Genomic DNA, 56,471 nt, shown 5'->3' with positions numbered 1-56,471 from the left:
CCATCCGCTCATCAAAGACAAAGTTTTTACCAATGAAACGCACCGGCAGCCCCTGCTCGCGGGCGCGACGGGCGTACTCGATGATGCCACCCTCGATGTGCCAGACCTTATTGAAGCCGTTATGCTTCATCCAGGCGCTGGCTTTTTCACAGCGAATGCCGCCGGTGCAATACATGACAATTTTCTTGTCTTTATGGTCCTGCATCATTTCCACTGCTTTCGGCAGCTGGTCGCGGAAGGTATCCGCCGGGATCTCCAGCGCGTTTTCGAAATGGCCCACCTCATATTCATAGTGGTTGCGCATATCGATAAACACGGCATCCGGATCGTCAAGCATCGCGTTGACTTCCGCCGCCTTGAGATACTCCCCCACATTGGAGGCGTCAAACGAGGGATCGTCGATGCCGTCGGCGACGATACGATCGCGAACTTTCAGGCGCAGCACCCAGAAAGACTTACCATCGTCCTCCACGGCGATATTGAAACGCAGCCCCGCCAGCGCCGGATCGAAGCCATAGAGAAACTCACGCAGAGCCTCAACGTTGCTTTGCGGCACGCTGATTTGCGCGTTGATCCCTTCCCGGGCCAGATAGATGCGGCCAAAGACCTTCAGCTGGGTTAAGGCAACCCACAGCGCATCACGGGTCGCCTGCGGGTCGACAATGGTGAAATATTTATAGAATGAGATCGTCGTGCGCGGCTCGGTCTCAGCCAGCATTTGCGCCTTTAACGTCTCATTTGAAATGCGGTTGTGTAACACTGGCATGGTGTACCTGCTCGACATAGAAATGAGGAAATAAACGGCGGGCATGATATAGCAAAGCTAATTAATTTACATCCCTACATTTTACGCTACATTTCTCTCACCCGGTCGCGCCCCGCTTAACAAAACGAGCTGACTGTCGCCGCCTTTGGCTGGCCGGTAAAAAAATGCGATAATATAAGACGTTGCTCACTGATACGGGTATGAAATGACTCATTTGCCTAAATTTTCTCCGGCGCTGTTGCATCCGCGCTATTGGCTGCTGTGGCTGGGTATCGGCCTGCTGTGGCTGGTTGTCCAACTGCCCTACCCGCTGATCTACCGCCTCGGGAACGCCATCGGCCGTCTGGCCATGCGCTTTATGAAGCGCCGGGCGAAAATCGCCTATCGCAACCTTGAGCTCTGCTTCCCCGAGAAAAGCGAGCAGGAACGCCACCGAATGGTGGTGATGAACTTTGAATCGGTGGGCATGGGGCTGATGGAGACCGGTATGGCCTGGTTCTGGCCGGTTCGCCGTATCGCCCGCTGGACCGACACCATCGGCTTTGAGCATATTCGCGATGTGCAGGCGCAGCAGCGCGGCATTCTGCTGATCGGTATTCATTTCCTCACTCTCGAGATGGGAGCGCGGATGTTCGGTATGAACGAGCCGGGGATTGGCGTCTATCGCCCCAACGACAACCCGGTGATCGACTGGCTGCAGACCTGGGGCCGCTTGCGCTCCAACAAGGATATGATTGACCGTAAGGATCTGAAAGGCATGATCCGGGCACTGAAAAAAGGCGAAGTGGTGTGGTACGCACCGGATCACGATTACGGCCCGACCGCCAGCGTCTTTGCCCCACTGTTTGCGGTCGACCAGGCGGCGACCACCTCCGGCACCTGGATGCTGGCGAAAATGTCCAAAGCCTGCATCGTGCCCTTCGTCCCGCGCCGCAAACCGGACGGTAAAGGTTATGAACTGATTATCCTGCCGCCAGAGTGTTCCCCGCCGCTGGACGACGCGGAAACCACCGCCGCGTGGATGAACAAGATCGTTGAGCAGTGCATCATGATGGCCCCGGAACAGTATATGTGGCTCCATCGTCGCTTCAAAACCCGCCCCGAAGGCATGCCCTCCCGCTACTGATCCCTTTTCCCGGCCGCGCTCATCCCGGCCGGGAAGCTTCGCCGCTCAGGCTTTAGGCTCTCCTTTAGCTTTAAAAGCTCTCCTCCATTGCGGCATCTATTTCTCAGGCGCATAATTAGCAGGCTCATATTTTCTCTTAATTTGACCTGCCGCGCAGGCCAGTGGAACCCTATGTCGTCTGCTGAAACCCCCATTAACTGGAAACGAAACCTGACCGTGACCTGGCTTGGCTGCTTTTTAACCGGCGCCGCCTTCAGCCTGGTCATGCCCTTTCTGCCACTCTACGTCGAACAGCTCGGCGTCACCGGGCATAGCGCCCTGAACATGTGGTCCGGGCTGGTCTTTAGTATTACCTTTCTTTTCTCCGCCATCGCCTCGCCGTTCTGGGGGGGGCTTGCTGATCGCAAGGGGAGAAAAATCATGCTGCTGCGTTCCGCCCTCGGGATGGCCATCGTGATGATGCTGATGGGAATGGCGCAGAATATCTGGCAGTTTCTGCTGCTGCGCGCATTGCTCGGCCTGCTGGGCGGTTTTATTCCTAACGCCAACGCCCTGATCGCCACCCAGATCCCGCGCCATAAAAGCGGCTGGGCGCTGGGGACACTGTCTACCGGCGCGGTAAGCGGCGCCCTGCTCGGCCCGCTGGCAGGTGGCTTCCTGGCCGACCACTGGGGATTGCGCACCGTCTTCTTTATGACCGCGGCGGTACTATTTATCTGTTTCTTGTTTACCCTGTTTTTAATCCGCGAAAATTTTGTGCCGATCGCCAGGAAAGAGATGCTCAGTGCCAGAGAGGTGTTCTCCTCGCTGCAGAATCCCAAACTGGTGCTCAGCCTGTTTGTGACCTCGCTGATAATCCAGGTGGCCACCGGTTCCATTGCGCCGATCCTGACGCTTTATGTACGCGATCTCGCGGGCAACGTCAGTAACATCGCCTTTATCAGCGGAATGATCGCCTCGGTGCCGGGCATTGCCGCGCTGATGAGCGCCCCGCGGCTGGGCAAACTGGGAGATCGCATCGGGCCGGAAAAAATCCTCATCGTGGCGCTGATTATCTCGGTGCTACTCCTGATCCCGATGTCGTTCGTTCAGACCCCGCTGCAGTTAGGTATCCTGCGATTCCTGCTCGGCGCCGCGGACGGCGCGCTGCTGCCGGCGGTGCAAACCCTGCTGGTGTACAACTCCACCAGCCAGATCTCCGGGCGAATCTTCAGCTATAACCAGTCGTTCCGCGATATTGGCAACGTTACCGGCCCCCTGATTGGCGCGTCGGTTTCCGCTAACTATGGCTTCCGCGCCGTATTTCTGGTCACCGCAGGGGTGGTATTGTTTAATGCGATCTACTCCACCCTCAGCCTGCGTCGGCCAGCCGCGGATACTTCGCATTCAGTAAATTAACGTCGAGAGGGGCTCTGTCCCTTGACGCCGTGCGTACCGCCTTCTATAGATTGAATCGTGTTCAATTCATATTCTTCTCAGGAGATTCGCTATGCCAAAGGATTCGATGTTCTACGCCACGCTTGAAGAAGCTATTGATGCAGCACGTGAAGAATTTCTCGCCAACAACCCTGACAGCGATGAAGAGAGCGCCAACGTTGAGCAGCTCAACATTCAAAAGTATGTGCTGCAGGATGGCGATATCGCCTGGCAGGCCGAATTTTTTGCTGACGAAGAGGAACAAGGCGAATGCCTCCCGATGCTCAGCGGCGAAGCCGCGCAGAGCGTCTTCGACGGGGATTATGATGAGATAGAGCTGCGTCAGGAGTGGCTGGAGGAAAATACGCTCCACGAATGGGATGAAGGCGAATTTCAGCTCGAGCCCTCGCTGGACACCGAAGAGGGGCAGACGGCAGCCGACGAGTGGGACGAGCGTTAATCAGTTATAGGGGCCGTGGCTGGCGTCCAGAGGCAGCAGAAGCGTATCAAATACCAGCGAGAACGGTAGGTCAAGAATGGTGAGATAGCGCCATGCCGAATCGCGAACATCCCACTGTACGCCCGGGTAATATTGATTGCCATGCCCCTGCCCGGGCACCGTACGGCTGATAATGCTGCCGCAGCCGCTGAGCAGCAGCGCCATGGCAATGATCGGTAGTATTCGCATCCACATCCTCGTATTTCAGATAAAAAAATACCGGCATCGCTGCCGGTATTTTCCTTAACGTACGGCTTATTTCGTTTTCAGCGCCAGCGGGTTAAGCGCCAACTGCTGATAGGCGTTCACCCATGAAGAGTATTTCTCCGGCGCGGCCCATACGCGATAGTGCAGACGCGACATGGTTACCGGGTCGCTCAACAGCACCAGTCGACGATCGCGGTTCAGCTTATCCGGCGTTTCATTCAGCGCCTGCTCGACATGGCGCTCGCGGGCGATCTCCAGGATATGCCCCTGACGGTGGCGCGCAGTGGCCATTGCGGTGGCGAGGGCGTTAAACGACGGGTTAAACACCGCGTGCATAAAGCCATCGTCCAGCGAACGCTGACGGTTCATCGTCAGGTACGCATCGGTATCCTTGAGCACCTGCGGCGGCGAATACTCTTCCGGGATCAGGAACAGCTTCCAGCGCTTGGTGCGCAGGCCCACTGTCGCCCGGCTGGAAATCGCCGACACGAACGGCGAGAGGATCAGCGAGACAACGATCGGCGCCAGCCAGAACAGGAAGCGCAGATCCAGCCATGCCATCCCGACCGCCCACACCAGCCCCAGCAGCAGCTGCGAGCCGTGGCGCATAAAGGCTTCCCCCCACGGCGTGGAGTCATCATCACGCTGCGGCGAATTCCATACCACCTCCCAGCCGAGGAAGGCGCTGACCACGAAGACGGTGTGGAACAGCATACGGACCGGCGCCAGCAGGACCGAGAACAGGACCTCCAGCAGCAGTGAAAGCGTGACGCGGATAAATCCGCCGTACTCTTTCGGCCCTTTACACCACACCAGAATAATACTCAGCAGCTTCGGCAGGAACAGCAGCACCATGGTCGAGGCGAACAGCGCGATGGCCAGCTCAGGCCGCCACTGCGGCCACACCGGGAACAGCTGACGCGGCTGCAGGAAGTACTGCGGTTCGGTAAGGGCATGCACCACCTGCAACGCCGTCGACAGGGCAAGGAACATAAACCACAGCGGCGCCGACAGGTAGGACATCACGCCGGTAAGGAACACCGCCCGGTGAACCGGGTGCATCCCTCTGACAAGGAACAGGCGGAAGTTCATCAGGTTGCCCTGACACCAGCGACGGTCGCGTTTCAGCTCGTCCAGCAGGTTCGGCGGCAGCTCCTCATAGGAGCCCGGCAGATCGTAGGCAATCCACACCCCCCAGCCGGCACGGCGCATCAGCGCGGCTTCGACGAAGTCGTGCGACAGGATCGACCCGGCAAAGTTGCCCTCGCCCGGCAGCGGCGCCAGCGCGCAGTGCTCAATGAACGGCTTCACGCGGATAATGGCGTTGTGGCCCCAGTAGTGGGACTCCCCCAACTGCCAGAAGTGCAGACCCGCCGTAAACAGCGGACCGTACACCCGGGTGGCAAACTGCTGGCAACGCGCATACAGCGTGTCCATGCCCGAGGCGCGCGGGGAAGACTGAATGATCCCGGCGTTCGGGTTCGCTTCCATCAGGCGCACCAGGCTGCTCAGACACTCACCGGTCATCACCGAGTCAGCGTCCAGCACCACCATATAGCTATACTGGCTGCCCCAGCGGCGGCAGAAGTCATCGATGTTGCCGCTCTTACGCTTCACTCGACGACGACGGCGGCGGTAAAAGATCTGCCCTTCGCCCTGCACTTCGGCAATCAGCTCCATCCACGCCTTTTGCTCAGCCACACAGATATCGGGGTTATAGCTATCGCTGAGGATATAGACGTCGAAATGAGCGGCGTTACCGGTCGCTTTCACCGACTCCCAGGTCGCCCGCAGGCCGGCGAAAACGCGGTCAACGTCTTCGTTACAGATCGGCATTATCAGCGCCGTACGGTGCGCCGGGTTCAACGGTTCGTCACCGACCGTCGAGGCGGAAATACTGTACTTATCGCGGCCGATCAATAGCTGCAGGAAGCCCATTAACGCGGTCCAGAAGCCGGCGGAAACCCAGCAGAACAGCACCGCGAAGAGGATCAGAATGCCGCTCTGCAACACGTACGGCAGCAGCTGCATGAACGAGATCCACAGGTTCTGCCCCACCATGTCGGCCGGGTTGATCAGCGCCCAGCCCTGATAAGGCAGAATGGTTTTCATATACCAGGTGGCCACTACGGTCTGCGACAGCGTCAGCAGCAGCAGGATATAGCGACGAATGGTGCCGACGGTACGCCATTTTTGCTCACTCTCGCGCTCTTCTTGCGTCAGACGGGAGAGATAGCGCGGCGTGACATCGCGTCCGCGCAGACGGTCCCAGAAGCGGCCGACCGGGTTGGTACGCCACGGGTCCGGGATCATTGAGGAGCGCTTGGCTTTAGGCATCGCATGCAGCTGAGTACGGCCTTCATCGTCCTTCACCAGCTGATCGCCAGACAGCGAATCCGGCCAGCTATGCGCCAGCCGTGCCTTGACCGACCCCAGCGGGGAGTCGTCTTCGCGGGCGAAGGTCTGATGGTCGTCATCCAGGGCCTGATGAACGGCCTGCAGGCTGGTGTCCGGCAGCGCCGATTTCTCGGCGTCCGACAGCGGCAATGCGTCAATGTACTTTGTTATCTTATTCATTGGCAGGCAGCTGATAGCTCCAGGTTTCGCTCAACGTGTCATCACCGTTAACCAGCGCGGCGCGCATTTCCGTCGTTTTCTTCGGATCTTTCACCTTCAAACGCAGGATCATTCGCCAGCCTTTGGTCACCGGATTGTAACGCACGGTATTTTCAACGATTTCAGCGTTATCGCCGGTACTCGCCTGGGCGGCGACCGGGGTATCCGCCGGCAGTTTTTTCATATCGGCGCCGGTGAAGTCGACAATGAAAGCAATGGTGCCGTCCGGCTGGCGGATCAGGTTCGACTGCTTCACGTCGCCGGTAGAGCGGCGGGTCTGCATAACGTAAGCGTTATCCGGCGCATGCAGCTTGTCTTCATCGCGGCTGAAGGTGATGGTGTACTTGAAGTTCATCTCCTTGCCCGGCTCCGGCAGCTGATCCGGCGTCCAGTAAGTCACGATGTTATCGTTGGTTTCATCGTTGGTCGGGATTTCAACCAGTTCGATTTTCCCTTTGCCCCACTCCCCTTTCGGGGTGATCCAGGCGCTCGGACGCAGGTCATAACGATCGTCGAGATCCTCGAAGCGCGAGAACTGACGGCCGCGCTGCAGCAGGCCGAACCCTTGCGGGTTTTCCATCGCATAGCTGCTAACGGCAAGGTGTTTCGGGTTGTTCAGCGGACGCCAGATCCACTCGCCGTTACCGGCCAGGATCGACAGACCATTGGAGTCGTGTAGCGCCGGACGATAGTTAAGCGCCGGAGAAGGCTGGTTGGAACCGAACAGGAACATGCTGGTCAGCGGCGCCACGCCCAGTTTGCCCACTTTGTCACGCAGGTAAACTTTGGACTGGACATCTACCACGGTGTCGCGTCCCGGCATGATGACAAAGCGATAAGCGCCGGTTGCCCGCGGGGAGTCCAGCAGCGCATAGATAGTCAGACGTTTGTCGGTGGCTTTAGGACGCTCGATCCAGAACTCGCGAAAACGCGGGAACTCTTCGCCGGACGGCAGCGCGGTATCGATAGCCAGGCCGCGCGCGGACAGGCCGTAAACCTGACCCTGACCCAGCACGCGGAAGTAGCTGGCACCGAGCATGCTGACGATCTCATCGTTCTTATCTTTGCTATTGATCGGATACAGTACTTTGAAGCCGGCGAAACCGAGGTCTTTCACCGTGTCTTTATCGTGCTGAACGTTACCAAAGTTAAAATAGTCCGGGCTATATTTAATTTTGCGCACGCTGGTGGCCGTCACTTCATTGATGGTGACCGGCGTGTCGAAGTACATACCCTGATGGTAAAATTCAAGCTTGAATGGGGTTTTCTGGTTATTCCAGTAAGCTTTATCGTGATTAAACTGAATTTGCTGGTAATCCGCGTATTTCATGTCGCGGAAAGCGGAGGGCAGGTTACTCTTCGGCGCTTCATAGCCTTTCCCGGCTAACGTTTTGGCCTCTTTTGCAACGTCATCAATGCTAAATGCCCATGCAGATGAAGTACACAGGGACAACATTACGGCTGCGCTTAACCAACGCATTTTCATCATCTGTGGTTTATGTTTCATATAAGTAAGCACTTCCCCCTTTGTGTGCTTAAATCGATCCGATCTATTTTAATGGAAACTCAGGCAATCCGACAACATAATCCCTGCTTTGTTCAGCGTAGCGGCGCAGGGAATAAACAGTTCGCTATCCCGTTTGCACTTTGCGTGCTTATCCTGGAGACAGGTACCCCGAGTTCATGTAGGGTTGCTGATAATGTAAGCGTTATCATCTTGAGTGATAAGACGAATTATCTGAGATTGTCGTGAATCGTATGAATAATACTCCGGTACAGCGTGAATATTTCTTCGACAGCATCCGCGCCTGGCTGATGCTGCTGGGGATCCCTTTCCACATTTCGCTGATTTATTCCAGCCACAGCTGGCATGTCAACAGCGCTGAGCCCTCGTGGTGGTTGACGCTGTTTAATGACTTCATCCATGCCTTCCGGATGCAGGTCTTTTTCGTCATCTCCGGCTATTTCTCCTACATGCTGTTCCTGCGCTACCCGTTGAAAAAGTGGTGGAAAGTGCGCGTCGAACGGGTCGGTATTCCGATGCTGACCGCTATCCCACTGCTGACGCTGCCGCAGTTTATTATGCTGCAGTACGTCAACGGCAAGGCGGAAAACTGGCACACCCTTTCCGGGTACGACAAATTTAACACCCTGGCGTGGGAGCTTATTTCCCACCTGTGGTTTTTACTGGTGCTGGTGGTGCTGACCTCGCTGGGCGTGGTGCTGTTTAAATGGCTGACGCGCCGCCCGGCAGGGGGTGCCTCAGCCTTTGGTGACACTGTCACTATGGGCCAGCTAACGATGATTTTCCTTGCGCTGGGGGTGCTTTACGCGCTGATCCGCCGATCGCTGTTCCTGATTTACCCGCCGCTGCTTAGCAATGGTCTGTTTAACTTTGTGGTGATGCAGACGCTGTTCTATCTTCCCTTCTTTGTGCTGGGGGCGCAGACCTTTATTAATCCGCGTCTGAAGGCGATGTTTACCACCCCGTCACCATGGTGCTGCGCAGCGGCGCTGCTGGGATTTATCGCCTACCGGCTGAACCAGCAGTACGGCTCCGGCGACGGCTGGATGTATGAAACGGAATCGGTGATCACCATGGTGCTTGGGCTGTGGATGGTCAATGTGGTCTTTTCGCTCGGCCATCGCCTGCTGAACTTCCAGTCGGCGCGCGTAACCTATTTCGTCAATGCTTCGCTGTTTATTTACCTGGTGCACCATCCGCTGACGCTGCTGTACGGGGCGTGGATCACCCCGGTCATTAAGTCCAATACCTTAGGCTTTATTGGCGGGTTGGTTTTTGTGGTGGGTATTGCCCTGATCCTGTATGAAATTCACCTGCGCATTCCGCTGCTGCGTTTCCTGTTCTCCGGTAAACCGATGAACAAACCGGCCAAAACCCCAGCCTCGGCCAGCTAACCATTAGCCTGTGCGGCACGCCAGGCGTGCCGTATTATGCCTGCTCGTCAAAAAGCCGGTCGAAAATCATATTGTACAGGGCTTCTAAATCTGCCTTATCGACCGGGGTGGAGGCGCTCAGCTCACAGCGGTAGGCTGCCCCCTCTGTCAGAACGGCGATGAGCTCTGATGCGGCATTGCGTCGCGCATCGCTGAGCCCGGGATGGTAGCGCTGCGACAGGCGACCGCCCTCCTCTTTCAACCGCCGATCGGCCTGCATCAGGATCTCACGCAAGCGTGGGTTACGCGAGGCCTCGGCATTGATCTCCATCAGCAGATAATTATCGCTTTTGGTGGCTGCCGACGTCGGGATCCTGCCGGCCAAAACCGCCGCTTTACGCGCCAGATTGTGGTTCTCATCGATCATCTCCCCGACTCTGGCGTTGACGATTTCGCTAACAATCGCTTCGATGATCGCTTCCTTGCTGGCAAAAATGCGATATAGCTGACCGACGCTCAGGCCCGCTTCCCGGGCGATATCGGCGACGGAAGCGCCGTGCAGCCCCTTTTCAGCGAAACATTTTTGCGCAGCGACAACGATCTCCGCGCGGCGCGCCTGCTGTTTCTGCTGGACTTTTCCTTCTGACACCCTGCTCCCTCCTGCTACCCATCATTCCCGTCAAGACTGGCGGTTATCATAGCCTATTCTGTTGAATCAGGGGTATGACGCCAGCAGGCGGCGATAGATAGCCGCCGTTTCCTCGTCAAAACAGACGAACAGGACGCGCTCAAGAGGGTTATAGCGAGTGAGAAACGCGGTGACGGTGCGCACGGCGATCGCCGCCGCTTCCTCTTTCGGATAGCCATACACGCCGGTGCTTATCGCCGGAAACGCAATGGAGCGATAGTTGTTTGCCGAGGCCAACTGCAGACTGTTTTTGTAAGCATCGGCCAGGGTTTGCGCCTCCATGCGGTCACCGCCGTGCCAGACCGGGCCCACGGTGTGGATCACCGCGCTGGCCGGCAGATTGCCGGCAATAGTAATTACCGCATGCCCGGGAGGGCATTCGCCCTGCTGCTGCAGCACCTGCTTGCAAGCCGCCAGCAGCGCGGGACCGGCCGCCCGGTGGATGGCCCCGTCTACTCCGCCACCACCCAGCAGCGAGGGATTTGCCGCATTAACAATCACATCGACATCAAGTGTCGTAATATCGCCGAGAATTACCTCAGGTTTAACAGCCATTTCTCCTCCTGTCGGCATAGCGTGTGGATACGGCTTTCTGCCGATACTAGGGCATTCTCGCCTGCGGGAGCAAGATTATCGCTTTGTCCGGTGACGAGAAGATAAAAAAACAGGACCCGTAAGGTCCTGTTTTTTAGTCGTCTCGCCGATCAGGCGTTGTCGTTGGCGAACGATTTATGCTTATCCGCACGGGCCGCCAGCCACAGGCCACTATTTTTCATGGCATAGCCAAAGACCAGACCCAGCGCCAGGGAAGGGATCACCAGACGCCAGTCGCCGTCTGCCGCGAAGGTCGCGCAGGCGCCGATAAAGGTGCCCGGGACAAACGACAGCAGCGTCCGTCGCGCCTGAATGCACATCAGGAAGGCGACCACACCGGTCATCATATAGCTGAGGATCTGCACCTGTGGCGCCAGCGCGCTACCGTGGATAATCACTAACGCCCAGGCCACGCCGCTCATCACCGTGCAGGACGAGATGGCCAGCCCTTTCAAGCCGCCCTGCGGGCAGGCGAAATAGGCCGTACAGCCGAGGAATCCGGCCCAGCTCAGCAGGCCGAGAGCGACCGCCACCCACCCCCAAATCCCGGAGAGGATGCCTGTCGTTAATGCGATTGCGAAGAGTATGTTCATGGCGCGTATCCTAGCAGATACGCGCCGGAAGAATGCGATCTAAAACACAGTATATGAATGAACTTTCTTTCAGTTTCATTCAAACAGTGATTTACATCACATATTATTGCTCATCTTCTTCCTGAAGCTCGTCCCACATCGCGGCGATGGCGTCGCGGGTCAACGGCGCCATGGTGCGCCAGAACGGCGTGTGCGCATGGGCTTCGACTTTCCCCAGCATCGTCCCGCACCACGGCAGGATATAGTCGGCGAACAGGAGCTCCAGCGTCTCGCTCTGGTCTTCTGCGGCATGATCCTCCAGCCAGGAGGCGGCCAGCAGCAGCGAGCCGAGATGATCCGCCGGACCTTCCCCTGTCGGGATGCCGTGTTCGCTCAGAAAAGCCCGAACTTCCGCTTCCGAGGAACCCTCCACCCACGCGCTACGGTACGGCGGGACGCTGCAGGCTTCACCGACGAACAGCGCATTATAGTCCGTCGCCAGGGACTGCATTTCACAGCTTTTCTGCAGACGCGCCAGCAGCTCGTCCTGCTCAAGCGGCCAGCTGGCGGCCAGTTTGCCCTCGCGGATCAGGGTAAACAGCGGCACCAGCAGCGGGTCCTGCGGTTGACGGTAATACAGCGAACCCAGCACGCGACAGAGGATTGAAAACTCGTTCATTCAGTTATTCCAGTTATACAAATTAAAGGTCAGCAAATTCCGGGATCGCCGGCATGCCCCGCGACTCGAGGAAGTTAAGCAGGCGACGCGGAGAAACGTTGAGGATCCTCTCCTCCGGGAAATCGACCGCATCAAGGATCTTGCGGCACTCGGTAAACTCCCCGAGGGTAAAGGCGGTGTGAGAGTCCGAGCCCAGCGCCACCCATCCCCCGGCATCACGCACTGCGGCGGCGATGGCCCGGCAGTTGTCTTCACTGCCCACGCGCGATGATACGAACGAGGAGTTATTAATCTCCAGCGCCACCTGGTAGCGAGCCGCCGCTTCGGCAATCGCCGGGATATCCACCGGGAATTTCGGATTACCCGGATGGCTAATCATATGCACTTTACCGCTGGCCATCGCGGCTATCATCGCCTGTGTATGGGTGTCACGATCCTGCGGCGGAAACACCGGCTCATGAAATCCGGCGATGATCAGATCGAGGGAAGTCAACATCGGTCCGGAACAGTCGATCTCGCCTTCAATATTTTTAATATTCGACTCAATACCGCGCAGGATCCCCACCCCGTCTACCAGGCGGGGCCAGATGCGCATATTAACGAAGTGCCAGTAGTGCGGAGCATCCGCCATGTCCGGGCCGTGGTCGGTGATGGCGAAGAGTTTGATCCCTTTACGCTTTGCTTCCGCAATATAATCGTGCAGGGTGCTGTAGGCATGGGTGCTGGCGACGGTATGCATGTGCAGGTCAACGGGATACATCACATTCTCCTCTTCTGTTTGCCGCAAGAATAGCAGGAAACCGGGCTATTGATTAGCAAAAACCCCGCCGTGGCGGGGTTCTCTCGTCTTAATAACCGCGCTGGCGGTCGACCTGACCGCTTACCGGCTCCCCTCGCTCAAGCCGGCTAATGGTCTCCGCAATGTAGGTGATAGCTTCCATTGGACGGGTCACTGCCGCCACATGGGGGGTCATGGCCACCCGCGGATGCGCCCATAGCGGGCTCTCCTGCGGCAGCGGTTCGCTACTGAAGACATCGAGCATCGCCCCTTTGAGCTTACCGCTGTTCAGCGCCGCCAGCAGATCCTCTTCAACGACATGCACGCCGCGAGCAAGGTTGAGGACATAGCTCTCATCAGGCAACTGCGCCAGCAGCGTCTGGTTAATAATGCCGGCGGTTTCGGCGGTATTCGGCAGCAGGTTGATCAGCACGCGAGTGCCCTGCAGGAATTCGCCCAGCTCGGCCTGGCCGGCGAAGCTCTGCACCTGCGGCCAGGATTTGCGGCTACGGCTCCAGACGCGAAGCGGGAACCCCCAGGGTTGCAGACTTTCCGCAACCTTCGCCCCCAGCACGCCGGCGCCCATAATCCCGACGGTGAATTCGTCGGCGCGGTACTCTGGCAGCGGCTGCCAGCGGGAAGCCAGCTTCAGCGCCTGATAGTCATCAAAGCGGCGGAACCAGTGCAGCACCTGGCTCACGGCATACTCCTGCATCTGCCGTCCCATACCGGTATCTTCGAGACGAAACAGCGGAATCGACAGCGGCAGCATATCCGGATGGTCGCGCAGCTTGCTGAGAATAGAGTCCACCCCTGCCCCGAGGGCGAACACGGCCTTCAGCGCCCGGCCCTGCAGCATCTCTACCGGCGGATGCCAGACCAGGGCATAGTCCGCCGGCCGGTTATCGCCCGCTTTCCACTCGCGCACCCGCGCGCCGGGTAACTGCTTTTCCAGCTCACAGATCCAGTATTGGGTATCAAAGGTCGGATGGTAAAAAATAATCTCCATAGGGGCTCCTGATAGCAGACGCCTTTGGCCGATTAACGCTGGCGTCTTATTTTACTCATTGTTTTCTATTGGTTTGCCAGCATAACAAATTTCCCCCGAGCGAAAAGGGAAAAGCTACTGGCGACAAAAAAAACGGATTTCGCACGTTTAAGGAGCAAGTTGCTCGAAGTTTGTCTAAACGCGCTTTTTTTGCAAAAAGTTGATTGACGGGCGATACGTATTTCCCTACATTAGCGCCCGTTCCCGACAACAACGGGAAAGACAATATGGTGAGGTGTCCGAGTGGCTGAAGGAGCACGCCTGGAAAGTGTGTATACGGCAACGTATCGGGGGTTCGAATCCCCCCCTCACCGCCATATTTTAAGAAGAGCTCGTACGCAAGTACGGGCTTTTTTTTCGCATGTGGCACCCACCGGGGGGATGAGAACCCCCGACCGGGGTTCGACAACTGGCGCAGCCAGTTGGACAGACCGCGAGCCTGCGAGCGGGCTGCCCCGCAGGGGCGAGCGAAGCGAGTCAATCCCCCCCTCACCGCCATATTCAAGATGAGAGCCTGTACGCAAGCACGGGCTCTTTTCTTTTATATTCTCTGCCGGGGGGGGGAGCCCCTCGAGAAAAGCCAATCCCGAAGCTAATCCTCCTCCATCCGCTGATACTCTTCGCTGAGGTAGTCCACCAGCGCCCTGACGGAGGGCAGCAGCCCGCGCCGTGAGGCAAATACCGCATGGATCACTTCCCGCCGCGGCTGCCACTCGTCCAGAACCACCTCTAATTCACCTGACGCCAGCTGATCGCGCACCATTAATAAAGGAAGCTGCACCACGCCTACGCCGGCCATCGCCGCCTCGCGCAGCGCCAGCATATCGGTGGTCACCATTCGCGGCGTGAAATACACTTCCGCTCTCGCTCCCCCGGGCCCGGTGAGCTGCCATTTATGCTGATGCTTGTTCGCACCCAGGCTGAGGCCCGGCCAGGCGCTCAGCTCGGACGGCGCCTGCGGACGTCCGAGCCGGGAAATGAGATCCGGGCTGGCCACCAGCCGGTGCCCGCGGTCCGCCAGCACGCGCATCACCAGGTCGCTATCCTCGATGGGCCGGGGACGGACGCGGATCGCCACATCAATGCCCTCCCCGACCACATCCACCCGGCGGTTGGTCGCCTCAAGATGCAGCGTTACCCCAGGATAGCGCGCCATAAATCGCGCCAGCATCGGTCCGATATGGACATGCAGCAAGGTGACCGGACAGGTGATCCTGACGCTACCGCGCGGCTCGGCGCGCAGCGTCTCGACCGCCTGCTGCGCCGCCTCGGCCTCAATCAGCATCGCTTTGCAATGCTGATAAAAGGTCTGCCCGACCTCGGTGACCGCGAACTGACGGGTGGTTCGCTGAATCAAACGCACGCCCAACCGCTCCTCGAGTTGCGCAATGCGGCGGCTGAGTTTGGATTTCGGCTGGTCAAGCGCTCGCCCCGCCGCGGCGAAACCGCCATGGTCTACCACCTGGACAAACCAGGCGAAGTCATTGAGATCCTGCATCCTTCCTCCATTGTTCCATTTTTGGAACAGTATAGGTCATTTTTGCTCACTACCGCATACGTCGTCCCGGATATAAGCTTATTTACATCAGATACCGATACACAGGAGAAAGCCATGAAACAGATCACAGGAGTCTACACCGCGCCTGCGCAGCATTGGGTAGGCGACGGCTTCCCGGTTCGCTCGATGTTTTCCTATCAGACGCACGGCCAGCAGCTGAGCCCCTTCTTACTGCTCGACTATGCCGGGCCGTACACCTTCCCGGCGGGCAGCGAAAAACGCGGCGTCGGTGAGCATCCGCATCGCGGATTTGAAACCGTCACCATCGTCTACGCCGGTGAAGTAGAGCATCGCGACTCCACCGGACGCGGCGGGGTGATTGGTCCAGGCGACGTGCAGTGGATGACGGCGGGCGCCGGGATCCTGCACGAAGAGTTCCACTCGGAGGCCTTCACCCGCAGCGGCGGCGAGCTGAAGATGATCCAGCTGTGGGTCAACCTGCCCGCGAAAGACAAAATGGCGCCCCCCGGCTACCAGAGCATTACCGCTGGGACGATCCCCACCGTGGCGCTGGCGAACGGCGCCGGACAGGTTCGGGTTATTGCCGGCCAGTATGACGACGTCAGCGGCCCGGCCCATACCTTCTCACCGCTTAACGTGTGGGATCTGCAGCTGAATCAGGGGCACGACCTCACGCTGCGCCAACCGGAGGGCTGGAGTACCGCGCTGGTGGTGCTGGAAGGGGAAGTGATCATTAACGGTTCCGAATCTGCTCGCGAAGGCCAGCTGGCCGTCCTGAGCCAGGCAGGTGACGCAGTGCATCTGGAGGCGACCGCCCCGGCAAAAGTTCTGCTGATGGCCGGAGAACCGCTACAGGAGCCGATTGTGGGCTATGGCCCGTTTGTCATGAATAACAAAACGCAGATCGCAGAAGCTGTACGCGATTTTAACAGCGGCCGCTTTGGCCAAATCTAACTGATTGAGGTGAATACTATGTCTACTCCCGCTAACTTTAACGGTGCTCGTCCGGTGATTGATGTTAACGATACCGCAATGCTGTTGATTGACCATCAGAGCGGTCTGTTCCAGACCGTCGGCGATATGCCGATGCCAGAGCTGCGCGCTCGCGCCGCCGCGCTGGCCAAGATGGCGTCGCTTGCCGGGATCCCGGTGATCACGACCGCCTCCGTGCCGCAGGGGCCAAACGGCCCGCTGATCCCGGAGATTCATGAAAACGCGCCGCATGCGAAATACATCGCCCGTAAAGGTGAGATTAACGCCTGGGATAACCCGGAATTCGTCGCCGCGGTGAAAGCGACCGGTCGTAAAACGCTGATTATCGCCGGGACCATCACCAGCGTCTGCATGGCCTTCCCGGCTATCGCCGCTGTCGCCGACGGTTATAAAGTGTTTGCCGTGATTGACGCTTCCGGCACCTACAGCAAAATGGCGCAGGAGATCACCCTGGCTCGCGTGGTACAGGCCGGCGTAGTGCCAATGGATACCGCCGCCGTCGCCTCTGAGCTGCAGCGCACCTGGAATCGCCCGGACGCCGCAGAATGGGCGGAGGTGTACACCAAAGTCTTCCCGGCCTACCAGCTGCTGATCGAAAGCTACAGCAAAGCGCAGGACGTCGTGAAGAATAACGAACAGCTGGATTCCCAGCGCTAAAACGCCCGCCCCGCTGAGCCGCAGCGGGGCATTGTTCATTGCGTGAGCGAACGGCAAAGAAAGAAGAAAATATGCTTGACCGTTTTAACGCAACTCCCTATAGTAGCGCCCCGTTGCCCACCCAAGGTGAGCAGCAAGACAATATGGTGAGGTGTCCGAGTGGCTGAAGGAGCACGCCTGGAAAGTGTGTATACGGCAACGTATCGGGGGTTCGAATCCCCCCCTCACCGCCATATTCGAGATGAGAGCCTGTACGCAAGTACGGGCTCTTTTCTTTTATATTCTCCGCAGGGGGGGATGAGACCCCCCGACCGGGGTTCGACAACTGGCGCAGCCAGTTGGACAGACCGCGCACGCAGTAAGCGGGCTGCCCCGCAGGGGCGAGCGAAGCGAGTCAATCCCCCCTCACCGCCATATTTTAAGAAGAGCTCGTACGCAAGTACGGGCTTTTTTTTCGCATGTGGCACCGCAGACATCCCCGGGGTCGGCAGCAATGCCTCTCCCGGGCTACCAGACCGTACCCGCCAGGTAGCCCGGCTAAGCGCAGCGCCGCCGGGAGGATGCCCAAAAACAACAAAGCCCGGGCTAGCCCGGGCCTTGCTCACAGTATGACGATTAATAATAGGCTTTCAGCGTCCGCTGGCAGAGGGCCGAGCGCACGCAGTCATCGGTGGTGAAACGCACGATGCCGATCATCTCGTCTTCCTCAAAACGCGCCAGCGCATCGCTCAGGCCAGATCTCACGCCAGAGGGCAAGTCGCACTGGGTGATATCGCCATTGACGATGACCGTCACGTTCTCCCCGAGGCGGGTTAAAAACATCTTCATTTGCGCTGCGGTCACGTTCTGGGCCTCGTCCAGAATCACCACCGCATTTTCAAAGGTACGTCCGCGCATATAGGCGAACGGCGCGATTTCCACCTTGCCGATTTCCGGACGCAGGCAGTACTGCATAAAGGAAGCCCCCAGCCTTTTCACCAGCACATCGTAAACCGGTCGGAAATAGGGAGCGAACTTCTCGGCGATATCTCCCGGTAAGAAGCCGAGATCTTCGTCGGCCTGCAGAACGGGACGGGTAACAATAATTCTGTCCACATCCTTATGGATCAGGGCTTCAGCTGCCTTCGCCGCACTGATCCAGGTCTTGCCGCATCCAGCTTCGCCGGTAGCGAAAATCAGCTGCTTATTGTCGATGGCATTCAAATAATGCGCCTGAGCCTCATTGCGCGCCTCAATTGGGGAAGTATCACGGCTGTCCCGCGCCATGCCAATTGCTTCTACGCCACTCATTTGCACAAGCGATGTGACCGATTCTTCTTCACGCTGCTTATGGCTGCGTGAATCCCGTCTCAGCACACGTTTTGCTTCACGACGAGCTTTGATCACTGCTTTTTGTCTTCCCATGGATAGCACCTTGCGTTGTTGGTTTACATCACACGCGTCAACATCGACGCGACTATGCGCACGAACGATTGAGGTTTGGCTTCCTTGTAAGCCATTGCTTGCCGGTAGAACTGACAACGAGTCGCGGCTACGCGCACCGCGTACCCTGCCAAGGTTGTAATAATGCGAAGCGGAGAGAGAAAGAGTAAGAAAATCGCTGCCGGAAGCGGGGCTTCCGTGCTGAAGAGTACGGTCTGAGATTTTACGTTGTCCGGTACGGGACCTTACCATTCGCGATCTCCATAGTGAAACGTCACACTGCCGGGAACTACCGCGTATGTAATAAGTACATCAAAAAAGATTCTTAATGCAACTTATTTTTCACAATGACGCAACAAATAGTTCTTAAGCAAGTGTAGGAGACTATCGGTCATTTGTATTACAGAAATATAACACATGGCAGGAAATATAAGAAAAATGAGAAAAACAGCAGAAAACGCCCTGCCCTTACGGGCAGGGTCGGTATCAGGCCTGCAGCAGCGACTCTCCCAGATAGTGTTTTTCATCAACTACGCCGGGTAAAACAAAGAAGTAGCCCCCGCCGATCGGTTTGACATACTCCTCCAGCGCCTCGCCGTTAAGCCGTTTCTGCACCGTCAGAAAACCCTTTTCCAGATCGTGCTGATAGCAAACGAATAACAGCCCCATATCCAGTTGTCCGGCGTTAGTAACCCCCAGCGAATAGCTGTAGCCGCGGCGCATCATCAGGCTGGACTGGGTTTCCGGCGTGCGGGGATTGGCCAGACGAATATGGCTATCCAGCGCAATGACTTCGCCGTTAGGATCTTTGCTGTAATCCGGGGTATCGTGTTCGTTTTTCATCCCCAGCGGCGCACCGGTGTGCTTGTCGCGACCAAAGATCGTCTGCTGCTCCTTGAGCGGCGTCCGATCCCAGAACTCCACGTGAAACTGGATGATGCGCGCCGCCTGATAGCTGCCGCCCACGGTCCAGGCCGGCTCGTCCTGATCGGCTGTCACCCACACTACCTTATCCATCAGCGCGCTGTCGTGGCTCGCCGGGTTAGCGGTGCCGTCCTTAAACCCCAACAGGTTGATGGGGGTCTCTTTGCCTTTGCTACGCGCCGCGCTGTCGGAGATAAACCCTTCCCGCTTCCAGCGCACGCTCAGCAGATCCGGCGTATGTTTGATGACATCACGCAGGGCGTGGATCACCGTATCCTGAGTATTGGCGCAGATCTGCAGCAGCAGGTCGCCATGGCACAGCGCGGCATCCAGCGAATCGTTGGGGAAGCGGGTCATCGGCTGCAGCTTTTTCGGTGCTTTATCCGCCAGGCCAAAGCGCTCATCAAATAGCGAATGGCCGACCGAGACGGTGATGGTCAGGTTATCTGGCGCAATCCACGGCCCCAGGATGCCGGAATCCATCGGCGGCAGCCGCGGATTCGGCGTGTCCGGCGCCGGGCCGCCCTGGGTTAAAAAGGCGATACGCTGGGTCAGCAGTCGAAACAGCCGCTCGAGGTCGGCTTTATCAGCCGCCAGCACATCGAAGGCCACCAGCATCATCGAAGCCTGCTGCGGCGTCAGAATGCCCGCCTGATGCCGGCCATAGAATGGCTGCTTTTCCTGGCGCGCGTCGGGTGTGAGCGTCCCCGGGGAACTTTCCGCTTTTGCCGCATGCGCTACCGGGCAGCCGCCGGTGATGGCCAGCGCGCCGCCAAGCGCGCCGATCCCTTTCAGTAAGCGACGACGTGACGGCTCGTTCACGTCGTGGGGTTTCTGCTGTGCCATCGACTTAGTCCAGCCCCAGGATCCCGCGCAGCTGAGCCAGATCTTCCGCCAGGGTGGTGATCGGCCCTTTCAGCGCATTACGGTCGGCGGTGGTCAGCTTATCGTAGGTCTCGAAGCCGTCTTTGGTGCGATATTTGCTGAGGATGCTGTCCACTTTCTTAAAGTTGGCGTCCACTTTCGCCAGCAGCGCGCTGTTCTCTTTTTGCAGCTGCGGGCGCAGCAGGTCGACAATTTTCTGCGCGCCGTCAATGTTGGCCTGGAAGTCCCACAGATCGGTATGGCTGTAGCGATCTTCTTCACCGCTGATCTTGCTGGCCGCGACTTCCTCAATTAATCCTGCCGCGCCGCCCACGACTTTTGACGGCGGGAACGCCAGCTCGCTGATACGCTTTTGCAGCTCCAGCACATCGCTGTTCAGCTGATCGGCATATTTTTCCATCCCTTTGACGCTGTTATCGCCAAACAGCGCTTTTTCCAGACGGTGGAAACCGGTAAATTTCGGATCTTCCGCTTTTTTCTCGAAGTCGTCTTCGCGGGCGTCGATGCTGCCGTCAAGGTCAGAGAACAGCTCGGCAATGGGCTCGATGCGCTCGTAATGCTGACGCGTCGGGGCGTACAGCGCTTTCGCTTTTTCGATATCGCCGGCTTTCACCGCGTCGGTAAAGGCTTTGGTGCCGCTAACCAGCTGCGCGGTTTCCGCCGTCACATAGGCTTTATAGGCGGTGATCGCGTCGCCGAGGCTCAGCACCGCATCCGCTTTCGCCGCGTCTTTGGTGGCGGCGCCGGTGACGATCAGTTTGCCTTTCGGGTTGGTGAGCAGGCCACAGGTCATGTCATATTCGCCCGGCTGCAGGTTCGCGGTGAGCTTCTGAGTAAAGCCCGGCGCGATGTTTTCGCGCTCTTCCACCACCATCACCCCTTTCAGAATCTCCCACTCCAGCGCTTTCTGGCTGTGGTTCTGAATAATAAACTGGGTTTTACCCGCGTTAACGGTCACCTGCATCGGCTCGCACTGCTTGTCGTTGACGGTGACTTTGACCTGCGGGATATCCGCAGCCTGAGCACCGAATGCAGAGCTGAGCAGCGCGGCCACGGTCACCCGCAGCGCATTACGGCGAAAATGAATCATCATGATCATCCCTTTCGGTAAGTAGAGTGTCGCTTATAAGCTCGCAGCGCCCGGTCAGGCAGCCCGCGAGGCAGTGGTATTATTCCGCGGCGGCAGGGCAAACAGCACCAGCGCCGGGATCAGATAAAGCAGATAGACAGCCACTTCGCTGACGCTCGGCGTCTCCTGATAGCCGAAGATCCCTTCCAGCAGCGTGCCGAACAGCGTATGCGTCGACAGCACGTTGCTCAGATCGAAGGCGGTATCCTGGAACAGGTTCCACAGGCCCGCCTCGTGGAAGGCGCGGATCGCCCCCGCGGCCAGGCCAGCGGCCACCAGCAGAATAAACAGGCTGGTCCATTTGAAGAACACGCCAAGGTTAAGGCGGATACCGCCCCAGTAGATCAGGAAGCCCAGCACGATAGCGGTGGCCAGACCCAGCAGCGCCCCCAGCGGCGGCCAGATGCCGACATCCTGCTGGAAGGCCGCCAGCAGAAAGAAGACCGACTCCAGCCCCTCACGGGCGACCGCGAAAAAGACCATCATCACCAGCGCCCAGCCGTGGTGATTACCGCGCTGCAGCGCCTTGTCCACGGCCTGCTCCAGCTGCTGCTTGACGTTGCGTGAGACATTGCGCATCCAGAAGACCATCCACGTCAGGATCACCACCGCAATGACCGCGACGATCCCTTCGAACAGCTCCTGTTCACGCTGAGGAAATTCACCGGTGGTTTCGTTGATAAAAATGCCTAAGCCAAGACACAGCGCCGCCGCGAGGATCACGCCAATCCACATCACGCCAATCCAGTTGCCGCGCTGGGTGCGTTTCAGATAGCTGGCGATCAGGCTGACAATCAGCGCCGCCTCCAGGCCTTCGCGTAACATAATGAGAAATGGGACAAACATGCCAATACCCTTAAATGTAAAGCACCGTCAACGAATGCAAAAACAGGTAATATTTATGATAGTGATTATCATTACAATGCTCAGAAACACAAGCGAAATGTGCAGAGAATGATGATCAGTTGTAAATAAATCGCTGACAAATAATGACTTATGAAAATATTCGCCTGTTATGAAGGGAAAGAATAAGCAAAGGATTTTTTACGCCAGATATTTACCCGCCGTAGCGGCTATGGCTAAATGGCGGCCTTATTGACTTGCGAAAAGAACAACATGACTGCATTTTTTCATTTCCTGCTGGCGCTGGCGGTGATCCTCGCCCTGGCCTGGCTTGTCAGCTACGACAGACAAAAAATTCGTATTCGTTATATTCTCCAGTTGATTATTATCGAAATAGCGCTCGCTTTCTTTTTCCTGCACGCCGAAAGCGGCCTGTGGCTGGTAAAAAATATTTCCGGCTTTTTTGCTTCGCTGTTAGGCTTTGCCGCCGAAGGGACCAATTTCGTCTTTGGCGGCATGAGCGAAAAAGGCTTAGCCTTTATTTTCCTGGGCGTCCTGTGTCCGATTGTGTTTATTTCCGCGCTGATTGGTATTCTCCAGCACTGGCGGATCCTGCCGATTTTTATTCGCGTGATTGGCACCCTGCTGTCGAAAGTAAACGGCATGGGTAAGCTGGAATCTTTCAACGCCGTCAGCTCGCTGATCCTCGGCCAGTCGGAGAACTTCATTGCCTACAAGGGCGTACTGGGCGACCTCTCCTCACGGCGACTGTTCACTATGGCGGCGACGGCCATGTCGACCGTATCGCTGTCGATTGTCGGCGCCTATATGACCATGCTGGACGCCAAATATGTCGTCGCAGCGCTGATCCTCAATATGTTCAGCACCTTTATCGTGCTGTCGGTAATTAACCCGACGCGGCCGGGCAGCGAGCAGGAAATAAAACTCGAGAAGCTGCATGAATCGCAGAGTTTCTTTGAAATGCTCGGGGAATATATTCTGGCCGGCTTTAAAGTGGCGATGATTATTCTGGCGATGCTGATCGGTTTTATCGCCCTGATCAGCGCCATTAACGAGCTGTTCGCCACCCTGTTTGGTCTCAGCTTCCAGCAGATCCTCGGCTACGTCTTTTATCCGCTGGCGTGGCTTATCGGCATCCCGCTGAGCGATGCGCTAAACGCCGGCAGCATCATGGCCACCAAACTGGTCGCTAACGAATTTGTGGCGATGATTGAGCTGCAAAAGATTGCCGCCAGCATGACTCCTCGCGGGCTCGGCATTCTCTCGGTATTCCTGGTGTCGTTTGCCAACTTTGCCTCGATCGGCATTATCGCCGGGGCGATCAAAGGCCTGAATGAACCGCAGGGCAATATCGTCTCCCGCTTCGGCCTGCGGCTGGTGTATAGCGCCACGCTGGTAAGCCTGCTTTCCGCCAGCTTCGCCGGGCTGGTGCTGTAAAACAAACGGCGGGGCTGCCCCCGCCGTTTACTCAGAACTGCACGCAGACCGGCTGGTCGACACGCATCACCGACTCCTGCGCGAAGCGTGATTTATAGCCCTGGCGCAGAGCCTCAATACCGGCCTCGCTCTGTACGTCATGCCCATGGATCACCATCAGCGCCTTGCTCTGCTCCCGCACCACCTGACCATTCTGGCCAAGCCACTGGCCGTGGGCATCAAACACCGTCAGCCCGTCGCGAAAGCGCGGCGTGACGTCACGGTCGACAAACTGTTGCCACTCTTCAGCGGTGATGTCTTTCCCCGCCGGGCGGCTCAGACCGAAGTAAAGCGTGGTTTGCACCATGGACTTATCCGCCGGGCAGACGCCGGGCTTCGGCGCGCTGGTCGATGAACTTCCACCCGCCACGCAGCCGCTGAGTAACCCTGCCAGCACCAGCGCCATTGCACCCTGTCTGAACGTCATCTTTGCTATCCTCATTGTTATTAGTCAGGAAATATCAGCGGATTTTCAGATAATTAGCAAGGGTTATAATATTCCGGCACGGCACCAGGCAATAAAAAGCCCGCCAGCGGCGGGCTCGTGAGCATCAGATGATCTTACTCAGCCGTGGCGCGTACCGGCGGCGGCGTATGGTAGTGGGCATCCGCTTCGGCAAAGCGCTGCTGCATGCTGGCCGACGGCGCTTTATCCAGCAGGCTAAAGACCACAATCCCGATGCTGCCGAAGACAAAGCCCGGAATGATTTCATACAGGCCCAGCCAGCCAAACTGCTTCCAGACGATCACGGTCAGGGCGCCAATCACCATCCCGGCCAGCGCGCCGTTACGGGTCATGCGCGACCACATTACCGAGAACAGGACCACCGGGCCAAAGGCGGCGCCGAAGCCAGCCCAGGCGTAGCTCACCAGACCCAGCACGCGGTTTTCCGGATTGGCCGCCAGGGCAATGGCCACCAGGGCAACCACCAGCACCATCATACGGCCCACCCACACCAGCTCTTTCTGACCGGCGTTTTTACGCAGGAAGGCTTTATACAGGTCTTCGGTAATTGCGCTCGAGCAGACCAGCAGCTGACAGCTCAGGGTGGACATCACCGCCGCCAGAATCGCCGACAGCAGGATCCCGGCAATCCACGGGTTAAACAGGATTTGCGCCAGTTCGATAAACACGCGCTCGGCGTTCTGGTTAACCGCGCCCGCCAGGCTCGGGTTGTTATTGAAGTAGGCGATGCCAAAGAAGCCGACGGCCACCGCCCCGCCGAGGCAGAGGATCATCCAGGTCATACTAATGCGACGTGCGTGAACGATGCTGTGGTGCGAATCCGCCGCCATAAAGCGCGCCAGAATATGCGGCTGACCGAAATAACCCAGCCCCCAGCCCATCAGCGAGATAATCGCCACGAAGTTCAGCCCTTTCAGCATGTCGATATTTTCGATGCTCTTCTGCTTAATCACTTCCAGCGAATCGCCAAAGCCGCCGACGGAAATAATCACGATCACCGGGGTGAGGATCAGCGCGAAAATCATCAGGCTGGCCTGCACGGTATCGGTCCAGCTAACGGCGAGGAAGCCGCCGACGAAGGTATAGATAATCGTCGCCGCCGCCCCGGCCCACAGTGCGGTTTCATAACTCATGCCGAAGGTGCTTTCAAACAGACGCGCCCCCGCGACAATTCCTGAAGCGCAATAGATGGTAAAGAACAGCAGAATAACCAGCGCCGAAATAATTCTCAGCACCCGGCTTTTATCTTCAAAACGGCCGGTAAAATAATCGGGCAGCGTCAGGGCGTTATTATTCACCTCGGTATGCACGCGCAGGCGACCGGCCACCAGCTTCCAGTTAATCCACGCCCCCAGCGTTAAGCCAATGGCGATCCAGCTTTCGGAAATCCCGGAGAGAAAAATCGCCCCTGGCAGGCCCATCAGCAGCCAGCCGCTCATATCCGACGCCCCTGCGGAAAGCGCGGTCACAAATGGCCCCAGACTCCTTCCCCCGAGAATATAATCATCGAAGTTTTTGGTCGAACGCCAGGCAATAAACCCTATCAATACCATACCAAAAATATAAACAATAAATGTCACCAGCATCGGTGTGCTAATAGCCATGCAAAGTCTCCAGAATTTTTATCGACAGCGTCCAACTTCGTCGTTTTTTTCCACTACCGGAACGGGGTAATGGCGCATTGTTTAATTGGGCGACCGTATCCTGACGGAAGCTTCGGTTTTTCACAAACGATTTAACACAGCATTTACACGAAAAACCGACGGCGCAAAACGTCAATTTGTTAGAGGTTGCACTCTCTCACGTTTTTAAAGGTTGCACCAAACAAAAGTGTTAACTCACGCATACAAATACCCTATGAGCCCGGGGTTAAATTTCTGCTATTTTAGGGGTTATTTTTAACAAATTAGCCATTTCACGGCTTCCGTCACAAGCCACAATTAACAAGGTTGCACAAAGTTGCAACATAGTGGATATTTCCATGCAACCGCATAAGCCTAACGATAAATGACAGGAGTTTTGAGCATGGGCACCACCACCATGGGTGTTAAGCTTGACGACGCAACCCGCGAGCGCATTAAATCCGCCGCGAGCCGTATTGACCGCACGCCGCACTGGCTGATTAAGCAGGCCATCTTTAATTATCTGGAAAAACTGGAGAACGACGAGACGCTGCCTGAGCTGCCGGCCCTGCTCTCCGGGGCCGCCAACGAAAGCGATGACGCCAGCGAACCAACGGAAGAGCCCTATCAGCCGTTTCTCGAATTCGCCGAGCAGATCCTGCCGCAGTCGGTGAGCCGCGCGGCGATCACCGCCGCCTGGCGACGTCCGGAAACCGACGCGGTACCGATGCTGCTGGAGCAGGCCCGTCTGCCGCAGCCGCTGGGCGAACAGGCGCACAAGCTGGCGTATCAGCTGGCGGAAAAACTGCGCAACCAGAAAACCGCCAGCGGCCGCGCCGGTATGGTGCAGAGCCTGCTGCAGGAGTTCTCCCTCTCTTCACAGGAAGGGGTGGCGCTGATGTGCCTGGCGGAAGCCCTGCTGCGTATTCCGGATAAAGCCACCCGCGATGCGCTGATCCGCGACAAAATCAGCAACGGCAACTGGCAGTCGCACATCGGCCGCAGCCCGTCGCTGTTCGTCAACGCCGCCACCTGGGGGCTGCTGTTCACCGGAAAACTGGTGTCGACCCATAACGAGACCAGCCTCTCCCGCTCCCTGAACCGCATCATCGGCAAGAGCGGCGAACCGCTGATCCGCAAAGGCGTGGATATGGCGATGCGCCTGATGGGCGAGCAGTTCGTCACCGGGGAAACCATCGCCGAAGCGCTGGCCAACGCCCGCAAGCTGGAAGAAAAAGGGTTCCGCTACTCCTACGATATGCTCGGCGAAGCCGCCCTGACCGCCGCTGACGCCCAGGCCTATATGGTTTCTTATCAGCAGGCGATCCATGCCATCGGTAAAGCCTCCAACGGCCGCGGCATTTATGAAGGTCCGGGTATCTCCATTAAGCTCTCCGCGCTGCACCCGCGCTACAGCCGCGCGCAGTATGACCGGGTGATGGAAGAGCTTTACCCGCGGCTGAAATCGCTGACCCTGCTGGCGCGCCAGTATGACATCGGCATAAATATTGACGCCGAAGAGGCCGACCGTTTGGAGATCTCCCTCGACCTGCTGGAAAAACTGTGCTTCGAGCCGGAACTGGCCGGCTGGAACGGGATTGGCTTCGTGATTCAGGCCTACCAGAAGCGCTGTCCGTTTGTCATTGATTACCTGATTGACCTCGCCACCCGCAGCCGCCGTCGCCTGATGATCCGTCTGGTGAAAGGCGCCTACTGGGATAGCGAAATTAAACGCGCGCAGATGGAAGGTCTCGAAGGCTATCCGGTATACACCCGCAAGGTTTACACCGACGTCTCCTACCTCGCCTGCGCTAAGAAGCTGCTGGCGGTGCCGAACCTGATTTACCCGCAGTTCGCCACCCATAACGCTCATACTCTGGCGGCTATCTACCAGCTGGCGGGCCAGAACTACTACCCGGGCCAGTATGAGTTCCAGTGCCTGCACGGCATGGGCGAACCGCTGTACGAGCAGGTGGTGGGCAAGGTCGCCGACGGCAAACTGAACCGTCCGTGCCGCATCTACGCCCCGGTGGGCACCCACGAGACGCTGCTGGCGTATCTGGTGCGTCGTCTGCTGGAGAACGGCGCCAATACCTCTTTCGTCAACCGTATCGCGGACAATACCCTGCCGCTGGACGAGCTGGTGGCCGACCCGGTCAGCGCGGTAGAAAAACTGGCGCAGCAGGAAGGCCAGGCCGGCCTGCCGCATCCGAAAATCCCGCTGCCGCGCGATCTCTACGGCAGCGGCCGGAGCAACTCCGCCGGTCTCGATCTGGCGAACGAGCACCGTCTGGCCTCCCTCTCCTCTTCCCTGCTCAACAGCGCGCTGCATAAATGGCAGGCATTGCCGATGCTGGAGCAGCCGGTGGCCGAAGGCGAAATGCAGCCGGTGGTTAACCCGGCAGAGCCGAAAGATATCGTCGGCTACGTCCGCGAAGCCAGCGACGCTGAAGTGCAGCAGGCGCTGACCAGCGCTATCAAGAATGCGCCGATCTGGTTCGCCACTCCGCCGCAGGAGCGCGCCGCCATTCTTGAGCGCGCCGCGGTGCTGATGGAAAGCCAAATGCCGACCCTGATGGGGATCCTGGTGCGCGAGGCGGGTAAAACCTTCAGCAACGCCATCGCTGAAGTGCGCGAAGCCGTTGACTTCCTGCACTATTACGCCGGCCAGGTGCGCGACGATTTCGATAATGAAACTCACCGCCCGCTGGGTCCGGTGGTCTGTATCAGCCCGTGGAACTTCCCGCTGGCGATCTTCACCGGCCAGATTGCCGCCGCGCTGGCGGCCGGCAACAGCGTGCTGGCGAAACCTGCCGAGCAGACGCCGCTTATCGCCGCCCAGGGCGTGGCGATTCTGCTGGAAGCCGGCGTGCCGCCGGGCGTTATTCAACTGCTGCCGGGTCGCGGGGAGACCGTGGGCGCCGCGCTAACCACCGATGAGCGCGTACGCGGCGTGATGTTCACCGGCTCCACCGAAGTGGCCACCCTGCTGCAGCGCAATATCGCCAGCCGCCTCGATCCCCAGGGCCGCCCGACGCCGCTGATCGCCGAAACCGGCGGGATGAACGCGATGATCGTCGATTCGTCGGCGCTCACCGAGCAGGTAGTGATCGACGTGCTGGCTTCCGCGTTCGACAGCGCTGGCCAGCGCTGCTCCGCCCTGCGCGTGCTTTGCCTGCAGGAAGAGGTCGCCGATCACACCTTAACCATGCTGCGCGGCGCCATGAGCGAGTGCCGGATGGGCAATCCGGGGCGCCTGACCACCGATATCGGTCCGGTTATCGATGCGGAAGCGAAAGAGAATATCGAACGCCATATTCAGGCGATGCGCGCCAAAGGCCGCACCGTCTACCAGGCGGTGCGTGAGAATAGCGAAGACGCCCGCGAATGGCGTCACGGGACCTTCGTGCCACCGACGCTTATCGAGCTCGACAGCTTCGACGAGCTGAAAAAAGAGGTCTTCGGCCCGGTACTGCACGTGGTGCGCTATAACCGTAACGAGCTGGACAAACTGGTCGAGCATATTAACGCCTCTGGCTACGGCCTGACCCTCGGCGTGCATACCCGTATCGACGAAACCATCGCCCAGGTCACCGGCAGCGCCAAGGTGGGCAACCTGTACGTCAACCGCAATATGGTTGGCGCGGTGGTCGGCGTTCAGCCGTTCGGCGGCGAAGGGTTGTCCGGTACCGGTCCGAAAGCCGGCGGTCCGCTGTATCTGTACCGTCTGCTCTCCAGCCGTCCGCAGGACGCGGTTGGCGTGACCTTCGCCCGCCAGGATGCAGAGCGTCCGCTGGACGCCCAGCTGAAAACGCTGCTGGAAAAACCGCTGCAGGCGCTGCAGCAGTGGGCCGCGGGCCGTCCTGAGCTGCAGGCGCTGTGCCAGCAGTACAGCGAGCAGGCGCAAAGCGGCACTCAACGCCTGCTGCCGGGGCCAACCGGCGAGCGCAACACCCTGACGCTGATGCCGCGCGAGCGCGTGCTGTGCGTAGCGGATAACGAACAGGATACGCTGATCCAGCTGGCGGCTGTGCTGGCGGTGGGTTGTGAAGTACTGTGGCCGGACAGCGCCCTGCAGCGCGATCTGGCGAAGAAACTGCCGCGGGAGGTCAGCGAGCGCATTCGCTTTGCCAAAGCGGAGCAGTTGCCGGGCCAGGCCTTCGACGCGGTTATCTACCACGGCGATTCCGACCAGCTGCGCGAGCTGTGCGAGCAGGTGGCGGCGCGCGATGGGGCGATTGTCTCCGTGCAGGGCTTCGCCCGCGGCGAAACCAATCTGCTGCTGGAGCGGCTGTATATCGAGCGTTCGCTGAGCGTTAACACCGCGGCGGCAGGCGGTAACGCCAGCCTGATGACCATCGGCTAAAACGGGCTCCCCGGTGGCGCTACGCTTACCGGGGCTACCTACCACCGCCAAAGGGTAGCCCGGATAAGGTGCGGTGCGCCGCCATCCGGGCAATCAGTCTGCGCTGCGATCAGCTAATGACAGCCGACGTCAGCTGTGTTTAATTAAGGCTCCCGGACGGGAGCCTTTTTTATGGGAGCAGAACAATGAAACGCACGTTATTTGCCGTGATGGCCCTGCTGGCCAGCGGCGCGGCGCTGGCGGACGAGTGCAGCAGCGCCAACACCCAAACCGAAATGAATCAGTGCGCGGCTGCGCAGTATCAGGCGGCCGATAAAAAACTGAACGACACCTGGCAGCAGGCCCTGCAGCGGGCGGTGGGTAAACAACAAACATTACTGAAGCAGGCGCAGCAGGCATGGATCGCCATGCGCGACGCCGACTGCGCCTTTCTCGCGTCCGGCGCCGAAGGCGGCAGCATGCAGCCAATGCTGGTCAGCCAGTGCATGACCGATAAGAGCGTGGAGCGGGAGTCTTTCCTCGCCTCGCTGCTACAGTGCGAGGATGGCGATCAAAGCTGCCCGCTGCCGCCCGCCAATTAACGGACGCGAATGCCTTCGATAATCATCCGCTGGACATTATCGACCGTTTGTTCAAAAAAGGCCGCATCCTGCAGCGTGGCGCCGGTGACCGCCTCCACCTGGGTGGCGAAGTCGGCGTAATGCTGGGTGGTAGCCCAGATCATAAAGATTAAATGCTGTGGATCGACCGGCGCCAGCTTGCCGCGGTCGATCCAGCCGGAGACTATCGCCGATTTCTCATCGACCAGCGCTTTCAGATCCCCGGTCAGTTCGCCCATCAGCAGCGGCGCCCCCTGCAGCATCTCGAGGCAGAAGAGCTTCGAGGCCTGGGGGTGATCGCGGGACACTTCCAGCTTCAGGCGAATATATTCGCGGATCGCCACCAGCGGGCTGATATCCTCACGAAAGGCCTTCAGCGGCGCCAGCCAGATGGCGAGGATCTGCTGCAGGACAGCCACATACAGCGCCTCTTTCGAAGGGTAGTAATAGAGCAGATTGGTTTTCGATACCCCGGCGCGTTCAGCCACCTGCTCCAGCCGCGTACCGTGAATACCAAATTGCGAAAATGCCTCCAGCGCGGCGGCCAGGATGGCCTCCTTTTTGGCGCTGACCGCTTGTGAACGTTTGCCGCTTTTCTTCACCGCGCCCTGTGCCATACATCCTCTCCTTCAGTTGACGCCACCAGCATAGCAAAAGCCCTGCGCCGACACGACCCCATGCACCCTGATTGCGCATGACTGCCGTTTTTTCGTGCACTGATTTTGACCATCCAGTCCACTTTTTTACCGTCCTTTTCAGCAACTCAAAAGTAACACATTAATAACATTAGCATTTATAAAACTGGCATCGCCTTTGCTTTACCTTTTCTGCGAGGTGGTCCAGGGAGAGGCAGGATGCCGCACCATCGCAACCCATCTTCCATGACTGCAGAGAGGTAGGTATGAAAATTGGTGTTTTCGTTCCCATTGGCAACAACGGCTGGCTGATCTCCACCCATGCCCCGCAGTATATGCCGACCTTTGAACTGAATAAGGCCATCGTGCAGAAGGCCGAGCACTACCATTTCGACTTCGCGCTCTCCATGATCAAACTGCGCGGCTTCGGCGGGAAAACTGAATTCTGGGATCACAACCTGGAGTCCTTCACCCTGATGGCCGGCCTGGCCGCGGTGACCTCGAAGATCCAGATCTACGCCACCGCCGCCACCCTGACGCTGCCGCCGGCGATTGTCGCCCGGATGGCCTCCACTATCGACTCCATCTCCGGCGGCCGGTTTGGCGTCAATCTGGTGACCGGCTGGCAAAAACCGGAATATGACCAGATGGGCATGTGGCCGGGAGATGACTATTTCGCCAGCCGCTATGACTATCTCACCGAATACGTCCAGGTGCTCCGTGACCTGTGGGGCACCGGGCGCAGCGATTTCAAAGGTGACTACTTCACCATGAACGACTGCCGGGTCAGCCCGCGCCCGTCGCAGCCGATGAAGGTGATCTGCGCCGGGCAGAGCGATGCCGGGATGGCCTTCTCCGCCCAGCATGCGGACTACAACTTTTGCTTTGGCAAAGGGGTCAACACGCCAACGGCCTTTGCCCCGACCGCCGCACGCATGATGCAGGCGGCGGAAAAAACCGGCCGCGACGTGGGGTCCTATGTGCTGTTCATGGTGATCGCCGACGAAACCGACGAGGCGGCGCGCGCCAAATGGGAACATTACAAAGCGGGCGCCGATGAAGAAGCGCTGGCGTGGCTCACCGAGCAGAGTCAGAAAGATACCCGCTCCGGCAGCGATACCAACGTGCGCCAGATGGCCGACCCCACCTCGGCGGTCAACATTAACATGGGCACCCTGGTCGGATCGTATGCCAGCGTCGCCCGTATGCTTGATGAAGTAGCGAGCGTGCCCGGCACCGACGGCGTGCTGCTGACCTTTGATGATTTTCTTGCCGGCATTGACGCCTTTGGCGAACGCATTCAGCCGCTGATGCGCTGCCGGGACCACATTGCTTCTGTTACCCGTGAGGTGGCCTGATGATTACCCTTCCCGCTCGCCCGGAATCCCTGACCTTCGCGCCGCAGCAGAGCGCGCTGATTGTGGTCGATATGCAGAACGCCTACGCCAGCCTGGGCGGTTATCTGGATCTCGCCGGCTTTGACGTCTCCGCTACCCGGCCGGTTATCGACAATATTAATACCGCCGTCGCCGCCGCTCGCGCCGCGGGTATGTTGATTATCTGGTTCCAGAATGGCTGGGATGATCAGTATGTTGAAGCCGGCGGCCCGGGCTCGCCGAACTATCACAAATCCAACGCGCTGAAAACGATGCGTCAGCGTCCGGAGCTGCAGGGCAAGCTGCTGGCGAAAGGCGGCTGGGATTATCAGCTGGTGGACGAGCTGACGCCGCAGGAAGGCGATATCGTGTTGCCGAAACCGCGCTACAGCGGCTTCTTTAACACCCCGCTCGACAGCATTTTGCGCAGCCGCGGCATACGCCACCTGGTGTTCACCGGGATCGCCACCAACGTCTGCGTCGAATCGACGCTGCGCGATGGCTTCTTTCTCGAATACTTCGGCATCGTGCTGGAGGATGCCACCCATCAGGCCGGCCCGGCCTTCGCCCAGCAGGCGGCGCTGTTCAATATTGAAACCTTTTTCGGCTGGGTCAGCGACGTCGAGAGCTTCTGCCACGCGCTGTCCCCCGCCACCCCGCTGGCTTTAGCCAAGGAGAAACGTTATGCCTAAACAGGTGATTATTCCGCCAGGCACCACCGCGCCGATTGCCCCCTTTGTTCCGGGGACGCTCGCCGACGGGGTGGTCTACGTCTCGGGCACCCTGCCGTTTGATAAGCAAAACAATGTGGTGCACATCGGCGACCCAAAGGCGCAAACCCGCCACGTGCTGGAGACCATCAGGAGCGTTATCGAAACGGCGGGCGGGAGTATGGCGGATGTGACTTTCAACAGCATCTTTATCACCGACTGGACAAATTACGCCGCGATTAACGAGGTCTACGCCGAGTTCTTCCCCGGCGATAAACCGGCGCGCTTCTGCATTCAGTGCGGACTGGTGAAGCCCGATGCGCTGGTGGAAATCGCCAGCGTCGCCCATATCGGTACCCCGACATGATGAGGCTCAATATTGCTCCGGCTCCGTGGCCCGGCGCGCCGGTGGTGGTCCTCAGCGCCGGTCTGGGCGGGGGCGGCGGCTACTGGCTGGCGCAGCGCGCGGCGCTGGAGGAACAGTATCAGCTGGTGAGTTATGACCATAACGGGACCGGGGAGAACGCCGGTCCGCTGCCCGCCGACTACAGCCTGGCGACGATGGCCGGGGAGCTGTTCAGCGCTCTGCAAGCGGCGGGGATCGCCCGCTTCGCGCTGGTGGGCCACGCCCTGGGGGCGCTGATTGGCCTGCAGCTGGCGCTCGATCGCCCCGAGGCGGTGAGCGCCCTGGCGCTGGTCAACGGCTGGCTGTCGCTGTCGCCGCATACCCGCCGCTGCTTCCAGGTGCGCGAGCGTCTGCTGCATGCCGGCGGCGCGCAGGCGTGGGTCGAAGCGCAGCCGCTATTTCTCTACCCGGCGGAATGGATGGCCGCGCGCCTGCCGCGCCTCGAAGCGGAAGATGCGCTTGCCATCAGCCATTTTCAGGGCAAAGAGAATCTGCTGAAGCGGCTGCAGGCCCTGAAGCAGGCTGATTTTTCACGCCGTGCGTCGGCCATCGCCTGCCCGACGCTGATTATCAGCGCCGCTGACGACCTGCTGGTCCCCGCCTCCTGCTCCCGCGTGCTGCAGACGGCGATCCCCGGCAGCCAGCTCGTGGAAATGCCGTGGGGCGGCCATGCCTGTAACGTCACCGACGCCGATACCTTTAATACCATTTTACGCGACGGGCTGGCCGCTATGCTGCCGGTCGCCAGGGAGACCCGATGAACGACGCGATAAACCACACGGCCTGCGAGACGCTGTTTACCCAGGCCCGGACCCACAACGGCTGGCTGGATAAGCCAGTGAGCGATGCGCAGCTGCAGGCCGTCTGGGACCTGATGAAAATGGGGCCGACTTCCGCCAACTGTTCGCCAGCGCGCATCGTGTTCGTGCGCAGCGCGGAAGGCAAAGAGAAACTTCGCCCGACGCTCTCCAGCGGCAATCTGCAGAAAACCATGCAGGCGCCGGTGACCGCCATCGTGGCGTGGGATAGCGCCTTCTACGACCGGCTGCCGACCCTGTTTCCCCACGGTGACGCCCGCAGCTGGTTTACCTCCAGCCCGCAGCTGGCGGAAGAGACCGCGTTTCGCAACAGCTCCCTGCAGGCGGCGTATCTGATTTTTGCCTGCCGGGCGCTGGGCCTCGACACCGGGCCAATGTCCGGTTTTGACCGGGAAAAAGTCGACGCGGCATTTTTTGCCGACAACGGCTGGAAAAGCAACCTGCTGGTGAACATCGGCTATGGCGACCCCGGCAAGCTGTACGGCCGCCTGCCGCGCCTGTCCTTTGATGAAGCCTGCCTGCTGGCATAAGGAGTTTACGATGGAGTTAACGGACAAAGCGAGTTTCCGTGACGCCATGGCCCACGTCGGCGCCGCGGTTAACATTATTACCACCGATGGCCCGGCGGGCCGGGCGGGATTCACCGCCAGCGCGGTCTGCAGCGTTACCGACACGCCGCCGACCCTGCTGGTCTGCCTGAACCGCTCGGCTTCGGTGTGGCCGGTGTTCAGCGAACACCACACGCTATGCGTCAATACCCTGGCGGCCGGACAGGAGACCCTGTCGACGCTGTTTGGCGGTAAAACGGCAATGGACGAGCGTTTTGCCGCCGCCGACTGGCAGACCGGCGCCACCGGCTGTCCGCGGCTGGAGGCGGCTCTGGTCAGCTTTGACTGCCGCATCGACCAGCGCGTCAGCGTCGGGACGCACGACATTCTGTTTTGTCACGTCGTGGCCATTACCCGTCACCCGGGGCCCCGGGGACTGATGTGGTTTGACCGCGGCTATCACACGCTTATGCGACCCGCTTGTTAACCTTTAACCCGGGATATCATCATGGCACTCTTCGATTTTCCTCGCTGGAAGCTGACCTCTCCTGCCGCCGAATCCGGCGTTGTCGCCCCCGATGAACGCTTGTCGGCCGGGCAAACGCTGGTGATGGGCGTGCAGCACGCCGTTGCGATGTTCGGCGCGACGGTGCTGATGCCGTTGTTGATGGGGCTCGACCCGAACCTGTCTATTCTGATGTCGGGCGTCGGCACCCTGCTGTTCTTTGTCGTCACCGGCGGACGGGTGCCGAGCTATCTCGGCTCCAGCGCCGCTTTTGTCGGGGTGGTGATCGCCATTACCGGCTTTAACGGCCAGGGGCTGAACCCTCATCTGAGCGTCGCCCTTGGCGGGATCATCGCCTGCGGGCTGGTCTACACCCTGATTGGTCTGGTGGTGATGAAGATCGGCACCCGCTGGATCGAGCGCCTGATGCCGCCGGTGGTGACCGGCGCGGTGGTGATGGCTATCGGCCTGAACCTGGCGCCGATTGCCGTGCGCAGCGTCTCCGCCAGCGCCTTCGACAGCTGGATGGCGGTGTTAACTGTGCTCTGCATCGGCATAGTGGCGGTATTTACCCGCGGGATGCTGCAGCGACTGCTGATCCTGGTCGGCCTGATCGTCGCCTGCGCGCTGTACGCCCTGCTGGCTAACGGCCTGGGCCTTGGCAAACCGCTGGACTTCTCCCCCCTCGCCCAGGCGGCGTGGTTCGGGCTGCCGCACTTTACCACCCCATCCTTTAACGGCCAGGCGATGATGTTGATTGCGCCGGTCGCGGTGATCCTGGTGGCCGAGAACCTCGGGCACCTGAAGGCCGTCGCCGGGATGACCGGGCGCAATATGGACCCGTACATGGGGCGCGCCTTCGTCGGCGACGGGCTGGCGACCATGCTCTCCGGTTCGGTGGGCGGCAGCGGGGTCACCACCTATGCGGAGAACATCGGCGTCATGGCGGTGACCAAGGTCTACTCAACGCTGGTGTTTGTCGCCGCGGCGCTGATTGCCATGCTGTTGGGTTTCTCGCCGAAGTTCGGCGCATTAATCCACACCATTCCCGGGCCGGTAATCGGCGGCGCCTCGATCGTGGTCTTTGGCTTAATTGCCGTCGCCGGGGCGCGGATCTGGGTGCAAAACCGGGTGGATCTGAGTCAAAACAGCAATTTGATCATGGTGTCGGTGACCCTGGTGCTGGGCGCCGGCGATTTCGCGCTGTCGCTGGGCGGCTTTACGCTGGGCGGGATTGGCACGGCCACCTTCGGGGCGATCCTGCTGCACGCGCTGCTTCATCGCGGGACGCGCGAGGCGAAGGAGGCCAGGGTAACGCCGGTGTAAGCCACATTAGCGCGGCGTTGGCGCAGGGAGCGGTGTGGGCCTGGGTGGTGTGATCCTGTAGGCCGGATAAGGCATTTATGCCGCCATCCGGCACCACCACGGGCACGGAACCTGACCGCCCGGCGGCGCTGCGCTGGCACGGGCCTGGAGACTGCCACGGCCTTCCGGGAACGTCTCAGCGATTTTGAGGCCGTCAGCACCGGCAGTTTCAGCAACAATGGTGAATAAATTAACGGCAGGTCGTACGAACGTAGGCCGGGTAAGGCGCAGCCGCCACCCGGCATAAAAGCGACGCCGTGCCTAGAGCCATCGCCCGGCGGCGCTGCGCTTGCGCGGGCCTGGAGACAATCAGAGCCGGACGAGTACCAGCCAGGATAAGCGCCGCTGTCGGGTCAGAAGGAAAATATTATGGCTCGCGGCGATCGGCCAGGTCCGTGAGCGGCTGCGCATCGTCGTTTGTGGAAACCTGCGGCGGCGACTTGCGCTTCCACTTCAGCTCGCTCACCAGCACCCCCGCGAGGATCAAAACGCAGCCGAGCAGGGCCAGCAGCGGCAGACGCTCACCGGCCAGCCGGCCAAAAATACCGGCCCATACCGGTTCACCGGTATAAATAAGGGTGGCCCGCGTCGGCGAGACGCTGCGCTGCGCCCAGTTCATGGTCACCTGAATGATCGCGCTGAAAATCCCCAGCCCCAGTGCGACGCCGAGCAGGGCCGGCGTCAACGACGGCACCGATTCACCCGCCGGCTTCATGGCGGCGAAAGCCACCAGCGACGCGGTCGCCAGCTGCACCACCGTCACCCGGCGGACATCGACTTTTCCGGCCCAGGCGCTGATAAGGATAATCTCCGCCGCGATCGCCACCGCGCTTGCCAGAGTGATCATCTCCCCCACGCCAAGCGCCAGCAGATTATTTTCCGGCCCGGCCAGCAGAATTAAACCAATAAAGGCCAGCACAATCCCCACGCAGGACATCACCCCCGGCATACGTCCCAGGCACAGCCACTGCAGCAGCGGCACCAGCGGTACATACATCGCGGTGATAAAGGCAGATTTACTGCTGGAGATGGTCTGTAGTCCCCAGGTCTGCAGGCCATACCCCAGCGCAATCGCCACGCCAATCGCTACCCCGGCCTTCACCTCCAGCCACGTCAGACCGCGCAGAGTGCGCAGCGAAAGCAGGCCCACCGCCAGCGCGGCGGTCGCGAAACCCAAACCGACAAAAAACAGCGGCCCGCTGAGGCTCACCGCGTACTGTACGGCAAGGAACGTCCCTCCCCAGAACATGGTGATCATGATAAGGAGCGCTTCCTGGCGGCTAACGGAGAATTTTAACGAAGACATAAGACAGCCATGACGATTAACGGGCGACCAGTGTGCAATCCGCCCGGCGGGAGCGCAACCACCGACAGATAAAAAAACCGCCGGCAGATGCCGGCGGCGAGGGCGATGCGGTTGGGTCGGGGAGATTAACACCGCATCAAAGAGAACAGTGCGAGTCGCGCGTTAACTTTCACGACTACCATGACTGTTTTTACCCCCTTTTTTGCCAGCCTCTGAGGCGCGCTGAGGGTCATTTTTAAAATTCCCCCCGCTATGCTGGCCACCTTTACGTCCTGCTTCTGATGCTCTTTCACGGTCTTCAGCAAAGTTGCCGGAACCGCCACGATGGTTTGCCATTACTGACCTCCATTAGGTTAGACATCATAGTGCATTACGCGGGAGCGGCGACGCCGCTGTCCTGCCGCGTATCTATAAGGTTAGTGAATGACTGCGGCTGACGGCGGCGAATGTAATATCCAGAAACAAAGCCGGGCGAAAAAAGCTTCCTCGCGCCGCGAACAGCTCCTAACCGACTCTGCTGGCGAAGAAAAAATAGTCAGCAAAAATGTATCCTGATGCTACATCCTCGCCGCAGCGGCCAAAATAGCAGGCGCAACGCTTCCTCCTTCACTTCCTTTCAGGCCGCGCGGTGCAAGGAAAAGTAAATAACGCTTTGTCATTTTGTTATAAATCAAATAAATGCCCGTTGGATTTGCACTCTCCGGCGGAGGCTTTATCTTTAAAGGTACCAGCTATTTTGCTGGCTTATAATGCAACCGAGGAGTGATGGAAATGGCTAAAATTCTGGTGCTTTATTATTCCATGTATGGACACATTGAAACCATGGCTCATGCCGTCGCCGATGGGGCGAACCGGGTGGACGGCGTTGAGGTGGTTGTGAAGCGCGTGCCGGAAACCATGCAGGCTGAAGCATTCGCCAAAGCAGGCGGGAAAACGCAAAACGCGCCCGTCGCCACGCCGCAGGAGCTGGCAGAGTATGACGCCATCATCTTTGGTACCCCGACGCGCTTCGGCAACATGTCCGGTCAGATGCGTACTTTCCTCGATCAAACCGGCGGTCTGTGGGCGTCCGGCGCTCTGTATGGCAAAATCGCCAGCGTATTTAGCTCAACCGGTACCGGCGGCGGCCAGGAACAAACCATTACCTCGACCTGGACGACGCTGGCCCACCACGGCATGATCATCGTCCCGATCGGCTATGGCGCCCAGGAGCTATTCGATATCTCCCAGGTACGCGGCGGTACCCCTTATGGCGCAACCACCATCGCCGGCGGCGACGGCTCGCGGCAGCCGAGCGAGGAAGAGTTAGCCATCGCCCGCTATCAGGGTGAACATGTCGCCAAACTGGCCGTTAAACTGCACGGCTAATCTTCTGCAGGAGGAGCACTATGCCAACTCAAGAAGCAAAAGCACATCGCGTCGGCGAATGGGCAAGTTTACGTAACACCTCACCGGAAATTGCCGAGGCGATTTTCGAAGTCGCCCACTACGATGAGAAACTGGCGGAGCAAATCTGGGAGGAAGGCAGCGACGAAGTGCTGGCGCTGGCCTTTGCCAAAACCGATAAAGACAGCCTGTTCTGGGGCGAACAGACGATTGAGCGTAAAAACGTCTAGGAGGTTTATCCCCACCTGGGCTCACCCTAACCTGCTAAAAAAACCCGGAGTGCTCCGGGTTTTTTTCGTTATTTCGCCGCCTCGTTGATCACCTTTTTAAAGGTCTCCAGCGGGCAGAATCCCTGGTCATCAACCGGACAGCCGTTAAGCGCCAGAGTGACCCGCTGCGGCGGGGCCTGCAGGGTTAACGCGTCGGCGTTACGCAGTTGCTCGGTACTTTGATAGACATACTCAATCTTCATCAGATCGCGATTGCCGGCGCTGTCATGCCAGCGCTGAAACAGCAGTTTGCCGCCGATAGGAGTGCGCTCATACTGGCCGGGAAGTTGATAGGGCTTAAAGTCCAGGGCGGTGAGCAGCGAAGCGATATTCGAGTCGTGTCCCACCAGCAGCGTGACTTTCGCCTTGCTGGCTCCCTCGCCCACCAGCGCGTTATCGATATATTTAACCAGCGGTTTGGCGACGTTTTGCGCCACCGCCACCGAGGTAAACAGACTATCCTGATAGCCATTTTTCAGCTTCGACAGCACTTGCCACTGCTTATCGCTGGCGATCTCCCCCCACGCCACCTGATCTTTCGGGAAGCCTTCATAATATTGCAGGGTGAAGGCGTCTACCAGCGAGTTGCCCACCTTCAACGGTCCGGACACTCCCGGCTCCTGCTGATAACCGGCGCTAAAGGTATCTTTACCCTCGCTCAGGGAACAGACCTTCTTCTCTTTGCAGGAGGGCGAGTTGCGATAATCGATCATCGTCTCCAGCAGCTTGTAGCTCTCGGTCAACTGCATTCCCTGGCGCTCTTTTTCCATCGCCAGCAGCGCTTTCTCGCGAAACGCCGGGGAGTCGTCGGTAATAACCGGGTTGAAGGTCGGGTCCATGGTGCCCATCTGAGGCTGGTGATGCACCGGGATGCCGCAGCCCGGGAACGCGCCGGTGATAAAGAACTGCGCGGTGGCGACGGTGCGCTGCAGGCTGTTAGCGTAGGCATAAACCGCGTTTTCCGGCGGGCACTCGCCGCTGGTCACCAGCTTCTGCTGCGCCAGCCATTCGCGCATATAGTGGCCCATATACACCTCCAGCACACCGCCTTTGGCGGTCAGCTGGCCGCCCGGCACATCCCACTGCGGCCAGGCCTTGGCGGTGGACTGCTCCAGCACGCTGCCGTTATTGGCCAACGGCGCACGCAGGTTGTGACGACTCATGATCAGCACCTGCTGCAGCTGATACCCCTCCGGGGCGGCCGTGTCCTGCGCCTGAGCGCCAGCGGATAACATCACCGCGCCGGCAACGGCGGCGGCAAGTAGACGTTTTTTCATCCCTTCATCCTTAGTCATTTATTATCATCGCGTTAATTGTGCCGGATTTATGACATTTTTCCTGGTAATCGCTCGCAAACTTAGACCGTAGCCGAAAATTTCCCCTGCCAGGCAAAGAGTTTTATAATGAAACAATTAACCTGGAGGCTTTCGTGAAACGTACCCGTCTGGAAAACAGCTGTTGCCCTATCGCCCGCTCCCTCGACGTTATCGGCGACTGGTGGTCGCTGCTGATCGTCCGCGATGCTCTGCGCGGGGTGCGCCGTTTTAGCGAATTCCAGAAAAACCTCGGTATCGCCAAAAACATGCTCGCCGGGCGGCTGAAAATGCTGGTGGATGAAGGCATCCTGCGCCTGCAGCCGGCCTCCGACGGCAGCGCCTGGCAGGAGTATGTCCTGACCGATAAGGGCCGTGCCCTGCAAACGGTGCTGGTCGCCCTCTCCCAGTGGGCAGACGACTATCTGTTCGATCCTGACGAACCGGCGACCCGGCTCATTGACCGCCAGCAGCGCCAGCCCCTGCGTAAGCTGGTCCTGCAGGCGGCAGATGGCCGTGAGCTGGCCCCGGCGGACATCACCATCGCTATCCCGCTGAACGACTAAACGCTGCCCGCGACAGGCAAAAATGAAAAAGTCCTGGCAAAATGGTTGCATTATTAAACCTAATATCTCATGCTGAATTTGGTTTAATAATGCAACCTTTTACGAGGCATTTCTCATGACCCAACCATCGCACACAGCTTTTATCACCGGCGCGTCCTCAGGTATCGGCGCGATCTATGCCGAACGACTCGCCGCCCGCGGCTACAACCTGATCCTCGCCGCCCGTCGTGAAGACCGTCTGCAGGCGCTCGCCGACCAGCTGCAGGCGCGCTACGCCATCCAGGCAAGCATCCTCAAAGCCGATCTTAGCGAAGAGCACGGGATTGCCGCCGTAGAGCAGCGTCTGCAGCAGGATCCCGCCATCGACCTGTTCATTAACAACGCCGGCACCGCGAAATTGGCGGGTTTTCTCGCCAGTACGCCACGCGAGCACCAGGCGATTCATACGCTCAACACCACCGCGCTGCTGCGTCTGAGCTATGCCGCGCTGGCCGCTTTCACCCCACGACGCCGGGGGACGCTGATCAATATTGCCTCTATCCTCGCGCTGCATACGCTGCCGGGCAGCGCAGTCTACAGCGCCAGCAAAGCCTGGGTGTTGAGCTTCACCCGCGGCCTGCAGGAGGAGTTTGCCGACAGCGGCGTGCGTATTCAGGCGGTATTGCCGGCGGCGACCGCTACCGATCTGTGGCCGACCTCCGGCGTGGCGCTGGACGCTCTGCCCAGCGGCACGGTAATGACCACCGAGGATCTGGTTGACGCCGCTCTCAGGGGGCTGGAGATGGGGGAACAGGTCACCTTACCACCGGTTCATGACCTGGGACTGTGGGAGACTTTTGAGCAGTCCAGAGTGGCGCTGTTTACCAGCGCGCGAACCGGACAGCCTGCGCCGCGGTATCGATAAGCGGCACCGTGCGGCAGGCGCTACTCCGGTAGCGGAACCGCCGTCAGGGTACAGATCGCCTCGTGCTCGCCGCCGCGGCGATCGGTAATCACCACCTTATCGCCCGCCTTTTTGCCTTCACACGGCTTGAGGACCTGCTCCACGATCCGCTCGCGGCTCGCCTGACGTTCACTTTCAGCCTGACTGGCGAAGGCAGACAGCGCCAACGCTACGCCCAGCAGGCTGAGGGTTTTCTTATACATGACTGACTCTCAGATCGTTCTTATTCGCGGTCAGCGTAACTCGCTGTAGGCCGCACTTCTGTAAAATCACTTAACGGAGTGTTACGCCATTTCAGGTGAAACCCAGGCGGTCACATCCCTGCGGGAAATATTTTATCACAACCCCGCCGCCGGATATTCTCGCGATGAGGCGTCATCTTTCAGACATATCCCGATGTTATCTTCACACAGAGCCCTGTATCTTTTTCCCTTTCCAAACAGAATATTAGGTTGGTCTATGTCGGGTCTTATTCTCTTTATCGTCGCGGTGGCGCTGCTGGGCGTCGCCATCTACAGCCTGGTGTCGTACCTCAAAGAGCGGCGCGCCAGTCAGTTACCTGTCCATAAAAAGAAGAAATAATACCTTCCGTTCCCCACCGTTTTCTGCTGATTTCTTTACCGTCCTGTACTGTCCCTTACCGAAGCCAAAACGAAGGCAGGCCTGCGGGCCTGCCTTCGTTCAGTTTATGCCTCAGAACCTATGACTCCCAGGCCTGCTCCGCTTTAGCGGCATCAAACTGCGGCGGCGGTTTGCGGAAGCGTCGGGTCAGATAAGTCAGGTACAGCAGACCAAGCGCCGCCCACACCAGGCCGAGCGTCAGGGAGGTGGCCTCGAGATTGATCCACAATACCCCGACCGTCAACGCCCCGACCATCGGCAGCAGCAGATAATGCAGTCGATCCTTCCAGGTTTTGTTGTACCCCTTGCGCCGCCAGAAGTGGTTGAACACCGACAGGTTAACGAAGGTGAAGGCCACCAGCGCGCCGAAATTAATCAACGCGGTGGCGGTCACCAGGTCGAAGAACAGCGCCGACAGCGCAACGATGCCCACCATAATCACGTTCAGCGCCGGGGTACGCCATTTCGGATGCACATAGCCAAAAATGCGCTCCGGGAAGACGTTGTCGCGGCCCATCACGTACAGCAGACGGGAGACGCTGGCATGGGAGGCCAGGCCGGACGCCAGGGTGTTAACAAAGGTGGTGCACAGGAAAATCGACTGGAACAGCTTGCCGCCCACGTACAGCGCAATCTCCGGCAGCGCGGCATCGGGGTCTTTAAAGCGATGAATATCCGGGAAGAACAGCTGCATAAAGAACGACGCGACGATAAAGATAATGCCGCCGTACATCGCGGTGAGAAAAATTGCCTTCGGGATCACTCGCGCGGCGTCAGGGGTCTCTTCCGACAGGGTGGTCACCGCGTCGAAGCCGAGAAACGAGAAGCAGACAATGGTCGCGCCGGTAATAATCGGGATCAGATGCGCATTCTGGCTGATAAACGGCTGCAGCGACCAGACGGTACCCACCCCCTCGCCTTTATGCAGCCCCTGCACCACCAGAATGACAAACACCACCATGATCGAAATCTGCACCAGCACGAACAGGGTATTGAAGTTGGCCACCAGGTTAACGCTTTTCAGGTTCGCGGCGGTCAGAATAGCGACAAAGGTCACTACCCACACCCACGGCGGCACTTCGGGGAACAAGGCCGAGAGATAGATCTTCGCCAGCAGGACGTTGATCATCGGCAGAAACAGATAATCCAGCAGCGACGACCAGCCAACCATAAAGCCGACGTGCGGACTGATGGATTTTTGCGCGTAGGTATAGGCGGAACCGGCTTCCGGAAACTGACGCACCAGTTTGCCGTAGCTGATGGCGGTGAACAGCACGCCAGCCAGCGCCAGCAGATAAGACGCCGGAACGTGGCCATTGCTGATGCCGGAGACGATGCCGAAGGTATCAAACACCGTCATTGGCGTCAGATAGGCCAGCCCCATCATCACCACTTGCCAGAGTTTGAGGGATTTACGCAGACGCGGTCTGCCCGCCTGAGCGGCGTTATGCGCCGGAGGATTAATAGCCATCGCCCATCCCCCCCTTGCTGTTAACAGTTTGCGGGCCCAACGTCCGCGTGACAAACCTGCTTAGCAAAGGGGTAAGGCGTAGATAAAAGGGTAAGACGGACCGGTAAGCGGTAGCTGGCTGGCATCCAATGCGGCCTGAGCGGCCTCCCTCTCCCTGCGGATATTTGAACATCTGCATCATCTCATTTCCTCGTCACACACTGTGTCGTTAACTGAAGCCCCGTTGCCGCCTGCGCTCCTTAACGCGACATCCGGGAAATGGCTGGGCTCCCAGCAAAAACGTCGGCCAGGCTCCGCTCAGGCCGTATGATGCTACTGATTACCAAACTTATGGGCCCCTCGCGGGGCGACCATCAGGCGTTTTTCAACATCCACTCAATTTCGGTTTCTGTGATAAGACGCTCAAACTGCAGTAATTCATCATGCTTACAGGCATGGAAAACATGGCAGAAACGCTCGCCGAGGCGCCCACGCAAGTGATCGTTCTGCATAAACTCCCACAGCGCATCGCTCTGGCGGATCGGGAACGGCAGGCCCTCTTGTTCCAGACCGTTACCTTCCACCTCTTCCTGTAAAGGCAGCTGGGGGTTATCCAGCCCGTGCAGAATGCCGGCAAAAATCGCCGCCATCACCAGATACGGGTTGGCGTCCGCCCCCGCGACGCGATACTCCACGCGGTGGTTCTGCCGCTCGCCGCAAGGAATACGCAGCGCGACGGTGCGGTTGTTATGCCCCCACGAAGCCTGCGTCGGGACGTACATCCCCGGCTGGAAGCGGCGATACGAGTTCACGTTCGGCGCCAGCAGCGCCATCGAGGCCGGCATCAGATCGATCATCCCGGCCAGCGCGCGTTTGAGCAGCGCAGAGTCTTCCCCATCGCCGTCCACCAGCACGTTTTCCCCTTTATTGTTCAGCATGCTGATGTGGATATGCATCCCACTGCCGGCATGCTCTTCATAAGGCTTCGCCATAAAAGTGGCGTGCATCTTATGCTTCTCCGCCATCAAACGCACGAGACGTTTTAACGCCAGCGCATCATCGCAGGCGTCCAGCACGTTATCGGTATGGTGAAGGTTGATTTCAAACTGGCCCGGCGAGGCTTCCGCCACCGCGCCATCGGCGGGGATCAGCTGCAGTTTGGCCAGCTCGTCGATGTCGTTGAGCACGTCGGCGAAGTGGTTAAGGTTATCGACCGAATAGACCTGGCTTTGGGTGTTGCGATCGTCGGTGCCCGGCGCACACGGCGGCTGCAGGTAGCCTTCGGCATCGCGTTTGCGGTCCAGTAAATAGAACTCCAGCTCTACCGCTACCACGGGGAACAGCCCGCGCTGGCGCAACTGCTGCCAGAGGCGGTTGAGTACGTTCCGCGGCTCAACGTCAAAGGGAGCGCCATCTTCATCAACCATGGTTAGCTGTACCTGGGCTATCGATTGTGGGTCAGCCGCCGAAGGGGTTAAGGTGCCGGGTACCGGGATGCAGCTGCGATCCGGCTCGCCCATCTCCTGGCCCAGACCGGCCTCTTCCACCACATTGCCGAGAATATCCATCGCAAACACCGAGGCCGGGAAATAACAGCCTTTCTCCAGTTTGCTCAGGCCGGCAACCGGGATGCGCTTGCCGCGGAAGCAGCCGTTCAGGTCAGTGAGGAGGACATCGACATACTGGGTATCAGGGTAGGTTTCGAGGTAGCGCTTCACTTCTTTCGCGAACGCGCTAACCCGTCTCTCTTCCGTTTGCTGAACAAAATTCTCAACTTCTACGATATTGGTTTCCATGATTCACCGCCGTTGGTTGGGTTTCGGTCCTGCACTCAGACCGTTAAATATAATGTCCACCCCATCGACTGTGTATGCAAATAAATTGTTTGTCAAATGTTAAATTAAGTTTGCAAAGGGCTATTTCCACTGCTAGATTGAGAAAATATTGAACGATATGGCCGTTAAACCCGCTATAGCGGTCATAATTTAGTCCACTTTGTGAGGGCGATCATGGAAAATATAATGTACAAGCCAGTTATTGGCGTCGTGATGTGTAGAAACAGGCTTAAGGGTCACCAGACCCAGACCTTGCAAGAAAAGTACCTGAATGCAATTGTTAACGCCGGCGGACTGCCGATTGCCCTGCCGCATGCGCTGGCGGAGCCGGAGCTACTGAACGCGGTCGTTGATAAACTGGACGGGATCTACCTGCCAGGCAGCCCCAGCAATGTGCAGCCGCACCTTTATGGTGAAAACGGCGATGAGCCTGACGCCGACCCCGGGCGTGATCTTCTGAGCATGGCGCTGATTAACGCCGCGCTCGAAAGGCGCATCCCCATTTTCGCCATCTGTCGTGGACTGCAGGAACTGGTTGTCGCCACCGGCGGGACTCTGTATCGTCGTCTGTTCGAGCAGCCTGAGCTCCTTGAACATCGCGAAGATCCTGAACTGCCCGTCGAGCAGCAGTATGCGCCGTCCCATCAGGTTGAGGTTCAGGAAGGAGGATTGCTGTCGCAATTGATACCGGGCTGCAACACGTTTTGGGTAAACTCGCTACATGGGCAAGGGGCAAAAACCCTCAGTCCGCAGCTGCGCGTGGAGGCGCGAGCGCCGGATGGACTGGTGGAAGCGGTCAGCGTGAACGATCATCCTTTCGCGCTGGGCGTACAGTGGCATCCAGAATGGAACAGTAGCGAATACGCCCTGTCGCGTATGTTGTTTGATGGTTTTATCACCGCCTGTCAGGGCCATCATGCTGAAAAGCGGCGGCGCTGACCACTACCGTTAAGGAAATGCAAATATGAGCGATGACGGACTGGCGCCAGGGAAACGTCTGTCAGAGATCCGCCAACAGCTGGGTCTCTCACAGCGTCGTGCCGCCGAACTGTCTGGGTTAACACATAGTGCCATCAGCACCATAGAGCAGGATAAAGTCAGTCCTGCCATCAGTACGCTGCAAAAGCTGCTGAAAGTCTATGGGCTGTCGCTCTCGGAATTCTTTTCTGAACCCGAAAAGCCGGACGAACCCCAGGTGGTCATTAATCAGGATGACCTGATTGAGATGGGAAGTCAGGGCGTTTCCATGAAGCTGGTTCATAACGGAAATCCGAACCGTACGCTGGCGATGATTTTTGAAACTTACCAGCCTGGAACCACGACCGGGGAGAGGATTAAGCATCAGGGTGAGGAGATAGGCACCATACTGGAAGGTGAGATCGTGCTGACCATTAACGGTCAGTCGTACCACCTGGTGGCTGGACAGAGCTATGCCATTAATACCGGCATTCCGCACAGCTTCAGCAACACCTCGGCAGGCATCTGCCGCATCATCAGTGCCCACACCCCCACCACATTCTGATTATTTCGCCTGAACGAGGTTCAGGCTTACTTCAGGCCTGTCGCGACGGAAAATCTATTTTCGTCGCGGCGAAGAACTCGTAGTAATAACGTCTGCGCCGTACGGAATATTATTTCCTGTTGGCCCTGAAATAATTAACGCCAGTGAATGGCGACTCGCTCCTGAATAATTCGGGTTGCAAACAACCTGTCAAAACTCAGGAGAATAAAACGGTATTCAACTCCGGGGATACGCTATGCCCTGCGCCCGGCGCAGTGCCCCCGTGCAGCCTGAAAACGCCGCACTGATTATTTTGCCGATAATGTTTTTAAGGAGTCATGATGAATTTTCAGCACCTGGCTTACTGGCAGGAAAAAGCGAAAAACCTAGCCATTGAAACACACTTATTTATTAACGGCGAATATTGCGCCGCGGCCGATAATACCACCTTTGAGACTATCGACCCTGCCGCGCAGCAGACATTAGCCCAGGTCGCCCGCGGTAAAAAAGCCGACGTCGAACGGGCGGTGAAAGCCGCGCGCCAGGCTTTTGATAACGGCGACTGGTCGCAGGCCTCCCCCGCACAGCGTAAAGCGATCCTCACTCGCTTTGCTGATCTGATGGAGGCCCATCGTGAAGAGCTGGCGCTGCTGGAAACGCTGGATACCGGCAAACCGATTCGCCACAGCCTGCGCGACGATATTCCCGGCGCCGCCCGCGCCATTCGCTGGTATGCCGAAGCGCTGGATAAAGTCTATGGCGAAGTGGCCCCCACCGGCAGCAACGAGCTGGCGATGATCGTTCGCGAACCAATTGGCGTGATCGCCGCGGTGGTGCCGTGGAACTTCCCGCTGCTGCTGGCCTGCTGGAAACTCGGCCCGGCGCTGGCGGCGGGCAATAGCGTAATCCTCAAACCCTCGGAAAAATCGCCGCTTACCGCCCTGCGTCTGGCCGGGCTGGCGAAAGAGGCCGGCCTGCCGGACGGCGTGTTGAACGTGGTCAGCGGCTTTGGCCACGAGGCCGGGCAGGCGCTGGCTCTGCATCCTGATGTTGAAGTCATCACCTTCACCGGCTCCACCCGCACCGGCAAGCAGCTGCTGAAAGACGCCGGCGACAGCAATATGAAGCGCGTGTGGCTGGAAGCGGGCGGCAAGAGCGCCAACATTGTCTTCGCCGACTGCCCGGATCTGCAACAAGCGGTTAGCGCCACCGCCGGCGGCATCTTCTACAACCAGGGACAGGTGTGCATCGCCGGGACCCGTCTGCTGCTCGAGGAGAGCATCGCTGACGAGTTCCTGGCGCGGCTGAAAGCTGAGGCGCAACACTGGCAGCCGGGCAACCCGCTCGATCCGGACACCACCATGGGCATGCTGATTGACAATACCCATGCCGACAACGTGCATAGCTTTATTCGCGGCGGCGAAAGTAAAAACACGCTGTTCCTCGACGGACGGAAAAACCCGTGGCCTGCCGCCGTTGGCCCGACCATTTTCGTTGACGTCGACCCGGCATCAACCCTCAGCCGGGAAGAGATCTTCGGCCCGGTGCTGGTGGTGACCCGCTTCAAAAGCGAAGAAGAGGCGCTAAAGCTCGCCAATGACAGCGACTACGGCTTGGGCGCCGCGGTGTGGACCCGCGATCTCTCCCGCGCCCACCGCATGAGCCGCCGCCTGAAGGCCGGCTCGGTCTTCGTCAACAACTATAACGATGGTGATATGACCGTTCCGTTCGGCGGCTACAAGCAGAGCGGCAACGGGCGCGATAAATCGCTGCATGCACTGGAAAAATTCACCGAACTGAAAACCATCTGGATTGCCCTGGAGTCTTGATCATGACTGAACATACCACTAGCTACTATGCCGCCAGCGCCAACAAGTATGAACCGTTCCCGACGCTGGAGGGATCCATCAACTGTGACGTCTGCGTCGTCGGCGGCGGCTACACCGGCCTCTCGTCTGCCCTGCATCTGGCCGAAATGGGCTACGACGTGGTGGTGCTGGAAGGGGCGCGCATCGGCTTCGGCGCCAGCGGCCGCAACGGCGGTCAGCTGGTCAACTCCTATAGCCGCGATATCGACGTCATTGAAAAGAACTACGGCCCGGATGCGGCAAAAATGCTCGGCAGCATGATGTTCGAAGGCGGCGATATCATCCGCGAACGCATCCAGCGGTATCAGATCCAGTGCGATTACCGCCCGGGCGGCCTGTTCGTGGCGATGAACCATAAACAGCTGGAAACCCTGGAAGAGCAGAAAGCCAACTGGGAGCGCTACGGCAACACCCAGCTGGAGCTGCTGGACAGAGAGGCCATTCGTCGCGAAGTGGACAGCGACCGCTACGTCGGCGCCCTGCTCGACCACAGCGGCGGCCATATTCACCCGCTGAACCTTGCCATCGGCGAAGCGGATGCCATTCGCCTGAACGGCGGCCGGGTGTATGAGCAGTCGCCGGTCACCCGCATCCAGCACACCAGCCCGGCGGTGGTCAGCACCGCGCGCGGCCAGGTCACCGCGCGCTACGTGATCGTCGCCGGCAACGCCTATCTCGGCGATAAACTGGAGCCGGAGCTGGCGAAACGCAGCATGCCGTGCGGCACCCAGGTGGTCACTACCGCTCCGCTGTCGGAAGAGGTCGCCCGCTCGCTGATCCCGAAAAACTACTGTGTGGAAGACTGTAACTACCTGCTGGACTACTACCGTCTGACCGGCGACAACCGTCTGCTGTACGGCGGCGGCGTGGTCTACGGCGCGCGCGATCCGGACGACGTGGAGCGGCTGATTATGCCGAAACTGCTGAAAACCTTCCCGCAGCTGCAGGGGGTGAAGATTGACTACCGCTGGACGGGCAACTTCCTGCTAACCCTGTCGCGGATGCCGCAGTTCGGGCGTCTCGATAACAATATTTACTACATGCAGGGCTACAGCGGCCACGGCGTGACCTGTACCCACCTTGCCGGACGCTTGATTTCAGAGCTGCTGCGCGGCGACGCCGAGCGTTTCGACGCCTTCGCCAAACTGCCGCACTACCCGTTCCCGGGCGGCCGCAGCCTGCGCATTCCTTTTACCGCCATGGGCGCCGCCTACTACAGCCTGCGCGACCGCCTTGGGGTTTAATCGCCTCTGCCGACGGCGCTGGCCGTCGGCTCATGCTGCGGATAGTGCAGCTGAAAGTAGTGGCGCAGAAACTCCACGGTGGTGCGGATTTTGGCCGACGTCGCCAGCCGGGAGACGTAAACCGCCCAGACGTTGGCCGGCTGCCAGTAGTCCGGCAGCACCTGCACCAGATGTCCGCTGGCGATATTCTCCCGGACGTCCCACCACGAACGGAGCGCAATCCCCTGCCCGTCCAGACACCACTGATGCACAATTTCACCATGGTTGGAGGAGAGCGGCCCGGTTACCTTGATGGCGTGCTGGCCCTCTTTGCTATGCAATTGCCAGACGCCGAACGGATGATCGCGCTCTTTAATCACCAGGCAGGGTAACGCGGCCAGATCGCTCAGCTGTTTCGGCGGCGCATGGCGGGCAAGGAACTGCGGCGAGGCGCAGAGTACGCGGTGATTGGCCGCCAGCTGGCGGGCAATCAGATTCGGTGCGATATCGTCGCCGACGCGAATATCGAGATCCACCCCTTCATTGACTAAATCCACCAGCCGGTCCTGGACATCGAAACGCAGCTCCAGCTGCGGGTACTGGAGAGCCAGCGCCGACAGCGCCGGGGCGACAACCCGACGGCCAAAGCCGAAGCTACTGATAATACGCAGCGTTCCCTGCGGCACCTGGCGCACGTCGGAAAGCTCATCCATCATCTCATCGACATCCTGCAAAATGCGCTGCGCCCATTCATAGATCCGCTCCCCCTCTTCGGTAATGGTGACCCGACGGGTGGTCCGGTGCAGCAACATCACATTCAGGGTTTGCTCCAGCAGCGAAACCCGCTTGCTGACGAACGCCGGCGATACGCCAAGCTCCTCGGCGGCGGCGGCGAACCCGGCCCGGCGAGCGACCAGCATAAAGACGCGTAAATCATTTAGCAGCGGCAGATTATTCATGATCTGTGTTTTATGTTTCACCAGTTAGCGTGATTAATTATGAACCAGTCAATTATAGGATAGGCAGGTGGTCAAACATCATCGTTAAAAAGTGAGAACCGGAATGAAAAAAACCTGTCGTATTGCCGCCATCCCGGGTGACGGAATTGGCAAAGAAGTTCTGCCTGAAGGGATTCGCGTGCTGCAAGCCGCCGCACAGCGTTGGGATCTGTCGCTGAGCTTCGAGCAGATGGAGTGGGCAAGCTGCGAATATTACGCCCATCATGGCAAGATGATGCCGGACGACTGGCGCGAGCAGCTGCAGGGCTTCGATGCTATCTACTTCGGCGCCGTCGGCTGGCCGGATACCGTTCCCGACCACATTTCGCTGTGGGGGTCGCTGCTGAAGTTCCGCCGCGAGTTCGATCAATACGTCAACCTGCGCCCGGTGCGCCTGTTCCCCGGCGTCCCCTGCCCGCTGGCGGGTAAAAAGGCCGGCGATATTGATTTTTACGTGGTGCGTGAAAATACCGAAGGCGAATATTCCGCCCTCGGCGGCCGCGCCAATGAAGGCACCGAGCATGAAGTGGTAATTCAGGAGTCGGTCTTTACCCGCCGCGGCGTGGACCGGATCCTGCGCTACGCCTTCGAACTGGCGAAAAGCCGCCCACGCAAAACGCTGACCTCCGCAACCAAATCCAACGGTCTGGCGATCAGCATGCCCTATTGGGATGAGCGGGTGGAAGAGATGGCCAAAAACTATCCCGAAATTCGCTGGGACAAGCAGCATATCGATATCCTGTGTGCCCGTTTCGTGCTGCAGCCGGAGCGTTTCGACGTGGTAGTGGGTTCTAACCTGTTCGGCGATATTCTCTCCGATCTCGGCCCGGCCTGTACCGGCACTATCGGCATTGCGCCGTCGGCCAATCTCAATCCGGAGCGCAATTTCCCGTCGCTGTTCGAACCGGTTCACGGGTCGGCGCCGGATATTTACGGTAAAAATATCGCCAACCCGATCGCCACCGTTTGGGCCGGGGCGATGATGCTCGATTTCCTCGGCAACGGCGATGAGCGCTACCACGCCGCTCACGATGGCATTCTGGCGGCGATTGAGCAGACGATCGCCTGCGGACCGAAAACTCCGGACATGAAAGGCAGTGCCTCAACGCAGCAGGTTAGCGAGGCTATCTGCAAGGCCATTTTGGCGTAATTACTCCGCCGCTCCCCGGTGGCGCTGCGCTTACCGGGGCTACAATCGCGCGATAATGTAGTGTGTAGGCCGGGTAAGGCACAGCCGCCACCCGGCAAAAAAAACGGCACAGCAAGTAGCCCGGGTAAGGCGCAGCCGCTACCCGGGAAAACCCGCGCGCCTGGTCCGCCAACTCCCCTCTCTTTTCGCTATGCAGAATCCCCCACGATTGACAAGTGAACCGCATCACAGCGGTGAACTTTATTAATTCCTGAAAGGACAGAACCTGCGCCAATTCACCTTTTATTATTTCCGTTTCGTGTTTTATTGCTTCACGAAACGGCCAATTGTTTAATTCATGTAACGAAGAAATAATCCAATTGTTAATAGCATCTTGCTACGAACCCTGACCCTACAGCGTGATAACAACGACAGGCTAAAGCCACCGACGGGCAATCATGCCCAGGAGATCACTCATGTTGAGCAACGTAAAGAAAAAAGATGTGCCGCTGATTGCCATCAGCCTGGCGGCCATTGTTTTCATCGCCGCTACATTAAGTCTCTTCCCCCAGCAAACCGCGCAGGCGGCTGATTCGATTTTTAACGGCGTGACCCGCCTGCTGGGTTCCACGGTACAGGTACTGGTGCTGCTGGCGCTGGGACTGGTGTTGTATCTGGCCACCAGCAAATACGGCAATATCCGGCTCGGCGAAGGTAAAGTCGAATACAGTACCCTTTCATGGCTGTTTATGTTTATCTGCGCCGGTCTCGGCTCCTCCACGCTGTACTGGGGCGTTGCCGAATGGGCTTATTACTACCAGACCCCGGGCCTGAACATTGCCCCGCAATCGCCGAAAGCGCTGGAATACAGCATCCCTTACTCTTTCTTCCACTGGGGCGTAAGCGCCTGGGCAACCTATACCCTCGCCTCGCTGATCATGGCCTATCACTTCCACGTGCGGAAAAATAAAGGCCTCAGCCTCTCCGGGATCGTTTCGGCGATCACCGGCGTTAATCCGCAAGGTTTCTGGGGCCGTCTGGTCGATCTGATGTTCCTGATCGCTACCGTCGGCGCGTTAACCATTTCGCTGGTAGTCACCGCCGCCACCTTCACCCGCGGCCTGTCAGCGCTGACCGGACTGCCGGATAACTTCACCGTGCAGGCATTTGTGATCCTGCTCTCCGGCGGTATTTTCTGCATGAGTTCGTGGATTGGCATCAACAACGGCCTGCAGCGCCTGAGCAAAATGGTCGGCTGGGGGGCGTTTCTGCTGCCGTTGGTGGTATTACTGGTTGGCCCGACCGAATTCATCACCAATAACGTCATTAACGCCGTCGGCCTGACGACCCAAAACTTCCTGCAGATGAGCCTGTTTACCGACCCGCTCGGCGACGGCGCCTTTACCCGCAACTGGACCGTCTTCTACTGGCTGTGGTGGATCTCCTACACCCCAGGCGTGGCGATGTTCGTCACCCGCGTCTCCCGCGGGCGCAAAATCAAAGAGGTGATCTGGGGACTGCTCCTCGGTAGCACCGCCGGCTGCTGGTTTTTCTTCGGGGTGATGGAAAGCTACGCCATGCACCAGTTCGTTAACGGCGTGATTAACGTACCACAGGTGATGCAGACTCTCGGCGGCGAAACCGCCGTCCAGCAGGTCCTGATGTCGCTGCCGGCAGGTAAGCTGTTCCTCGCCGCCTATCTGTTCGTGATGATTGTATTCCTCGCCTCGCACATGGATGCGGTGGCCTACACCATGGCGGCGACCAGTACCCGCAACCTGCGCGAAGGCGAGGATCCGGATCGCGGCATGCGCCTGTTCTGGTGCGTGGTGATCACCCTCATCCCGCTGTCGATTCTGTTTACCGGCGCTTCGCTTGAGACCATGAAAACTACCGTGGTGCTGACCGCCCTACCGTTCCTGGCCATTTTACTGATTAAAACCGGCGGCTTCGTGCGCTGGTTAAAACAGGACTACGCCCACGTTCCGGTCCATCAGATAGAAACCCATACCCCCGAGCCCATTATTAAAGCCGAGACGCTGCCGGTTGGCGCGGTACTCAAAGGCGACGGCCAGTCGCTGTAAAACCTCTTACTGACAATAATCACAAGGAGACCCTACATGAGCAATTTGAGCCCTGACTTCACCCTGCCGATTAACTTTTGCGCTAATCCGCAGGATGCCTGGACCATTCCGGCCCGTTTTTATACCGACAGCCAGGCGTTTGAGCACGAGAAAGAGCGCATCTTCGCCAATAGCTGGATTTGCGTCGCCCACGGCAGCGAGGTCGCCCGGCCGAACGATTACATTACCCGGGAGATCATCGGCGAAAATATCGTTATCGTCCGCGGCCGCGACAACATTCTGCGCGCCTTCTATAACGTCTGCCCGCACCGCGGCCACCAGCTACTGAGCGGCGAAGGCAAAGCCAAAAACGTGATTACCTGCCCCTATCACGCCTGGGCCTTCAAGCTGGACGGCAATCTCGCCCACGCCCGCAACTGCGAAAACGTGGCGAATTTCGATAGCGAAAAGGCAACGCTGGTGCCGGTTCGCCTGGAAGAGTATGCCGGCTTTGTGTTTATCAATATGAATCCGGAAGCGGAGAGTGTGGAAACGCAGCTACCGGGGCTGCAGGACAAAGTGCTGGAAGCCTGTCCGGACGTGCATGATCTGAAACTGGCGGCGCGCTTTACCACCCTCACCCCGGCGAACTGGAAAAATATCGTCGATAACTATCTGGAATGTTACCACTGCGGTCCGGCGCACCCGGGCTTCTCGGATTCCGTCCAGGTTGACCGCTACTGGCACACCATGCACGGCAAATGGACGCTGCAGTATGGCTTCGCCAAACCGTCCGAGCAGTCGTTTAAATTCGAAGAGGGTACCGAC

The 56,471-nt window shown here is 58.7% G+C and carries 54 protein-coding genes, 2 tRNA genes and 1 other RNA gene (2 of these 57 running past the window's edge); 32 read left to right on the top strand and 25 right to left on the bottom strand.

Annotation, left to right across the window (positions count from 1 at the left end):
• Window positions 1-766 carry the 5' portion of a rhodanese-related sulfurtransferase gene (locus tag KHQ23_RS10865; protein WP_002898987.1) on the bottom strand. 299 nt of this gene lie to the left of the window's left edge, so the window shows 766 of its 1,065 coding nt (coding positions 1-766); it begins with the start codon at window positions 764-766; its stop codon lies off the left edge, out of view.
• Between the two features lie 205 nt (window positions 767-971).
• Here KHQ23_RS10865 and KHQ23_RS10860 point away from each other — a divergent pair, with 205 nt between their 5' ends.
• From KHQ23_RS10860 to KHQ23_RS10850, 3 genes are all read left to right on the top strand, one after another.
• Window positions 972-1,892 carry a Kdo(2)-lipid IV(A) acyltransferase gene (locus KHQ23_RS10860; RefSeq protein WP_004140735.1) on the top strand — a complete coding sequence of 307 codons (921 nt, stop codon included), beginning with the start codon at window positions 972-974 and terminating at the stop codon, window positions 1,890-1,892.
• A 171-nt stretch (window positions 1,893-2,063) separates the two neighbouring features.
• The gene (mdtG, locus tag KHQ23_RS10855; protein ID WP_002898984.1) at window positions 2,064-3,290 is read left to right on the top strand and encodes a multidrug efflux MFS transporter MdtG; all 1,227 of its coding nucleotides are present in this window, start codon (window positions 2,064-2,066) and stop codon (window positions 3,288-3,290) included.
• 91 nt (window positions 3,291-3,381) lie between these two features.
• Entirely contained in the window at window positions 3,382-3,768 is a 387-nt protein-coding gene (locus KHQ23_RS10850) for a MysB family protein (protein ID WP_002898981.1), read from the top strand.
• Here KHQ23_RS10850 and KHQ23_RS10845 read toward each other — a convergent pair whose 3' ends face one another.
• The 3 genes from KHQ23_RS10845 to mdoG form a co-directional block, all read right to left on the bottom strand.
• On the bottom strand, window positions 3,769-3,996 hold the full coding sequence (locus KHQ23_RS10845; protein WP_002898978.1) for a YceK/YidQ family lipoprotein: 228 nt from the start codon (window positions 3,994-3,996) through the stop codon (window positions 3,769-3,771). It abuts the gene before it with no gap.
• 66 nt (window positions 3,997-4,062) lie between these two features.
• Complete coding sequence (gene mdoH / locus KHQ23_RS10840) at window positions 4,063-6,591, bottom strand: glucans biosynthesis glucosyltransferase MdoH (protein ID WP_002898967.1); 2,529 nt, start codon at window positions 6,589-6,591, stop codon at window positions 4,063-4,065.
• Window positions 6,584-8,137 carry a glucans biosynthesis protein MdoG gene (gene mdoG / locus KHQ23_RS10835; RefSeq protein ID WP_004140751.1) on the bottom strand — a complete coding sequence of 518 codons (1,554 nt, stop codon included), beginning with the start codon at window positions 8,135-8,137 and terminating at the stop codon, window positions 6,584-6,586. Before mdoG ends, mdoH begins: the two co-directional genes overlap by 8 nt.
• A gap of 251 nt (window positions 8,138-8,388) precedes the next feature.
• Here mdoG and mdoC point away from each other — a divergent pair, with 251 nt between their 5' ends.
• Window positions 8,389-9,549: a glucans biosynthesis protein MdoC gene (gene mdoC, locus KHQ23_RS10830; RefSeq protein ID WP_002898962.1), complete on the top strand. Its 1,161-nt coding sequence runs from the start codon at window positions 8,389-8,391 to the stop codon at window positions 9,547-9,549.
• A 34-nt stretch (window positions 9,550-9,583) separates the two neighbouring features.
• On the opposite strand, the gene KHQ23_RS10825 is transcribed toward mdoC, so the two are convergent.
• The 6 genes from KHQ23_RS10825 to ghrA all read right to left on the bottom strand — a co-directional run bounded on the left by KHQ23_RS10825 (window position 9,584) and on the right by ghrA (window position 13,848).
• Entirely contained in the window at window positions 9,584-10,177 is a 594-nt protein-coding gene (locus KHQ23_RS10825) for a TetR/AcrR family transcriptional regulator (protein WP_004179313.1), read from the bottom strand.
• A gap of 66 nt (window positions 10,178-10,243) precedes the next feature.
• Window positions 10,244-10,771: an O-acetyl-ADP-ribose deacetylase gene (gene ymdB / locus KHQ23_RS10820; protein WP_004176593.1), complete on the bottom strand. Its 528-nt coding sequence runs from the start codon at window positions 10,769-10,771 to the stop codon at window positions 10,244-10,246.
• A 149-nt stretch (window positions 10,772-10,920) separates the two neighbouring features.
• On the bottom strand, window positions 10,921-11,403 hold the full coding sequence (locus KHQ23_RS10815; RefSeq protein WP_002898950.1) for a DUF1097 domain-containing protein: 483 nt from the start codon (window positions 11,401-11,403) through the stop codon (window positions 10,921-10,923).
• A 103-nt stretch (window positions 11,404-11,506) separates the two neighbouring features.
• Entirely contained in the window at window positions 11,507-12,061 is a 555-nt protein-coding gene (locus KHQ23_RS10810; protein ID WP_004140758.1) for a molecular chaperone, read from the bottom strand.
• A gap of 22 nt (window positions 12,062-12,083) precedes the next feature.
• Window positions 12,084-12,821, bottom strand: coding sequence for a phosphatase (locus KHQ23_RS10805; protein WP_004140764.1), 738 nt, complete (start codon window positions 12,819-12,821; stop codon window positions 12,084-12,086).
• Window positions 12,822-12,909: 88 nt separating this feature from the next.
• Window positions 12,910-13,848 carry a glyoxylate/hydroxypyruvate reductase GhrA gene (gene ghrA, locus KHQ23_RS10800; protein WP_004191007.1) on the bottom strand — a complete coding sequence of 313 codons (939 nt, stop codon included), beginning with the start codon at window positions 13,846-13,848 and terminating at the stop codon, window positions 12,910-12,912.
• A 268-nt stretch (window positions 13,849-14,116) separates the two neighbouring features.
• Between ghrA and KHQ23_RS10795 the strand changes: the two genes are divergently transcribed.
• A tRNA-Ser gene (locus tag KHQ23_RS10795) sits at window positions 14,117-14,204 on the top strand.
• A 275-nt stretch (window positions 14,205-14,479) separates the two neighbouring features.
• On the opposite strand, the gene KHQ23_RS10790 is transcribed toward KHQ23_RS10795, so the two are convergent.
• Window positions 14,480-15,385, bottom strand: a complete 906-nt coding sequence (locus tag KHQ23_RS10790) for a LysR family transcriptional regulator (RefSeq protein ID WP_004141420.1) — start codon at window positions 15,383-15,385, stop codon at window positions 14,480-14,482.
• 114 nt (window positions 15,386-15,499) lie between these two features.
• On the opposite strand from KHQ23_RS10790, the gene KHQ23_RS10785 reads away from it, so the two are divergent.
• The 4 genes from KHQ23_RS10785 to KHQ23_RS10770 all read left to right on the top strand — a co-directional run bounded on the left by KHQ23_RS10785 (window position 15,500) and on the right by KHQ23_RS10770 (window position 17,470).
• Window positions 15,500-16,360, top strand: coding sequence for a pirin family protein (locus KHQ23_RS10785; protein ID WP_021469414.1), 861 nt, complete (start codon window positions 15,500-15,502; stop codon window positions 16,358-16,360).
• Between the two features lie 18 nt (window positions 16,361-16,378).
• The gene (locus KHQ23_RS10780) at window positions 16,379-17,056 is read left to right on the top strand and encodes an isochorismatase family protein (protein WP_002898927.1); all 678 of its coding nucleotides are present in this window, start codon (window positions 16,379-16,381) and stop codon (window positions 17,054-17,056) included.
• A 145-nt stretch (window positions 17,057-17,201) separates the two neighbouring features.
• A tRNA-Ser gene (locus tag KHQ23_RS10775) sits at window positions 17,202-17,289 on the top strand.
• A 43-nt stretch (window positions 17,290-17,332) separates the two neighbouring features.
• A non-coding RNA gene (locus KHQ23_RS10770) (RtT sRNA) lies at window positions 17,333-17,470 on the top strand.
• A gap of 201 nt (window positions 17,471-17,671) precedes the next feature.
• On the opposite strand, the gene phoH is transcribed toward KHQ23_RS10770, so the two are convergent.
• From phoH to efeU, 4 genes are all read right to left on the bottom strand, one after another.
• Window positions 17,672-18,460 carry a phosphate starvation-inducible protein PhoH gene (phoH, locus tag KHQ23_RS10765; RefSeq protein WP_002898923.1) on the bottom strand — a complete coding sequence of 263 codons (789 nt, stop codon included), beginning with the start codon at window positions 18,458-18,460 and terminating at the stop codon, window positions 17,672-17,674.
• Between the two features lie 504 nt (window positions 18,461-18,964).
• Window positions 18,965-20,248 carry an iron uptake transporter deferrochelatase/peroxidase subunit gene (gene efeB / locus KHQ23_RS10760; RefSeq protein WP_004147893.1) on the bottom strand — a complete coding sequence of 428 codons (1,284 nt, stop codon included), beginning with the start codon at window positions 20,246-20,248 and terminating at the stop codon, window positions 18,965-18,967.
• A 4-nt stretch (window positions 20,249-20,252) separates the two neighbouring features.
• Window positions 20,253-21,380: an iron uptake system protein EfeO gene (efeO, locus tag KHQ23_RS10755; RefSeq protein ID WP_004157740.1), complete on the bottom strand. Its 1,128-nt coding sequence runs from the start codon at window positions 21,378-21,380 to the stop codon at window positions 20,253-20,255.
• 51 nt (window positions 21,381-21,431) lie between these two features.
• Window positions 21,432-22,262, bottom strand: coding sequence for an iron uptake transporter permease EfeU (gene efeU, locus KHQ23_RS10750; protein WP_002898913.1), 831 nt, complete (start codon window positions 22,260-22,262; stop codon window positions 21,432-21,434).
• A gap of 270 nt (window positions 22,263-22,532) precedes the next feature.
• On the opposite strand from efeU, the gene KHQ23_RS10745 reads away from it, so the two are divergent.
• A complete protein-coding gene (locus KHQ23_RS10745) occupies window positions 22,533-23,717 on the top strand; it encodes a NupC/NupG family nucleoside CNT transporter (RefSeq protein ID WP_211776946.1) in 1,185 nt (394 codons plus the stop codon).
• Window positions 23,718-23,748: 31 nt separating this feature from the next.
• Here the strand turns inward: KHQ23_RS10745 and KHQ23_RS10740 are convergent, their stop codons facing one another.
• A complete protein-coding gene (locus KHQ23_RS10740; RefSeq protein ID WP_032421204.1) occupies window positions 23,749-24,183 on the bottom strand; it encodes a DUF3574 domain-containing protein in 435 nt (144 codons plus the stop codon).
• Window positions 24,184-24,317: 134 nt separating this feature from the next.
• Window positions 24,318-25,826, bottom strand: a complete 1,509-nt coding sequence (gene putP, locus KHQ23_RS10735; RefSeq protein ID WP_004147889.1) for a sodium/proline symporter PutP — start codon at window positions 25,824-25,826, stop codon at window positions 24,318-24,320.
• 421 nt (window positions 25,827-26,247) lie between these two features.
• Here putP and putA point away from each other — a divergent pair, with 421 nt between their 5' ends.
• On the top strand, window positions 26,248-30,210 hold the full coding sequence (gene putA / locus KHQ23_RS10730; protein ID WP_211776947.1) for a trifunctional transcriptional regulator/proline dehydrogenase/L-glutamate gamma-semialdehyde dehydrogenase: 3,963 nt from the start codon (window positions 26,248-26,250) through the stop codon (window positions 30,208-30,210).
• 185 nt (window positions 30,211-30,395) lie between these two features.
• Entirely contained in the window at window positions 30,396-30,791 is a 396-nt protein-coding gene (locus tag KHQ23_RS10725; RefSeq protein ID WP_032434304.1) for a lysozyme inhibitor LprI family protein, read from the top strand.
• Here KHQ23_RS10725 and rutR read toward each other — a convergent pair.
• Entirely contained in the window at window positions 30,788-31,426 is a 639-nt protein-coding gene (gene rutR, locus KHQ23_RS10720; protein ID WP_002898883.1) for an HTH-type transcriptional regulator RutR, read from the bottom strand. The genes KHQ23_RS10725 and rutR overlap by 4 nt on opposite strands.
• A 284-nt stretch (window positions 31,427-31,710) precedes the next feature.
• On the opposite strand from rutR, the gene rutA reads away from it, so the two are divergent.
• Genes rutA through rutG form a run of 7 tightly spaced genes read left to right on the top strand, consistent with a single transcriptional unit; the run spans window position 31,711 to window position 37,133 of the window.
• Window positions 31,711-32,802, top strand: a complete 1,092-nt coding sequence (gene rutA, locus KHQ23_RS10715) for a pyrimidine utilization protein A (protein WP_004176608.1) — start codon at window positions 31,711-31,713, stop codon at window positions 32,800-32,802.
• Window positions 32,802-33,512, top strand: coding sequence for a pyrimidine utilization protein B (gene rutB / locus KHQ23_RS10710; RefSeq protein WP_211776948.1), 711 nt, complete (start codon window positions 32,802-32,804; stop codon window positions 33,510-33,512). The genes rutA and rutB overlap by 1 nt, the downstream gene beginning before the upstream one ends.
• Complete coding sequence (gene rutC, locus KHQ23_RS10705) at window positions 33,505-33,897, top strand: pyrimidine utilization protein C (protein WP_002898877.1); 393 nt, start codon at window positions 33,505-33,507, stop codon at window positions 33,895-33,897. The genes rutB and rutC overlap by 8 nt, the downstream gene beginning before the upstream one ends.
• Complete coding sequence (rutD, locus tag KHQ23_RS10700; protein ID WP_009308385.1) at window positions 33,894-34,697, top strand: pyrimidine utilization protein D; 804 nt, start codon at window positions 33,894-33,896, stop codon at window positions 34,695-34,697. Before rutC ends, rutD begins: the two co-directional genes overlap by 4 nt.
• Entirely contained in the window at window positions 34,694-35,284 is a 591-nt protein-coding gene (locus KHQ23_RS10695) for a malonic semialdehyde reductase (protein ID WP_002898814.1), read from the top strand. Before rutD ends, KHQ23_RS10695 begins: the two co-directional genes overlap by 4 nt.
• A gap of 10 nt (window positions 35,285-35,294) precedes the next feature.
• Window positions 35,295-35,789, top strand: a complete 495-nt coding sequence (gene rutF, locus KHQ23_RS10690) for an NADH-dependent FMN reductase RutF (RefSeq protein WP_032434302.1) — start codon at window positions 35,295-35,297, stop codon at window positions 35,787-35,789.
• A 21-nt stretch (window positions 35,790-35,810) separates the two neighbouring features.
• Window positions 35,811-37,133 (top strand): pyrimidine utilization transport protein G, encoded by a 1,323-nt coding sequence (gene rutG, locus KHQ23_RS10685; protein ID WP_004211313.1) that lies wholly within the window; start codon window positions 35,811-35,813, stop codon window positions 37,131-37,133.
• Window positions 37,134-37,539: 406 nt separating this feature from the next.
• On the opposite strand, the gene KHQ23_RS10680 is transcribed toward rutG, so the two are convergent.
• Together KHQ23_RS10680 and KHQ23_RS10675 are read right to left on the bottom strand one after the other, a co-directional pair.
• On the bottom strand, window positions 37,540-38,478 hold the full coding sequence (locus tag KHQ23_RS10680) for a DMT family transporter (protein ID WP_032434299.1): 939 nt from the start codon (window positions 38,476-38,478) through the stop codon (window positions 37,540-37,542).
• A 162-nt stretch (window positions 38,479-38,640) separates the two neighbouring features.
• Window positions 38,641-38,814: a general stress protein gene (locus tag KHQ23_RS10675; protein ID WP_002898708.1), complete on the bottom strand. Its 174-nt coding sequence runs from the start codon at window positions 38,812-38,814 to the stop codon at window positions 38,641-38,643.
• Window positions 38,815-38,901: 87 nt separating this feature from the next.
• Here KHQ23_RS10675 and KHQ23_RS10670 point away from each other — a divergent pair, with 87 nt between their 5' ends.
• The 3 genes from KHQ23_RS10670 (at window position 38,902) to KHQ23_RS10660 (ending at window position 40,094) form a co-directional block, all read left to right on the top strand.
• The gene (locus tag KHQ23_RS10670) at window positions 38,902-39,033 is read left to right on the top strand and encodes a hypothetical protein (RefSeq protein WP_004224058.1); all 132 of its coding nucleotides are present in this window, start codon (window positions 38,902-38,904) and stop codon (window positions 39,031-39,033) included.
• Window positions 39,034-39,249: 216 nt separating this feature from the next.
• Window positions 39,250-39,846, top strand: a complete 597-nt coding sequence (gene wrbA / locus KHQ23_RS10665) for an NAD(P)H:quinone oxidoreductase (protein ID WP_002898704.1) — start codon at window positions 39,250-39,252, stop codon at window positions 39,844-39,846.
• A 20-nt stretch (window positions 39,847-39,866) separates the two neighbouring features.
• On the top strand, window positions 39,867-40,094 hold the full coding sequence (locus tag KHQ23_RS10660) for a YccJ family protein (RefSeq protein ID WP_002898701.1): 228 nt from the start codon (window positions 39,867-39,869) through the stop codon (window positions 40,092-40,094).
• Window positions 40,095-40,162: 68 nt separating this feature from the next.
• On the opposite strand, the gene agp is transcribed toward KHQ23_RS10660, so the two are convergent.
• Entirely contained in the window at window positions 40,163-41,410 is a 1,248-nt protein-coding gene (agp, locus tag KHQ23_RS10655) for a bifunctional glucose-1-phosphatase/inositol phosphatase (RefSeq protein ID WP_032434252.1), read from the bottom strand.
• A gap of 152 nt (window positions 41,411-41,562) precedes the next feature.
• Here agp and KHQ23_RS10650 point away from each other — a divergent pair, with 152 nt between their 5' ends.
• Together KHQ23_RS10650 and KHQ23_RS10645 are read left to right on the top strand one after the other, a co-directional pair.
• Entirely contained in the window at window positions 41,563-42,012 is a 450-nt protein-coding gene (locus KHQ23_RS10650; RefSeq protein WP_004141456.1) for a helix-turn-helix domain-containing protein, read from the top strand.
• Between the two features lie 115 nt (window positions 42,013-42,127).
• Window positions 42,128-42,916, top strand: a complete 789-nt coding sequence (locus KHQ23_RS10645) for an SDR family oxidoreductase (RefSeq protein ID WP_004214503.1) — start codon at window positions 42,128-42,130, stop codon at window positions 42,914-42,916.
• Window positions 42,917-42,936: 20 nt separating this feature from the next.
• Here the strand turns inward: KHQ23_RS10645 and KHQ23_RS10640 are convergent, their stop codons facing one another.
• Window positions 42,937-43,158, bottom strand: coding sequence for a hypothetical protein (locus KHQ23_RS10640; protein WP_002898602.1), 222 nt, complete (start codon window positions 43,156-43,158; stop codon window positions 42,937-42,939).
• A 256-nt stretch (window positions 43,159-43,414) separates the two neighbouring features.
• On the opposite strand from KHQ23_RS10640, the gene KHQ23_RS10635 reads away from it, so the two are divergent.
• Entirely contained in the window at window positions 43,415-43,537 is a 123-nt protein-coding gene (locus KHQ23_RS10635) for a small membrane protein (protein ID WP_002898600.1), read from the top strand.
• Window positions 43,538-43,655: 118 nt separating this feature from the next.
• On the opposite strand, the gene KHQ23_RS10630 is transcribed toward KHQ23_RS10635, so the two are convergent.
• Together KHQ23_RS10630 and KHQ23_RS10625 are read right to left on the bottom strand one after the other, a co-directional pair.
• Window positions 43,656-45,047 (bottom strand): APC family permease, encoded by a 1,392-nt coding sequence (locus tag KHQ23_RS10630; protein WP_004141463.1) that lies wholly within the window; start codon window positions 45,045-45,047, stop codon window positions 43,656-43,658.
• 353 nt (window positions 45,048-45,400) lie between these two features.
• A complete protein-coding gene (locus tag KHQ23_RS10625; RefSeq protein WP_211776949.1) occupies window positions 45,401-46,822 on the bottom strand; it encodes a glutamine synthetase family protein in 1,422 nt (473 codons plus the stop codon).
• A gap of 225 nt (window positions 46,823-47,047) precedes the next feature.
• Between KHQ23_RS10625 and puuD the strand changes: the two genes are divergently transcribed.
• From puuD to KHQ23_RS10605, 4 genes are all read left to right on the top strand, one after another.
• Window positions 47,048-47,800 (top strand): gamma-glutamyl-gamma-aminobutyrate hydrolase, encoded by a 753-nt coding sequence (gene puuD, locus KHQ23_RS10620; RefSeq protein WP_020802183.1) that lies wholly within the window; start codon window positions 47,048-47,050, stop codon window positions 47,798-47,800.
• 25 nt (window positions 47,801-47,825) lie between these two features.
• A complete protein-coding gene (puuR, locus tag KHQ23_RS10615; protein ID WP_002898590.1) occupies window positions 47,826-48,383 on the top strand; it encodes an HTH-type transcriptional regulator PuuR in 558 nt (185 codons plus the stop codon).
• Window positions 48,384-48,703: 320 nt separating this feature from the next.
• Complete coding sequence (puuC, locus tag KHQ23_RS10610) at window positions 48,704-50,191, top strand: aldehyde dehydrogenase PuuC (RefSeq protein WP_073553328.1); 1,488 nt, start codon at window positions 48,704-48,706, stop codon at window positions 50,189-50,191.
• A 2-nt stretch (window positions 50,192-50,193) separates the two neighbouring features.
• On the top strand, window positions 50,194-51,474 hold the full coding sequence (locus KHQ23_RS10605) for an FAD-binding oxidoreductase (RefSeq protein ID WP_002898585.1): 1,281 nt from the start codon (window positions 50,194-50,196) through the stop codon (window positions 51,472-51,474).
• Here KHQ23_RS10605 and KHQ23_RS10600 read toward each other — a convergent pair.
• Window positions 51,471-52,433 (bottom strand): LysR substrate-binding domain-containing protein, encoded by a 963-nt coding sequence (locus KHQ23_RS10600; RefSeq protein WP_004221441.1) that lies wholly within the window; start codon window positions 52,431-52,433, stop codon window positions 51,471-51,473. The genes KHQ23_RS10605 and KHQ23_RS10600 overlap by 4 nt on opposite strands.
• A gap of 82 nt (window positions 52,434-52,515) precedes the next feature.
• Between KHQ23_RS10600 and KHQ23_RS10595 the strand changes: the two genes are divergently transcribed.
• From KHQ23_RS10595 to yeaW, 3 genes are all read left to right on the top strand, one after another.
• Complete coding sequence (locus KHQ23_RS10595; protein WP_004191031.1) at window positions 52,516-53,601, top strand: tartrate dehydrogenase; 1,086 nt, start codon at window positions 52,516-52,518, stop codon at window positions 53,599-53,601.
• Between the two features lie 455 nt (window positions 53,602-54,056).
• The gene (locus KHQ23_RS10590; protein ID WP_004183615.1) at window positions 54,057-55,664 is read left to right on the top strand and encodes a BCCT family transporter; all 1,608 of its coding nucleotides are present in this window, start codon (window positions 54,057-54,059) and stop codon (window positions 55,662-55,664) included.
• 36 nt (window positions 55,665-55,700) lie between these two features.
• Window positions 55,701-56,471 carry the 5' portion of a carnitine monooxygenase, oxygenase subunit YeaW gene (gene yeaW, locus KHQ23_RS10585; protein WP_002898571.1) on the top strand. 354 nt of this gene lie beyond the right edge of the window, so 771 of the gene's 1,125 nt are visible here — the first part of the coding sequence; it begins with the start codon at window positions 55,701-55,703; the stop codon falls past the right edge of the window.

The sequence above is a fragment of the Klebsiella sp. 64 genome, from assembly GCF_018223915.1.
GTDB classification, from domain to species: domain Bacteria; phylum Pseudomonadota; class Gammaproteobacteria; order Enterobacterales; family Enterobacteriaceae; genus Klebsiella; species Klebsiella pneumoniae.
The sequence above is the reverse complement of the archived record's forward strand: the minus strand, read 5'-3'. Positions and strand labels throughout refer to the sequence as shown.

Coding starts and splice junctions, on each gene's coding strand:
- KHQ23_RS10860 (WP_004140735.1), top strand. CDS start 972: ATGACTCATTTGCCTAAATTTTCTCCGGCGCTGTTGCATCCGCGCTAT.
- mdtG (WP_002898984.1), top strand. CDS start 2,064: ATGTCGTCTGCTGAAACCCCCATTAACTGGAAACGAAACCTGACCGTG.
- KHQ23_RS10850 (WP_002898981.1), top strand. CDS start 3,382: ATGCCAAAGGATTCGATGTTCTACGCCACGCTTGAAGAAGCTATTGAT.
- KHQ23_RS10845 (WP_002898978.1), bottom strand. CDS start 3,996: ATGCGAATACTACCGATCATTGCCATGGCGCTGCTGCTCAGCGGCTGC.
- mdoH (WP_002898967.1), bottom strand. CDS start 6,591: ATGAATAAGATAACAAAGTACATTGACGCATTGCCGCTGTCGGACGCC.
- mdoG (WP_004140751.1), bottom strand. CDS start 8,137: ATGAAACATAAACCACAGATGATGAAAATGCGTTGGTTAAGCGCAGCC.
- mdoC (WP_002898962.1), top strand. CDS start 8,389: ATGAATAATACTCCGGTACAGCGTGAATATTTCTTCGACAGCATCCGC.
- ymdB (WP_004176593.1), bottom strand. CDS start 10,771: ATGGCTGTTAAACCTGAGGTAATTCTCGGCGATATTACGACACTTGAT.
- KHQ23_RS10815 (WP_002898950.1), bottom strand. CDS start 11,403: ATGAACATACTCTTCGCAATCGCATTAACGACAGGCATCCTCTCCGGG.
- KHQ23_RS10810 (WP_004140758.1), bottom strand. CDS start 12,061: ATGAACGAGTTTTCAATCCTCTGTCGCGTGCTGGGTTCGCTGTATTAC.
- KHQ23_RS10805 (WP_004140764.1), bottom strand. CDS start 12,821: ATGTATCCCGTTGACCTGCACATGCATACCGTCGCCAGCACCCATGCC.
- ghrA (WP_004191007.1), bottom strand. CDS start 13,848: ATGGAGATTATTTTTTACCATCCGACCTTTGATACCCAATACTGGATC.
- KHQ23_RS10790 (WP_004141420.1), bottom strand. CDS start 15,385: ATGCAGGATCTCAATGACTTCGCCTGGTTTGTCCAGGTGGTAGACCAT.
- KHQ23_RS10785 (WP_021469414.1), top strand. CDS start 15,500: ATGAAACAGATCACAGGAGTCTACACCGCGCCTGCGCAGCATTGGGTA.
- KHQ23_RS10780 (WP_002898927.1), top strand. CDS start 16,379: ATGTCTACTCCCGCTAACTTTAACGGTGCTCGTCCGGTGATTGATGTT.
- phoH (WP_002898923.1), bottom strand. CDS start 18,460: ATGGGAAGACAAAAAGCAGTGATCAAAGCTCGTCGTGAAGCAAAACGT.
- efeB (WP_004147893.1), bottom strand. CDS start 20,248: ATGGCACAGCAGAAACCCCACGACGTGAACGAGCCGTCACGTCGTCGC.
- efeO (WP_004157740.1), bottom strand. CDS start 21,380: ATGATGATTCATTTTCGCCGTAATGCGCTGCGGGTGACCGTGGCCGCG.
- efeU (WP_002898913.1), bottom strand. CDS start 22,262: ATGTTTGTCCCATTTCTCATTATGTTACGCGAAGGCCTGGAGGCGGCG.
- KHQ23_RS10745 (WP_211776946.1), top strand. CDS start 22,533: ATGACTGCATTTTTTCATTTCCTGCTGGCGCTGGCGGTGATCCTCGCC.
- KHQ23_RS10740 (WP_032421204.1), bottom strand. CDS start 24,183: ATGACGTTCAGACAGGGTGCAATGGCGCTGGTGCTGGCAGGGTTACTC.
- putP (WP_004147889.1), bottom strand. CDS start 25,826: ATGGCTATTAGCACACCGATGCTGGTGACATTTATTGTTTATATTTTT.
- putA (WP_211776947.1), top strand. CDS start 26,248: ATGGGCACCACCACCATGGGTGTTAAGCTTGACGACGCAACCCGCGAG.
- KHQ23_RS10725 (WP_032434304.1), top strand. CDS start 30,396: ATGAAACGCACGTTATTTGCCGTGATGGCCCTGCTGGCCAGCGGCGCG.
- rutR (WP_002898883.1), bottom strand. CDS start 31,426: ATGGCACAGGGCGCGGTGAAGAAAAGCGGCAAACGTTCACAAGCGGTC.
- rutA (WP_004176608.1), top strand. CDS start 31,711: ATGAAAATTGGTGTTTTCGTTCCCATTGGCAACAACGGCTGGCTGATC.
- rutB (WP_211776948.1), top strand. CDS start 32,802: ATGATTACCCTTCCCGCTCGCCCGGAATCCCTGACCTTCGCGCCGCAG.
- rutC (WP_002898877.1), top strand. CDS start 33,505: ATGCCTAAACAGGTGATTATTCCGCCAGGCACCACCGCGCCGATTGCC.
- rutD (WP_009308385.1), top strand. CDS start 33,894: ATGATGAGGCTCAATATTGCTCCGGCTCCGTGGCCCGGCGCGCCGGTG.
- KHQ23_RS10695 (WP_002898814.1), top strand. CDS start 34,694: ATGAACGACGCGATAAACCACACGGCCTGCGAGACGCTGTTTACCCAG.
- rutF (WP_032434302.1), top strand. CDS start 35,295: ATGGAGTTAACGGACAAAGCGAGTTTCCGTGACGCCATGGCCCACGTC.
- rutG (WP_004211313.1), top strand. CDS start 35,811: ATGGCACTCTTCGATTTTCCTCGCTGGAAGCTGACCTCTCCTGCCGCC.
- KHQ23_RS10680 (WP_032434299.1), bottom strand. CDS start 38,478: ATGTCTTCGTTAAAATTCTCCGTTAGCCGCCAGGAAGCGCTCCTTATC.
- KHQ23_RS10675 (WP_002898708.1), bottom strand. CDS start 38,814: ATGGCAAACCATCGTGGCGGTTCCGGCAACTTTGCTGAAGACCGTGAA.
- KHQ23_RS10670 (WP_004224058.1), top strand. CDS start 38,902: ATGACTGCGGCTGACGGCGGCGAATGTAATATCCAGAAACAAAGCCGG.
- wrbA (WP_002898704.1), top strand. CDS start 39,250: ATGGCTAAAATTCTGGTGCTTTATTATTCCATGTATGGACACATTGAA.
- KHQ23_RS10660 (WP_002898701.1), top strand. CDS start 39,867: ATGCCAACTCAAGAAGCAAAAGCACATCGCGTCGGCGAATGGGCAAGT.
- agp (WP_032434252.1), bottom strand. CDS start 41,410: ATGAAAAAACGTCTACTTGCCGCCGCCGTTGCCGGCGCGGTGATGTTA.
- KHQ23_RS10645 (WP_004214503.1), top strand. CDS start 42,128: ATGACCCAACCATCGCACACAGCTTTTATCACCGGCGCGTCCTCAGGT.
- KHQ23_RS10640 (WP_002898602.1), bottom strand. CDS start 43,158: ATGTATAAGAAAACCCTCAGCCTGCTGGGCGTAGCGTTGGCGCTGTCT.
- KHQ23_RS10635 (WP_002898600.1), top strand. CDS start 43,415: ATGTCGGGTCTTATTCTCTTTATCGTCGCGGTGGCGCTGCTGGGCGTC.
- KHQ23_RS10630 (WP_004141463.1), bottom strand. CDS start 45,047: ATGGCTATTAATCCTCCGGCGCATAACGCCGCTCAGGCGGGCAGACCG.
- KHQ23_RS10625 (WP_211776949.1), bottom strand. CDS start 46,822: ATGGAAACCAATATCGTAGAAGTTGAGAATTTTGTTCAGCAAACGGAA.
- puuD (WP_020802183.1), top strand. CDS start 47,048: ATGTACAAGCCAGTTATTGGCGTCGTGATGTGTAGAAACAGGCTTAAG.
- puuR (WP_002898590.1), top strand. CDS start 47,826: ATGAGCGATGACGGACTGGCGCCAGGGAAACGTCTGTCAGAGATCCGC.
- puuC (WP_073553328.1), top strand. CDS start 48,704: ATGAATTTTCAGCACCTGGCTTACTGGCAGGAAAAAGCGAAAAACCTA.
- KHQ23_RS10605 (WP_002898585.1), top strand. CDS start 50,194: ATGACTGAACATACCACTAGCTACTATGCCGCCAGCGCCAACAAGTAT.
- KHQ23_RS10595 (WP_004191031.1), top strand. CDS start 52,516: ATGAAAAAAACCTGTCGTATTGCCGCCATCCCGGGTGACGGAATTGGC.
- KHQ23_RS10590 (WP_004183615.1), top strand. CDS start 54,057: ATGTTGAGCAACGTAAAGAAAAAAGATGTGCCGCTGATTGCCATCAGC.